This is a genomic window from Variovorax glucosi, from assembly GCF_051216695.1.
Lineage (GTDB): Bacteria > Pseudomonadota > Gammaproteobacteria > Burkholderiales > Burkholderiaceae_C > Variovorax.
In genome coordinates this window covers 793640-850362 of sequence record NZ_JBPJZE010000002.1, presented here as the reverse complement: position 1 = coordinate 850362, position 56723 = coordinate 793640, and the positions used below count along the sequence as shown (strand labels likewise).

General features: G+C 64.4%; 49 protein-coding genes and 1 tRNA gene (2 of these 50 running past the window's edge). 21 read left to right on the top strand and 29 right to left on the bottom strand.

Translation table 11 applies throughout. The features are described 5' to 3' along the window. From ACSFA3_RS12250 to ACSFA3_RS12240, 3 genes are all read left to right on the top strand, one after another. On the top strand, positions 1-354 hold the 3' portion of the coding sequence (locus ACSFA3_RS12250; protein ID WP_435505715.1) for an RNA polymerase sigma factor. 240 nt of this gene lie to the left of the window's left edge; only the last 354 of its 594 coding nucleotides appear in the window; its start codon lies off the left edge, out of view; the stop codon is at positions 352-354. 10 nt (positions 355-364) lie between these two features. Then, on the top strand, positions 365-1135 hold the full coding sequence (locus ACSFA3_RS12245) for an anti-sigma factor (protein WP_435505714.1): 771 nt from the start codon (positions 365-367) through the stop codon (positions 1133-1135). A gap of 134 nt (positions 1136-1269) precedes the next feature. Continuing rightward, on the top strand, positions 1270-2091 hold the full coding sequence (locus ACSFA3_RS12240) for an SGNH/GDSL hydrolase family protein (RefSeq protein WP_435505713.1): 822 nt from the start codon (positions 1270-1272) through the stop codon (positions 2089-2091). Here ACSFA3_RS12240 and opgC read toward each other — a convergent pair. Next, positions 2078-3235 carry an OpgC domain-containing protein gene (opgC, locus tag ACSFA3_RS12235; RefSeq protein WP_435505712.1) on the bottom strand — a complete coding sequence of 386 codons (1158 nt, stop codon included), beginning with the start codon at positions 3233-3235 and terminating at the stop codon, positions 2078-2080. The two genes, ACSFA3_RS12240 and opgC, sit on opposite strands and share 14 nt — an antisense overlap. 3 nt (positions 3236-3238) lie before the next feature. Further along, the gene (locus ACSFA3_RS12230) at positions 3239-4474 is read right to left on the bottom strand and encodes a glycosyltransferase family 4 protein (protein ID WP_435505711.1); all 1236 of its coding nucleotides are present in this window, start codon (positions 4472-4474) and stop codon (positions 3239-3241) included. 189 nt (positions 4475-4663) lie between these two features. Here ACSFA3_RS12230 and ACSFA3_RS12225 point away from each other — a divergent pair, with 189 nt between their 5' ends. After that, positions 4664-10642, top strand: coding sequence for an alpha-2-macroglobulin family protein (locus ACSFA3_RS12225; RefSeq protein ID WP_435505710.1), 5979 nt, complete (start codon positions 4664-4666; stop codon positions 10640-10642). 6 nt (positions 10643-10648) lie between these two features. Here the strand turns inward: ACSFA3_RS12225 and ACSFA3_RS12220 are convergent, their stop codons facing one another. Further along, entirely contained in the window at positions 10649-12088 is a 1440-nt protein-coding gene (locus tag ACSFA3_RS12220) for a hypothetical protein (RefSeq protein WP_435505709.1), read from the bottom strand. Between the two features lie 133 nt (positions 12089-12221). Between ACSFA3_RS12220 and pbpC the strand changes: the two genes are divergently transcribed. Further along, entirely contained in the window at positions 12222-14462 is a 2241-nt protein-coding gene (pbpC, locus tag ACSFA3_RS12215) for a penicillin-binding protein 1C (protein WP_435505708.1), read from the top strand. A 79-nt stretch (positions 14463-14541) separates the two neighbouring features. Beyond that, positions 14542-15663, top strand: coding sequence for a hypothetical protein (locus tag ACSFA3_RS12210; protein WP_435505707.1), 1122 nt, complete (start codon positions 14542-14544; stop codon positions 15661-15663). A gap of 383 nt (positions 15664-16046) precedes the next feature. On the opposite strand, the gene ACSFA3_RS12205 is transcribed toward ACSFA3_RS12210, so the two are convergent. Then, positions 16047-16511, bottom strand: a complete 465-nt coding sequence (locus ACSFA3_RS12205) for a DUF2846 domain-containing protein (protein WP_435505706.1) — start codon at positions 16509-16511, stop codon at positions 16047-16049. A 350-nt stretch (positions 16512-16861) separates the two neighbouring features. Between ACSFA3_RS12205 and ACSFA3_RS12200 the strand changes: the two genes are divergently transcribed. The 3 genes from ACSFA3_RS12200 (at position 16862) to ACSFA3_RS12190 (ending at position 19737) form a co-directional block, all read left to right on the top strand. Further along, a complete protein-coding gene (locus tag ACSFA3_RS12200; RefSeq protein ID WP_435505705.1) occupies positions 16862-17671 on the top strand; it encodes an aspartate/glutamate racemase family protein in 810 nt (269 codons plus the stop codon). Positions 17672-17690: 19 nt separating this feature from the next. After that, positions 17691-18245, top strand: coding sequence for a DUF427 domain-containing protein (locus ACSFA3_RS12195; protein ID WP_435505704.1), 555 nt, complete (start codon positions 17691-17693; stop codon positions 18243-18245). Positions 18246-18426: 181 nt separating this feature from the next. Next, complete coding sequence (locus ACSFA3_RS12190) at positions 18427-19737, top strand: MFS family transporter (protein ID WP_435505703.1); 1311 nt, start codon at positions 18427-18429, stop codon at positions 19735-19737. Between the two features lie 4 nt (positions 19738-19741). Here the strand turns inward: ACSFA3_RS12190 and ACSFA3_RS12185 are convergent, their stop codons facing one another. Next, positions 19742-21082, bottom strand: a complete 1341-nt coding sequence (locus ACSFA3_RS12185) for a dicarboxylate/amino acid:cation symporter (RefSeq protein WP_435505702.1) — start codon at positions 21080-21082, stop codon at positions 19742-19744. A 96-nt stretch (positions 21083-21178) separates the two neighbouring features. Between ACSFA3_RS12185 and ACSFA3_RS12180 the strand changes: the two genes are divergently transcribed. Genes ACSFA3_RS12180 through ACSFA3_RS12170 form a run of 3 tightly spaced genes read left to right on the top strand, consistent with a single transcriptional unit; the run spans position 21179 to position 24414 of the window. Beyond that, positions 21179-22444: a Y-family DNA polymerase gene (locus ACSFA3_RS12180; protein WP_435505701.1), complete on the top strand. Its 1266-nt coding sequence runs from the start codon at positions 21179-21181 to the stop codon at positions 22442-22444. Between the two features lie 3 nt (positions 22445-22447). Then, the gene (locus ACSFA3_RS12175; protein ID WP_435505700.1) at positions 22448-23149 is read left to right on the top strand and encodes a TIGR02117 family protein; all 702 of its coding nucleotides are present in this window, start codon (positions 22448-22450) and stop codon (positions 23147-23149) included. Between the two features lie 47 nt (positions 23150-23196). Further along, positions 23197-24414: a DNA topoisomerase IB gene (locus ACSFA3_RS12170; RefSeq protein ID WP_435505699.1), complete on the top strand. Its 1218-nt coding sequence runs from the start codon at positions 23197-23199 to the stop codon at positions 24412-24414. Here ACSFA3_RS12170 and ACSFA3_RS12165 read toward each other — a convergent pair. From ACSFA3_RS12165 to yaaA, 6 genes are all read right to left on the bottom strand, one after another. Continuing rightward, entirely contained in the window at positions 24360-25058 is a 699-nt protein-coding gene (locus ACSFA3_RS12165; RefSeq protein ID WP_435505698.1) for a hypothetical protein, read from the bottom strand. The genes ACSFA3_RS12170 and ACSFA3_RS12165 overlap by 55 nt on opposite strands. After that, positions 25055-25432: a response regulator gene (locus ACSFA3_RS12160; protein WP_435505697.1), complete on the bottom strand. Its 378-nt coding sequence runs from the start codon at positions 25430-25432 to the stop codon at positions 25055-25057. Before ACSFA3_RS12160 ends, ACSFA3_RS12165 begins: the two co-directional genes overlap by 4 nt. Positions 25433-25498: 66 nt before the next feature. Then, complete coding sequence (gene queF / locus ACSFA3_RS12155) at positions 25499-26356, bottom strand: NADPH-dependent 7-cyano-7-deazaguanine reductase QueF (RefSeq protein ID WP_435505696.1); 858 nt, start codon at positions 26354-26356, stop codon at positions 25499-25501. Next, complete coding sequence (locus ACSFA3_RS12150; protein WP_435505695.1) at positions 26353-27285, bottom strand: alpha/beta fold hydrolase; 933 nt, start codon at positions 27283-27285, stop codon at positions 26353-26355. The genes queF and ACSFA3_RS12150 overlap by 4 nt, the downstream gene beginning before the upstream one ends. Beyond that, positions 27282-28148, bottom strand: coding sequence for a 2OG-Fe(II) oxygenase (locus ACSFA3_RS12145; protein WP_435505694.1), 867 nt, complete (start codon positions 28146-28148; stop codon positions 27282-27284). Before ACSFA3_RS12145 ends, ACSFA3_RS12150 begins: the two co-directional genes overlap by 4 nt. After that, positions 28145-28933, bottom strand: coding sequence for a peroxide stress protein YaaA (gene yaaA / locus ACSFA3_RS12140; RefSeq protein ID WP_435505693.1), 789 nt, complete (start codon positions 28931-28933; stop codon positions 28145-28147). The genes ACSFA3_RS12145 and yaaA overlap by 4 nt, the downstream gene beginning before the upstream one ends. A 90-nt stretch (positions 28934-29023) precedes the next feature. On the opposite strand from yaaA, the gene ACSFA3_RS12135 reads away from it, so the two are divergent. Continuing rightward, positions 29024-31924, top strand: coding sequence for a valine--tRNA ligase (locus ACSFA3_RS12135; protein ID WP_435505692.1), 2901 nt, complete (start codon positions 29024-29026; stop codon positions 31922-31924). Positions 31925-32012: 88 nt separating this feature from the next. Continuing rightward, positions 32013-32900: a UTP--glucose-1-phosphate uridylyltransferase GalU gene (galU, locus tag ACSFA3_RS12130; protein WP_435505691.1), complete on the top strand. Its 888-nt coding sequence runs from the start codon at positions 32013-32015 to the stop codon at positions 32898-32900. 27 nt (positions 32901-32927) lie between these two features. Here galU and ACSFA3_RS12125 read toward each other — a convergent pair whose 3' ends face one another. Genes ACSFA3_RS12125 through cysM form a run of 4 tightly spaced genes read right to left on the bottom strand, consistent with a single transcriptional unit; the run spans position 32928 to position 35758 of the window. After that, positions 32928-34040 (bottom strand): SGNH/GDSL hydrolase family protein, encoded by a 1113-nt coding sequence (locus ACSFA3_RS12125; protein ID WP_435505690.1) that lies wholly within the window; start codon positions 34038-34040, stop codon positions 32928-32930. Position 34041: 1 nt separating this feature from the next. Continuing rightward, positions 34042-34269 carry a sulfurtransferase TusA family protein gene (locus ACSFA3_RS12120; RefSeq protein WP_435505689.1) on the bottom strand — a complete coding sequence of 76 codons (228 nt, stop codon included), beginning with the start codon at positions 34267-34269 and terminating at the stop codon, positions 34042-34044. 37 nt (positions 34270-34306) lie between these two features. Then, on the bottom strand, positions 34307-34843 hold the full coding sequence (locus ACSFA3_RS12115) for an NUDIX domain-containing protein (RefSeq protein ID WP_435505688.1): 537 nt from the start codon (positions 34841-34843) through the stop codon (positions 34307-34309). A 12-nt stretch (positions 34844-34855) separates the two neighbouring features. After that, a complete protein-coding gene (gene cysM / locus ACSFA3_RS12110) occupies positions 34856-35758 on the bottom strand; it encodes a cysteine synthase CysM (RefSeq protein WP_435505687.1) in 903 nt (300 codons plus the stop codon). A 40-nt stretch (positions 35759-35798) separates the two neighbouring features. On the opposite strand from cysM, the gene ACSFA3_RS12105 reads away from it, so the two are divergent. Both ACSFA3_RS12105 and ACSFA3_RS12100 read left to right on the top strand, forming a co-directional pair. Beyond that, positions 35799-35883: transfer RNA gene (locus ACSFA3_RS12105), tRNA-Leu, on the top strand. A gap of 83 nt (positions 35884-35966) precedes the next feature. Next, a complete protein-coding gene (locus tag ACSFA3_RS12100) occupies positions 35967-36440 on the top strand; it encodes a hypothetical protein (RefSeq protein WP_435505686.1) in 474 nt (157 codons plus the stop codon). A gap of 52 nt (positions 36441-36492) precedes the next feature. Here the strand turns inward: ACSFA3_RS12100 and ACSFA3_RS12095 are convergent, their stop codons facing one another. From ACSFA3_RS12095 to ACSFA3_RS12085, 3 genes are read right to left on the bottom strand one after another with little or no spacing between them, the layout of a single operon-like run. Beyond that, the gene (locus ACSFA3_RS12095) at positions 36493-36900 is read right to left on the bottom strand and encodes a nuclear transport factor 2 family protein (RefSeq protein ID WP_435505685.1); all 408 of its coding nucleotides are present in this window, start codon (positions 36898-36900) and stop codon (positions 36493-36495) included. A 4-nt stretch (positions 36901-36904) separates the two neighbouring features. Beyond that, positions 36905-37804, bottom strand: coding sequence for an MBL fold metallo-hydrolase (locus ACSFA3_RS12090; RefSeq protein WP_435505684.1), 900 nt, complete (start codon positions 37802-37804; stop codon positions 36905-36907). A 44-nt stretch (positions 37805-37848) separates the two neighbouring features. Then, complete coding sequence (locus ACSFA3_RS12085) at positions 37849-38496, bottom strand: DsbA family protein (RefSeq protein ID WP_435505683.1); 648 nt, start codon at positions 38494-38496, stop codon at positions 37849-37851. Between the two features lie 100 nt (positions 38497-38596). On the opposite strand from ACSFA3_RS12085, the gene ACSFA3_RS12080 reads away from it, so the two are divergent. From ACSFA3_RS12080 to ACSFA3_RS12065, 4 genes are all read left to right on the top strand, one after another. Next, positions 38597-39550 carry a LysR family transcriptional regulator gene (locus ACSFA3_RS12080; protein ID WP_435505682.1) on the top strand — a complete coding sequence of 318 codons (954 nt, stop codon included), beginning with the start codon at positions 38597-38599 and terminating at the stop codon, positions 39548-39550. 86 nt (positions 39551-39636) lie between these two features. Continuing rightward, positions 39637-41202: a sensor domain-containing diguanylate cyclase gene (locus ACSFA3_RS12075; protein ID WP_435505681.1), complete on the top strand. Its 1566-nt coding sequence runs from the start codon at positions 39637-39639 to the stop codon at positions 41200-41202. 54 nt (positions 41203-41256) lie between these two features. Further along, positions 41257-41442: a hypothetical protein gene (locus ACSFA3_RS12070; protein ID WP_435505680.1), complete on the top strand. Its 186-nt coding sequence runs from the start codon at positions 41257-41259 to the stop codon at positions 41440-41442. 112 nt (positions 41443-41554) lie between these two features. After that, positions 41555-42571 carry a hypothetical protein gene (locus tag ACSFA3_RS12065; protein WP_435505679.1) on the top strand — a complete coding sequence of 339 codons (1017 nt, stop codon included), beginning with the start codon at positions 41555-41557 and terminating at the stop codon, positions 42569-42571. A gap of 88 nt (positions 42572-42659) precedes the next feature. Here the strand turns inward: ACSFA3_RS12065 and ACSFA3_RS12060 are convergent, their stop codons facing one another. The 8 genes from ACSFA3_RS12060 to ACSFA3_RS12025 are packed head-to-tail and all read right to left on the bottom strand — an operon-like array spanning position 42660 to position 51806. Beyond that, entirely contained in the window at positions 42660-44126 is a 1467-nt protein-coding gene (locus tag ACSFA3_RS12060) for an N-acyl-D-amino-acid deacylase family protein (RefSeq protein WP_435505678.1), read from the bottom strand. Then, the gene (locus ACSFA3_RS12055; protein ID WP_435505677.1) at positions 44123-45049 is read right to left on the bottom strand and encodes a MurR/RpiR family transcriptional regulator; all 927 of its coding nucleotides are present in this window, start codon (positions 45047-45049) and stop codon (positions 44123-44125) included. Before ACSFA3_RS12055 ends, ACSFA3_RS12060 begins: the two co-directional genes overlap by 4 nt. Before the next feature lie 13 nt (positions 45050-45062). After that, positions 45063-46364, bottom strand: a complete 1302-nt coding sequence (locus ACSFA3_RS12050) for an alanine racemase (protein WP_435505676.1) — start codon at positions 46362-46364, stop codon at positions 45063-45065. Between the two features lie 8 nt (positions 46365-46372). Further along, positions 46373-47371 (bottom strand): ABC transporter ATP-binding protein, encoded by a 999-nt coding sequence (locus ACSFA3_RS12045; RefSeq protein ID WP_435505675.1) that lies wholly within the window; start codon positions 47369-47371, stop codon positions 46373-46375. Next, a complete protein-coding gene (locus ACSFA3_RS12040) occupies positions 47368-48405 on the bottom strand; it encodes an ABC transporter ATP-binding protein (protein WP_435505674.1) in 1038 nt (345 codons plus the stop codon). The genes ACSFA3_RS12045 and ACSFA3_RS12040 overlap by 4 nt, the downstream gene beginning before the upstream one ends. A gap of 1 nt (position 48406) precedes the next feature. Beyond that, positions 48407-49252 (bottom strand): ABC transporter permease, encoded by an 846-nt coding sequence (locus ACSFA3_RS12035; protein ID WP_435505673.1) that lies wholly within the window; start codon positions 49250-49252, stop codon positions 48407-48409. A gap of 10 nt (positions 49253-49262) precedes the next feature. After that, positions 49263-50204: an ABC transporter permease gene (locus ACSFA3_RS12030; protein ID WP_435505672.1), complete on the bottom strand. Its 942-nt coding sequence runs from the start codon at positions 50202-50204 to the stop codon at positions 49263-49265. A gap of 12 nt (positions 50205-50216) precedes the next feature. Then, a complete protein-coding gene (locus tag ACSFA3_RS12025) occupies positions 50217-51806 on the bottom strand; it encodes an ABC transporter substrate-binding protein (RefSeq protein WP_435505671.1) in 1590 nt (529 codons plus the stop codon). Between the two features lie 162 nt (positions 51807-51968). Between ACSFA3_RS12025 and ACSFA3_RS12020 the strand changes: the two genes are divergently transcribed. Beyond that, positions 51969-52358 (top strand): RidA family protein, encoded by a 390-nt coding sequence (locus tag ACSFA3_RS12020; protein WP_435505670.1) that lies wholly within the window; start codon positions 51969-51971, stop codon positions 52356-52358. 6 nt (positions 52359-52364) lie between these two features. Here ACSFA3_RS12020 and ACSFA3_RS12015 read toward each other — a convergent pair whose 3' ends face one another. The 3 genes from ACSFA3_RS12015 to ACSFA3_RS12005 form a co-directional block, all read right to left on the bottom strand. Continuing rightward, positions 52365-54020 carry a putative bifunctional diguanylate cyclase/phosphodiesterase gene (locus tag ACSFA3_RS12015; protein ID WP_435505669.1) on the bottom strand — a complete coding sequence of 552 codons (1656 nt, stop codon included), beginning with the start codon at positions 54018-54020 and terminating at the stop codon, positions 52365-52367. Next, positions 54017-55447: a sensor domain-containing diguanylate cyclase gene (locus ACSFA3_RS12010; RefSeq protein WP_435506214.1), complete on the bottom strand. Its 1431-nt coding sequence runs from the start codon at positions 55445-55447 to the stop codon at positions 54017-54019. Before ACSFA3_RS12010 ends, ACSFA3_RS12015 begins: the two co-directional genes overlap by 4 nt. Before the next feature lie 79 nt (positions 55448-55526). Beyond that, positions 55527-56723 carry the 3' portion of a cation:proton antiporter gene (locus tag ACSFA3_RS12005; protein WP_435505668.1) on the bottom strand. 81 nt of this gene lie beyond the right edge of the window, so only the last 1197 of its 1278 coding nucleotides appear in the window; its start codon lies off the right edge, out of view; its stop codon occupies positions 55527-55529.

Here is a 56723-nt window from a genome sequence, read left to right as displayed (position 1 = left end):
CCGCTGGCCTGGATGGGGCTGATCGTCCGCAGCCGTGCGCTCGACCTGCTTCGCCGCCGCACCGCAGAACGGGCGCAGCTCACGCAGGAATTCGACGAAGTCATGGCAGATACCCTCGAATCGGACGCGAGCAGCCCGATGGACATCGCCGAAGCCAGCGAACAGGCATGGGCCTTGCGTCAATGCCTCCAGCAGCTCGAAGGTCCGCAGCGCGAAGTGGTCAGCCTGGCTTACCTGCGCGATCTAAGTCACAGCGAACTGTCCGACCAGCTCAAGCTGCCGCTCGGAACGGTCAAGACATGGATTCGCCGCGGGCTCGAGAAGCTGCGTACCTGCATGACGCGCTACGCGTGAGGGCTTCCGCATGAATCTCGCCCATCCTGCCGAAAGGCTCGAACTCCTGGCGGCCAGCTATGCGCTCGGCACGCTGCGGGGTGGCGCACGCCGGCGTTTCGAGACCGTCGCCCGCGACCATGCACCGGTGCGTGCGGCAGCGCTGATCTGGCAGGGTCGGCTGTCGAGCCTGACCGAACTGCAGGCCGACGCAGTGCCCGACTCGGCGGTCTGGACACGCATCCGCAACATGATCGACGTCGAAAAGTCTGGTCAGGCGCTGGAACGCCAGCGCACCGCGTCGTCCACCCGACCGGCTGTGGTGCCGACCCGGGCGACCGGCGGCTGGTTCCGCAGCCTGCCGCTGTGGCGCGGTGCCGCTGCCGCCGGGGCGCTGGCGACGATTCTTGCTGCAGTCGTCGGCGTGAATCTGCGGAACGAACTGCTGAACGCGCCGGCCGTGCAGTACGTCGCCGTGCTGTCGGACGACAAATCCGCTGCGTCGATGCTGGTGACCTTCGATGCCGGCAAGCGCCAGCTCACGTTGCAGCGTGTCGGCGCCTATTCCGAAGGCCAGGACAAGTCGCTCCAGCTCTGGGCGCTGCCGCCCGGCGGTGCCGCGCCGCGTTCGCTCGGCGTGCTCGACAACGCGCCTGCGTTGCGGCTCGCGGCTTCGGAGTCCGATGTGCGCGCCGTGCCGACGCTGGCGATCAGCCTGGAACCCAAGGGCGGCGTGCCGAGCGAGCGCGGACCGACAGGGCCGGTGCTGTTCAAGGGTGCCCTGATCGAGAAAATGCTCTAAAAAAGCAAGGAAAAGCAAGAAAGAGCGAGAAAGAGCTGGAACTTGCCAACGCGATCCGCTCCAAGAACGTTTCCGAGTTCATGCAGTCCATGAAAGCCATTCGCTCCTTCCGATTCGCAATCACTGCCCTCTGCATGGGGGTCACCGGCTTTGCAGCGCATGCCGAAAGGCTTCAAACACCGGTGATCACGGCATCGGCAGTGCCGGGTCCGCGGCTCGTCGAGCAGCCGTCGCCCGATTACGTCGCGGCTGCCACGCGCTGGAAGAGTTCGCTTTCCGCCTTCGCGGACGCCGACAAGACGCTGGCCCCCGGTACCGACGGCGTGCTCTTCGTCGGCAGCTCGACCATCCGCTTCTGGACGCACCTGGCACAGGATTTTCGCCAGCTGCCGGTGGTGATCAATCGTGGCTTCGGCGGTTCGACGATGGCGGATTGCAGCCTCTTCACCGGCGAACTGGTCACGCGCTACAAGCCGCGCCATGTGCTGGTGTATGCCGGCGACAACGATCTGGCCGAAGGCCGGACGCCGCTGCAGGTCATGGAAAGCTTCGCGCATTTCGCGTCCACGGTGCGCGCCGCGCTGCCGGACACGCGCATCAGCTACATCTCGGTCAAGCCCAGTCCGTCGCGCGAATCGCTGCTGCCGAAGATCCGCGAAACCAACAACATCATCGCCGCCTACATCCGTACGCTCGGCAACAGCGAATACATCGACATTTTCACGCCGATGCTGGGCGCCGACGGTCGTCCGCGCCAGGAGCTTTTCCTGGCAGACAAGCTTCACATGAACGAAACCGGTTACCGCTTGTGGCAATCGGTGATCTCGTCGCACGTGATGGACGGACGGGCACTGGCCGGCGTGTCTTCGACGGTGCCGGTACTTGCCGCGACGGAGACGGCCTCTGTGCCTACCGCTGCGGCTGCGACGCCACCCTCGCCCGTCAGGAAGCCCTGATTCGCGCCTTTCGCTCATCGACCCACAGCGTGGCACGCGCCACCGCATAGAGCCCCGCGAAAACCACCGCCAGCAGGATGGCGTCTCCCCACCAGGGCCGCGCGGTCTGGCTGCTGCCGAAGAACGCCAGCACCATCAGCACCGCCACCAGATGGGCGCAGAACACCGGCAGCGAGGCCGAGCCCATGGCTTCCAGCCAGTGGAAGCGCGGCAGCCGACGCGCCAGCGCCGGCCCGAAGCCGATCGCCACGATGCCCAGTGCCGCCAGGTTCACGATGCGCAACGGTCCGAGCTGCCACTTGTCGAACAGCAGGTTCAGATGGTCGTTGGCGCCGAAAGCTGCCTGACCGTTGGGGCCGTGGTGGCGCCAGTACAGCCCGTACAGCGCCACTGCCGTGGCCGCCGCCAGCAACCAGGTCGGAATCTTCAGCGACTGCGCGTCCGGCGCGTTGCGGCTTGCACCGAGCCACAGGCCCATGAACCATAGAAACTGCCAGGCATAAGCGTTGAATGCGCCCATTTCATGAAATGGCACGCTCAGGCCGGTCCAGTCGACAACGATCCCGTAGAGCCATTCGCTGAGTCCGAACTGCGCCGCGGCCCAGACCGCCGTGCTCGTCAGCGCGATGGCCAGCCAGCCGTTGCGCAGCGCGAAAGCCAGCACCCACGGGCTCAGCAACATGAAGAAGATGTACATCGGCAGGATGTCCAGCAGGGCCGGTTCGTAGACCAGCAGCAGGCCGAACAGGAAACCGTCGCGCGGTTGCACGAGGTAGAACGACATCAGGTCCTTGACGGCCGGCTGGTCGATGCGGATGCCGACCGCGGCGATGAAGCTGAACAGGAACAGCAGCGTCGCCGCCTGCGCCATGTAGATCCTGAGCGCCCGCTGCATGAACGCGTTGCGCATCGCATCCACGCCTTCCCGGTATCCGACGCGGCTGTAGACGAGCCCGGACATGAACGCCGACAGGAGCACGAAGCCTTCGGCCGCCGAAACGAAGCCAAAGGGCTGTCCCAGCGGATCGGTGAGGCGGGTTGGCAGGTGCGTGACCGTCATCAGCACGAGCATCAGCCCGCGCAGGGCATCGATTTCCCAGTGACGCTGCGATGAAGCAGGCGCGGGGGAAGTCTCTGCCGCCATTCGTCAGCGTTGGAGCAGGGCCGCGCCGGCCGGGGCCGCGCTTCGAAGCAGTGGACGGATCGCGTCGACGACGGTGTCGCCGTAGGCTTTCCAGGAATAGCCTGCCGCGTGGTGCGCCGCCTGCTCCTTCATCGCGACCAGCTCGGGGCGATGCTGGTTCAGCCAGGCGAGCTTTTCGGCGATCTTCTCAGGCGACCGGATCGGCACCAGGAAACCGGTGCGCCCCTCGATGACCAGATCGGCACCGCCGGTATTCGGCGTGATGACGACCGGCAGGCCCTGGCTCATGGCTTCCTGCATGACCAGTGCGCGGCCCTCGACGATCGACGGCAGGCAGAACACGTCGCAGCTGCGCATCAGCGAAAGCACTTCCGAATGCGGACGGCTCTTTTCGTGCTTGAGGCCGGCGTACTGGCTCAGGTAGAAAGCCGGCTCGGCCATCATCGAGCCGAGGGCGATCAGCTCGATGTTCTCGCCCTTGAGCATGTTCATGGCCTGCATCAGGTCGCCCAGGCCCTTGCGCTGGCCCATCGAGCCGGCAAAGAGCACCCGCAACGGACGCGAGCGGTCCAGCGCCGCGTCCGACCAGCCGCCGTTCCAGCGCGGAGGCGTGCCGAAAGGCGACATCACGCACGCCTTGCGAGCGGCGGACGCCGGCAGGGAATCGCGAACGAACTGGCTGGCGACGACGACGAGATCCGCTTCCTCGAGTTCCTGGGTCTTGCGGTCGTGTTTCTCGTGCGAATCCATCAACCCGCCGCCGAGCGTGGGTGCCCAGGCCGGCAGCCGCTCGCCCTCTTCCTGCATCAGGTCGCGGCCGAGGGACCAGTAGGCGATCGGCAGATCGTAGATGCGCTTGATGCCCAGGGCCTTGGCTGCGCGGAAAGTATGGAGTGCGCTGTCTTCGTAGGCATACACGGCGCCCAGGGGCTCGCGCGCGTTCGCGGCGCGCAGCGAGCGGCCGACGAAACGGTCGAAATCCTGAAAGATCGCATCGGCGGAAGCGAAGCCGGATTCGTGGTTCATGGCGGATTTCCATCCGACCGCCTTGCAGGCCACGCGCGTCAGCTCGAGCCAACGATGCTGGAGCACCTTCTCGCGCGGCAGATCGAAGCTGCGGCGCAGCCACTCGCGACGCATGCCATCCGGCATCAGCTGCGCGACCGCGCTCTTTTCGTCGGCGGCGACGGTCGTCGCGAAACGCGCCAGCAAATCGGCGCGGGTCAGGGCGTCGAGCATGGCCCGTACGTTTTGATTGCCCGCAGGGTGGCTCAACAACACTTTCATAGCGCGCGATCATAGTGGAGCGAACGGCCCGGTATCGAGAGGCAAAGCCTTGTACTTGCGCTACCCTGCGGCTCAAAGGGGACATGCTTGACTACGACGAAAAGAATATATGTCCTACAAGGACTTCTGCTGGCCCTGTCGGTGCCCGATGCATCAGCCCTGGAGCTGGTCGGACTGACGCCGCGGGGCGAGGTTTCGCGGGTCCGGCAGGTCGTTGCCAGGTTCGACAAGCCGGCAGCCGACTTCGGCGACCCGAAGGCGCCGGCACCGTTCACCGTCGGCTGCAGCGACGCGAAAGCCGGCAAGGGAACCGCCCGCTGGACCGGCGAAAAACAGTGGGTCTTCGATTTCGAGAACGACCTGCCGCCCGGCGTGCGCTGCACCGTCGATCGTGTGCCCGGCTTCAGATCGCCGGCCGGCGAGGAACTCAAGGCGCAAGATCGGCAGCAGTTCAACACCGGCGGCCCGTATGTCCGCAGTATCCGACCCGGTGGCGGGCGCATCGACGAGCAGCAGTCTTTCCTGCTCGAACTCAACGGCCCGGCCTCGATCGCCAGTGTCCGCGAAAACGTCTGGTGCGCGGCCGACGGTATCGGAGAGCGAATTCCAGTCCGGATGATCGAAGGCGCCGAGCGCGACGCGCTGCTCAGGGCAGTGGGCCGCGACAAGGCCGCGAGCGCCGATCCGCTTGCCTTCGCGACACTCCAGTGCAACCGCACGCTGACCGCAGGCAGCCGCGTCCAGCTGGTCTACGGCAAAGGCGTCGCGACACCGTCCGGTGTCGCGAACAGCATCGAGAAGCGCTTCGCGTACGACGTGCGCGAACCGTTTGCCGTGTCGTTCAATTGCGAGCGCGAGAACGCGCAGGCGGCCTGCCTGCCGCTGCGACCGATGGAATTGCGCTTCAACGCACCGGTTCTGCGAAAACTGGCTGCTCAAATCCAGATCAAGGGCGGCGTCAAGACGCTGAAACCCGCTCTCGACGAGACGACAGCCGGCAACGAAGACGACATCGTGGATTCGGTCACCTTCGCCCCGCCGTTCGCGGAACAGATGAAGTTCGGCATCGAGTTGCCCACCCGCTTCCAGGACGCATCCGGCCGTCCGCTGGCCGCGCCGGAAAGCTTTCCGCTGACCGTTGCCACCGGCGCGATGCCGGCGCTCGCCAAGTTCGCCGCTTCGCCGTTCGGCGTGATCGAACGGCTGGCCGAGCCCGGCGGCGTGGCGATGATGCCGGTCACCGTGCGGCGCGTGGAGCCGGCGTTGCGGATGCAGGCTTTCACGCCCGGCAAGGTCAGCGACCTGAACCCGAAGTCCGACGCGGAAATCATCGCGTGGTTCCGGAAGGTACGCCGTTACGACAACAGCAGCACCGTCGACAGGAAGACCGCCGCACGCGACGTGCGCGGAGCGCTGCCGAAGGTGATCGACAAGAAAGACCGCGACCGCGTGCAGACCCGCATGCTGTCGTTGCTCGGCAGCCAGGCGGGTGTGAAGACGCTCGACATGCCGAAGCCGTCCGTCGCCGGCGACACGCGACCGTTCGAAGTCATCGGCGTGCCGCTGACGCCGGGTTTCCATGTGCTGGAGATCGCATCGCAGAAGCTCGGCGACGCGCTGCTCGACGAACGCTACGGCGCCGAACGCACGATGTACGTGCGGACGACCGCGCTGGCGACCAATCTGGCGGTGCATTTCAAGCTGGGCCGCGAAAACGCGACGGCCTGGGTGACGACACTCGACCGGGGCACAGTGGTTCCGAACGCGGCGGTGCGCGTGTCGGACTGTCGCGGCCGCGAAGTAGCGACCGGCACGACGGATGCGCGCGGCATCGCGACGTTGACCGGCATCTCGCCCAATGCGCCAGGTTGTTCCGGCAACGATGCCGGCGACGAGAACGACGCGGATCGCGACTACAGCAGCGACGCCTACTTCGTCAGCGCACGGGCGACGCTCACGGGCAAGGACGCCGGAACCGAGAAAAACGCCAGGCCGGTCGAAGACCTCGCTTTCACCTGGAGCGACTGGCAGCGCGGCATCGAGCCGTGGCGCTTCAACGTGCCGACCAGTCTCGACGCCGAGCCCGACCGCGCGGCCCACACCATCTTCGACCGCACGCTGCTGCGCGCGGGAGAGACGGTGTCGATGAAGCACCTGTTCCGCATCCTGACGAGCAAGGGATTCGGCATTGCCGACAACGCGCCGGACACGCTGGTCATCACCCACACCGGCAGCGGCCAGCAGTTCACGCAGCCGGTCAGATGGCGCAAGACCGCGACGGGTGGACAGAGCGCGGTCGGCACCTTCGCTATTCCGCCGGCCGCCAAGCTCGGTGCGTACCAGGTCGCACTGCGGCACGGCAAGCCGCCGAGCGGCGACGGGAGCCGGAGCGGAAGCGACGAAGACAGCGGCCGCAGCTACGACACCGGCAGCTTCCGCGTCGAGGAATTCCGCCTGCCGGTGCTCGAAGGCCGCATCGCGCCCACCGACAAGCAGGCGCTGGTGGCCGTGACCGCGATTCCCACCGACGTGCAGATCAGCTACGTGGCCGGCGGCGGCGCGACGAACCTGCCGGTGCGCGTGTCGGCGATGCTGCGGGGCAAGACACTGGACTTCGCGGACTACGACGGCTTCGCTTTTTCGCCGCCGCAACCCGAGAAAGACGGCAGCAATGCCGCGTCGTCCGGCACCGACGAGGAAGCATCGGCATCGACCGACACCCGCGTCGTCGCCGACAAGCTGGCCCTCACGCTCGACAGCGGCGGCGCCGGGAAAATCACGCTCGAAAATATTCCGCCGGCAGGGACGACACCGCGCGAATTGCTGATCGAAGCGACCTATGCGGACCCGAACGGAGAGATTCAGACGATCCGAAGCACGCAGACGCTGTGGCCGTCCAAGGTCATCGCCGGCATCGGGACCGAGCGCTGGGTGTCGACCGGGCGCAAGGTCCAGCTCCGGGCGCTTGCGCTGGACCTTGCGGGCAAGCCACAGGCCGGTGTCGCGATGCAGGTGAGCGCGACCGCCCACATCGTCACGTCGAGCCGCAAGCGCATGGTCGGTGGCTTCTACACATACGACAACAAGACGGAAAGCCGGTCGCTCGGCAGCATCTGCAGCGGGAAAAGCGATGCGCGCGGTTTGCTGCTGTGCGAAACCGAGCTCACCGAAACCGGGCGCATCGAACTTATCGCAACAGCGACCGACCGGGAGGGCCACGAGAGCAAGGCGGGCACGTCGGTCTACGTTACCCGGCAGGGCGAGCTCTGGTTCGGCGGCGAGGACCATGACCGCATCGACGTGCTGCCCGAGAAGAAAAGCTACGAGCCCGGCGAAGTCGCGAAATTCCAGGTCCGCAGCCCGTTCCGCTTCTCGACCGCGCTGGTGTCGGTGGAGCGCGAAGGCGTGATCGAGACGCAGGTCGTGCAGCTCAACGGCCAGGACCCGACGGTGTCGCTCACCGTCAGGCCCGAATGGGGACCGAATGCCTACGTCAGCGTGCTGGCGCTGCGCGGGCGGCTGCGAGAGGTGCCGTGGTACAGCTTCTTCACCTGGGGCTTCAAGGCACCGCGCGAATGGTGGACCGCCTTCTGGTACGACGGCAAGGAATACGTCGCGCCGGCCGCGCTGGTCGACCTGAGCAAGCCGGCCTACCGCTTCGGCGTGGCCGAGATCCGCGTCGGCACCGGGGCGCACCGCATCGACGTCAAGGTAACGAGCGACAAGCCGAGCTATCCGGTGCGCGGCAAGGCGCAGGTGACCATCACCGGCAAGCTGCCCGACGGCAAGCCGGCAGCGGGCGCCGAAGTCGCGCTGGCTGCGGTCGATCAGGCGCTGCTCGAGCTGATGCCGAACGACAGCTGGAACCTGCTGCAGGCGATGCTGCAGCGACGAAGCTGGGGCGTGTCGACATCGACCGCGCAGATGGAGATCGTCGGTCGCCGGCATTACGGCAAGAAGGCGGTTCCTGCAGGCGGCGGCGGTGGCAAGGCGCAGACGCGCGAACTGCTCGACACGCTGCTGCTGTGGAACCCGGCGGTCGTTCTCGATGCCAGCGGTCAGGCCGTCGTCACCGTGCCGCTGAACGATGCGCTGACGACGTTCAGGATCGTCGCCGTGGCCGATGCTGGAACCGGTCTTTTCGGCACCGGCCAGACGACGATCCAGGCCACGCAAGACCTGCAGATTGTCAGCGGCCTGCCGCCGCTGGTGCGCGAGGACGACCGGTTCCGCGCGCAGATCACGCTGCGCAACACGACGCAGAAGCCGATGAAGGTCGAGGCCACGCCGCGCGCGACGCTGCTGACGCTCGCGCCGCAGACCGTCGACATTCCGGCCGGCGAATCGCGCGAAGTCGCCTGGGAAGTGACCGCGCCGGCGCAGCTCGCGCAGATACGCGCCGAAGCCATCCTGTGGGAGATCGAGGCGCACGACACGCTCGGCGGCGGCAACGCCGGCGCGCGCGATGCGCTCAAGGTGCGCCAGCGCATCGTCCCGGCCGTGCCGCTGACGGTGCAGCAGGCGACGCTGGTGCAGGTCGACGGCAGCTTCTCCATCGACGTCGCGCCGCCGGCCGACGCGCTTCCGGCCAGCGGCGACAAGCGCGGCGGTCTGAAGATGTCGCTGCAACCGCGTCTTGCGGACGGCTTGCCCGGCGTCCGCGACTGGTTCGCGAACTATCCGTTCGCCTGCCTGGAACAGAAGACCAGCAAATCGATCGGCCTGCGCGACGCGAAGCTGTGGCGGACGGTCGTGGCGCAACTGCCGGGCTATCTCGACAGCGACGGACTTGCCAACTACTTCCCGCCGCGCGACGGCGAGGCCAATCGCGGCAGCGACACATTGACTGCGTACCTGCTTGCCGCGACGCACGAAGCCGCCGGCATCGACCCGGCTTTCGCATTGCCCGACGAAGCACGCGCGCCGATGGAAGCCGGCCTGATCGCCTTCGTCGAAGGCCGCATCCAACGCGAGTTCTGGAGCCCGCGCAAGGATCTGGACGTGCGCAAGCTCGCCGCGCTCGAAGCGCTTTCGCGATACGGCAAGGCGCGCGGCAGCATGACGACGAGCATCACGATCGCGCCGAACCAGTGGCCGACCAGCGCGGTCATCGACTGGCTGCAGATCCTGAAACGCGTTACCGATGTGCCGCAGCGCCAGCAGCGCCTCGAAGAAGCCGGCAACGTGCTGCGGGCACGACTGTCGTTCCAGGGCACCAAGGTCGTCTTCAGCACCGAGCAGGACGACCACTGGTGGTGGCTGATGACCAACGGCGACGTCAACACCGCGCGCCTGCTGCTCGCCGTGATGGACGACCCGGCTTGGAAGGACGACATCGGAAAACTCGCCAGCGGGTTCATCGGACGCCAGAAGAACGGCGCCTGGCAGACGACGACCGCGAACCTCTGGGGCGGACTGGCGCTGGAGCGGTTCTCGAAAACGTTCGAGAGTGCGGGCGTTGCCGGCATCACCACGGCGACATTGCGCCAGCCAACGGCAGACCCGGCGACCGCAGCCCCGCGCTCGGCCATCGTCGACTGGAGCCGGGCCGATCGCGCACTGTTCCTGCCATGGAAATCCACGGCGAAGGAAACCCTGAACGTCGCGCACAACGGCGCCGGCAAGCCGTGGCTCACGCTGCAATCGGTCGCCGCCGTGCAGCTGAAGGCCCCCTTCTTCGCCGGCTATGCGATCAGGAAGACGATTGCGCCGGTCGAGCAGGCAAAAGCCGGCACCTACACGCGCGGCGACGTGCTGCGCGTGACGCTGGAAGTCAACGCCAGCGCCGACATGACCTGGGTCGCGATCACCGATCCGATACCCGGCGGCGCGACCATCCTCGGCAGTGGGCTGGGGCGCGATTCGCAGATCGCAACGCAGGGCGAGAAGAAGCCGGGCAACCTCGGCATCGGCACGCCGGCCTTCGAGGAGCGCAGCTTCGAGGCTTTCCGCAGCTACTACGAGTACCTGCCCAGGGGCGTCGTGAAGATGGAATACACGGTGCGCCTCAACAACGTCGGCGACTTCGCATTGCCGCCGAGCCGGGTCGAGGCGATGTATGCGCCGGAGATGTTCGGGGAGATGCCGAATGCGCGGGTGAAGGTGGAAGCGGCGAAGTAGGCGGCGTCAGACTTCCGTGGTCTGCACGGCTCGCGCGCGCAGCCCGTTGCCCGGGATCAGTGCAGAGGCCTCGTGGTTGCCAGGATCGGGCATGGAATGCGGCGACTGCGCCGCGACCTCTGCCGCGACTCCTGCCGTAGAAGGCGCCGACGTGTTCGACCAGCCGCTGCTCTGGATCGCATTCGTAGCGACCCCGGCGAGGTGGTTCGCACCGAGCGCCAGCGGCGGCAGCGCCGCGTAAAGCGGGGCGGACAGCACCGTGTTCGCGACATGTCCGAGAAATTGCGCGGCAGGCGGGTTCAGGCCGGCAGCAGCCGCGCTTTGAACCACCGCTTGCGTCGCGACGTTGATACCCGAAAACCCGCTTCCGAGAAGCACCTGCTCGGCCACACCGCTCGGCGTGGCGAGACTTCGAATGGCGCCGAACGCGCCGGTCAGCACATCGCCCGGAAAAGTGCTCGCACGGGCCAGACCGTTGCCGGCCTGACCGGCCCAGGTAGCGGCGTCGAGCTGCGTATACAGGTCCGACCAGTCCTTGTGCCCGAACAGCAGGGCCGGGCCGTCCATGCCATTGCGCTTGTCGAGATAGCGCGAGGCCATACCCGACGCCGCACCGGCCACGACACCGCCGCCGGCCGCGAGCACCGTGTCGACAGTGGTCCTGGCGACCGTACCACCGAGCGATTGCGCAACCGGTGCCGCGAAAGTCCGGGCGACGTTTCTTGCGGAGTAACTCTGCAGCACCAGCGCACCGTTGGCGGCCTGCGTCGTGAGGCCAGGCCGTCTTTCTTCTAGCGCTTGCCGCATCACGGGCTCCATCCGATCCGGTGCAGCGTTCGTCCAGCCGGTGTTCGAGAGGCTGGGTGCCAGGAGCCGGCCACCCGCGACGTCCACACCGCCGGCGAAGGCTCCGGCTATCGCACCCTGGCCGGCGGCGCTTCCGTTCGCCATCGCCAGCAGAGCAGGAACGGTGTCGATGACGACGCTGGCAATGGCGAACGGCGCCGCGTTGACGGCACCTCTCGTGGCGGCAGTAGCCCAGTCGAACCTGTTGGCCTTGCTCATGTTCTGCCGGACCCGCTCCTCGTCGTGCCCCATTTCTTCCAGCCCGGCGACGCGGTTGTCGACAAGCGCCTCGAAGGCATCGCGATTCGCGCTGTTCACGTAAGAGGAAAAGTAGTCGTGGAGCAGTGCCTGCATCGGCGCGTACGAATTCATCGTGAGCGTGACATCGCCGACATTTCCTGTTCGTCCGACCTGCGCGGGACGTTCCATTTCCAGCGTCGTCGCCGCCGGTTGCCGCGCCCATCCCGGCGCCGGCCCCGCGTCGCGGCCTCGCGTGAAGGAAACGACCGGGCCCGGGCTCTGCAGGTGCGTCTGCGGCGATGCCGCCAGACCTCCGGTGCTTCCCGAATTCATCGACAACGAACCAGTTTCGCCAACCATTGCTTTCTTCCTTTGTTTATTCGACAAAGGAAGCGTAATTTTGAGTTGCGGCCCTCATATTAGGAATCGGCCTAATTAGGAATCGTCTTAATCGATCACGACACGCCGAACATCCGCTGCCAGAATTGCGCGCATGCCAGCTCTCCGCTTCACGCTCCGAACGCAGGTGTCTGCCTGCGTTGTTGCGCTTGCACTGGGTGCGACTGCGCAGACGGTTCGCGCGATGAGCACATTCGAAGAAACCCGCGCGACCTTCCATCCCTCCGACACCGCCGTCCTCGACCGCGACGGCGCGCTGCTCCAGCGCCTGCGCACCGATGCCACCGTGCGTCGCGGCCAGTGGATCGCGCTGCCGGACATCTCCCCTGCCCTGCGCACCGCCATGCTGCTCAGCGAAGACCGGCGCTTCTACGAACACAGCGGCGTCGACTGGCGTGCCGTGTCGTCCGCGGCCTGGGGCAATCTGTGGAACACCCGCACGCGCGGCGCATCGACGCTCACGATGCAGCTCGCCGGCCTGCTCGACGACGACCTGCGTGGTGGCGTCGATAACCGTGGCGGCGGTCGCAGCGTGACGCAGAAGCTCGGCCAGACGGTCGCCGCAACACAACTGGAAAGCCGGTGGCGCAAGGATCAGATCCTGGAGGCGTACCTGAATCTGGTGCCGTTCCGCGGCGAGATCGTCGGCATCGACGCGCTGTCGCGCACGCTGTTCGGCAAGGCCGCGCACGGACTCGATTCGCGCGAGGCAGCCGTCGCGGCGGCGCTGGTGCGGGCGCCGAATGCGTCTCCGGCACGGGTCGGGAAGCGCGCGTGCGAGATGCTGCGCGAGATGGCGCAGTCCCGGTCCCAGACTGATAAAGAGCGCCGTAGCGTCGACTGTGCGGCGATAGAGATGTTTGCAAGCGCTGCCCTGCAGCGACGCGCTTTCGACGCCAGCGAAGGCATCGCGCCGCACGTCGCGCGGCGCGCATGGCAGGCGCAGCAAGCCGTTGTCGGCAAAGGCGAAGCGCGCTCCCAGTTCGGCGAAATCCGCACCACCTTGCGCGCATCGCTGCAGCGCTTTGCACTCGCCACGCTGCAACGCCATCTGCGCGAACTGCGAGGACGTAACGTGCAGGACGCCGGTCTCGTCGTGCTCGACAACGCCAGCGGCGACGTGCTGGCCTGGATCGGCTCATCGGGAGAACTCAGCCGCGCCGCCGATGTCGACGCCGTCACCGCCCTGCGCCAGCCCGGTTCCACGCTCAAGCCGCTGCTCTACGCGCAGGCCATTGCCGAACGCCGCCTGACCGCCGCATCGCTGATCGACGATTCGTCGGCGCAGATCAGCACCGCGAGCGGTCTCTACATTCCGCAGAACTACGACCGGCAGTTCAAGGGCATGGTGTCGGCGCGCACGGCGCTGGCGGCATCGCTCAACGTGCCGGCCGTGCGTACGCTGGTGATGGTGTCGCCGGAATCGTTCGCGCGGCAGTTGCGCGCGATCGGGCTGCCGCTGAAGGAAGGCGGCGGGTATTACGGTTACAGCCTGGCGCTGGGGAGTGCGGAAGTTTCGCTGCTCGGGCTGACGAATGCGTACCGGATGCTGGCGAACGGCGGGATGTATTCGGGGACGCGGGTGTTGGCGGATGGCGCGCCGGGCGCGGCACCGTCACGCGCGGTGGATGCGGGTGCGGCCTTCATCGTCGGCGACATCCTGTCGGACGCGAATGCGCGCACACGAACCTTCGGCGTCGACAGCGTGCTGGGGACGCGGTTCTGGACGGCGGTGAAGACCGGGACGAGCAAGGACATGCGGGACAACTGGGCCGTCGGCTGGTCGCAGCGGTACACGGTGGGGGTCTGGGTCGGGAATGCGGGCGGCGCGCCGATGTGGGATGTGAGCGGGACGACCGGCGCGGCGCCGGTCTGGGCGGAGGTGATGGGTTTCCTGCACGCGAAGGAACGAAGCGTGGCGCCCAAGCCTCCCGCCGGGTTGGTGAAGGCTTCGGTACGGTTCGGGAATGAACTCGAGGCTGCGCGGGACGAATGGTTCATTGCCGGTACGGAGCAGGCGCTTTTTGCGCAGGGTGCGAGTCCGGATGACGGTCCGCGAGACTCACGATCTGCACGCATCGTTTCACCGACCGATGGATCGATCATTGCGCTCGACCCGGATATTCCGCCGATGAATCAGCGCATGCGCTTTCAGGCCGATGGGTACGGACCGGGGCTGCTGTGGCGGATAAGTGGGAAGACGATTGCGCGGGGGGAGCGTGCGAGCTGGTTGCCGTGGCCGGGGCGGCATGTGGTGGAGCTGGTGGATGCGCGGGGGCGGGTGCTGGATATGGTGAAAGTTGAAGTGCGCGGGGCGGGTGTCACGACGAGATAGCCAACTTGATGGCTGCGCCTCGCCTTTTGCGTCAACTGTCTCCAGCTACATTTGTCCGCGTCGTCATTTGGAGATTTAGATGCTGTCTGACTTGGGCTTGACCGTTGCTCGCTCCATACCTGTGGAACAGCTGATGGGACTGATGACAGGTACTTTGAGCCTGCATGGTGGCGTGATACGTGACGCCGCAGGCCGCATCGTCTCTCACCTTGTGATTCCATCTGCTTCATCGGCACTCGGTGCAGTGCCCGGTGTAGGCATCGTCGGATCCATCATCAACGGCATACGACTTCAATCGCTGAGCACCGACGTTGCAGCTGTCAAAGCCGCAACCGAACAGGTGCTGAATTATTCAATCGCATCGGCTGCCCTTTCGGGTCTCGGGCTGGTGACATCAGTCACCGGCTTCGCGTACCTGGCCCACCGCCTGAATCGCATCGACAAGCGTCTTGGCGCGCTGGAGAAGCAGACCAAGTCGATTAAGAGATTCCTTCAGTCCACGCAACACTCCCAACTTCTTCACGCGATTGATAGCCTAAAGATTGCGCAGGGTGCGGTGGATACGGAAACTCGTCGCCACCTGTTGATTCAATGCAAGCAGACCTTTGGAACGCTCGCTCATCAGTACCGTTCCATGCTCGACGAGACGGAAGACCTTGCAGAACGGAGTGCGACAGAAGACTGTTACGTGCTGTCTGTTATCGGCAATGTGACGACATCCAGCGATCTCGGCCTTTTCAAAGAAGCGCGAGACGAAATGCAGTTGCACTATTTGGAATGGAAGTCGATGGCGCGCAACCATTGTGGAAAGTTGCTGCTGAAAGACAATCCTGAGCGCTTAATGGATCCGCGCTACCTTAAATCCATTCCGGCAGCCAATCTGTTGAAGCTGCTCGACTTCGCCAACAACACAAATCGAGGGCTGATGTGGATTGATGATTTGCGAGCCAATCTGGGTACATCGACGTTTGTGCGGGGTGTACTCGGCCAAACAGAACTGCCAGTCATCGAGTACTGCAATAAGTTGCTGGCGAAAAATGATGCGCTGGATGGATTTACTGCTCATATGGCTTTTTTAGCAGAGAAAAGAATTTCCCTTTTTCACTTCGCTCGAAATGCCGAAGAGTTGAGCGTACCGGGGCAGGAGCTCCTGGTATTGACACGTGCTCGCGCTGAAACTGCATATCCAACGGCGGCATAGCCTCAAAAAAGCTCGACTCCGGCCAAGAGTAAGTGTTTGAGGTTAACTTTCGTTCGTTTGAAATCTCTTGACCAACCTCGTTCATTAAGGTCATTGGTTCTGGCCGCGTCCGTCTTCTTTAAAAAAATTCCTGGCATGCAAACTCAGTTGGACTGTTCGATACGACGACCATATCTATCACGCTAAGCAAGAGCCCGGGAATTATGCGGTCTGTAAACGAAACAGGTCTGCAAAACGCCATGGCATCGAACCCAGATATTTCCAATCTAGAATCGCACGCAGATTGCAGCCTACATAAGTTGGGCGGCGGCCAACATGTGCGCTTTTATGCTTATTTGGTTGATGGCGAACGACTAGGTATTTCAGCCGTTCAACGCATGAACTTATTTTCCGCAAGTACCCGAATGCGCCAATTCCAGCTTGGCAATATCAGCTTTTCCCTGCTCTTCCGAAATTTGCTCTAGGTCAGCACCGCCTACGAAGGCGCCCATTTTAATGAACTGCCTTACAAAGTAATTTTTCCCAGTATCCATAAAAATTTCCAAGGCGTTGGGAGAAAATTCCGATTCGGTTTCAATCTTGTGTTTTTTGCCACCTTCAACTTGCGTATAGAAAAAAACATCTGACGCACTCTCGCCCAGGCATTTACCATCGACCCATATGTCCTTCTTTAACGCTTTTCCTACAAAGCTATTACGGTACACGTAAAGACCTGAGCTGCCGGCAGTTGGCGCGCCAAATTGCTTTGACTTCGCCGATTCTTCTTTACTAGACATATTTACAGAGGCACATCCTGTTAGCACAAATACCGAAAGTGCAAGGATCAAAATTCTGCTATTACTTTTCATTTTTAGATTTTTCAAAGGTTCAAAAATTGAAGGGTTTTTTACAATGTAATTTGCTTCACGCCGGTGGGATTTAATGCCGCCGGAATTTCTATTCTAACATTTGTTTCAACAGGTAACCATATTATGCGTCAAGGCAGACGGCAACCTTAAAAAGATGGGTTAGCAATCACGCTCCTTCGTTCAACCAGTACCAATACAACGGAATATCTGGCGTTTCACAATCGATCAGTCATCGTCGGACCATTTCCCACCACCTCAGCACGTGCAACGATGGCGCGGATCCTGCTACTCGGGGGCGACACCGACCACAGCCATTGGTCCCTCGCACACCCCCATCCAAACGGAGACTCATGACGTTCCCTCCCACCGCACAGCAGCCACGCCCAGCCACGCGCTCGGCTCCCCTCCGAACCCTGCTCACAGCGGTCTGCGCCGTCAGCGCACTGCTGCCCAACCTCGCCACCGCGCAAGGCACCAGCGCCGCTGCCGTCGCGAACCGGTACATCGTGCTGATCAACCCGAACTCGAACGCGGCCACCACGCGGTCGATGACCGAAATCGCCTCGACGGAAACCGGCGGCATCAAGGTCGAGGGCAAGAGCAACGAGGGCGTCCCGCCTCTGCTGACGACGCCGAAGGACCTAGCCGACGCGTTGCCGGGCGTCGTCAGGATCGGCGTCGAAGCCGCTCAGGACCCGAAGGTCGGCGCGATCATCGTCTCTGCGTTCGGCGATCCGGGCTTGCCGGAGTTGCGTGCCAAGGTCGGCGTGCCGGTGTTCGGCATCCGCGAGCAGGCTTTCCACGAGGCCGCCAAGGGCGGTCGCCCGTTCGGCATCGCGACGACGACGCCCGATCCGGGCCTGCTCGAAGGGTTCCGTCAGACAGCAGCGGCACTCGGCTACGGCGCGCAGTTCCGCGGCACGCGCGCGACGCCCGGCGACCCGAACGCGCTGATGAAGAAGTCGCCCGAGGAACTCGACGCGGCGCTGGCCGAGGCCGTGCGCGCGTCGGCCACGGACGGCGCGAAAGCGGTGATCATCGGCGGCGGGCCGCTGACGGCATCGGCGCTTCGGCTCCAGCCGAAATTCGACATACCGCTCGTGATACCGGTGATCGCGGCCGCGCAGGCTGCGGCCGACAGCATTCGCAAAAACAAGTAGCAAGTAGCAAGTAGCCGACATGAGCAGCGATTCCAGATGGCTTGAAAGCGCGCGTGCGCAGTGGATTTGGCGAGGACAAGAGCGGCCACCGTTCGCCGATGTTCCCGCGTCGGGGCAGGTTTCGGTTTGGGATTTCCCGAGGCCGCCTGAACTCGTACCCGAAGCACGCGAGATCGTGGTGCTATGGGGCGATCTCGAGGTCGCGCGCACCCGCGGCGCCTGGGCAGTCCGCGAAACGGCGCATCCACCCACGTTCTACCTGCCGCTGGTCGACGTGCGGCCCGGGCTCTTGCAAGCCGCTGGCGGTGGCTCGTTCTGCGAGTGGAAGGGACCGGCGCGCTATTGGAATCTCGCGGACGGCGCACGCCGCCTGGACCAGGTCGCCTGGAGCTACCCGCATCCCTTGGCGGGTGCCGAGCCACTCGCCGGGTGTGTGGCTTTCTATGCCCACGACCTCGACTGCAGCGTCGGCGGATCGAAGGCCCATCCACAGGAGGGCGCCTTCTATGGCGGCTGGATCACTGCCGACCTGGCAGGGCCCTTCAAAGGCGGGCCCGGCAGCGGAGGTTGGTAGCCAGACGGTTTTCACGCTTCGAAGCTACGAGGAGCAGCAGGTCTGTTTCGACCGTCCTGCAGCGTTGGCACTCCGGGTATTCCCACCTTGACACCCCGCACGCGCCTGCCATCGACATCGCCCCGCGAATTGTCACGGCACAATTGACATTCCCCAAAACCACACATAACAGGGCGAATCCATGTCAATTGCAACCTCCCCCGGCGCACCCCGCCCCTACACCCCAGCCGAGAAGCGAAGCCGCATCTTCGCCATCATGGCGGCCTCCTCCGGCAACCTGGTCGAGTGGTTCGACTTCTACGTCTACGCCTTCTCCGCGCTCTACTTCGCGCCGTCCTTCTTCCCCAAGTCCGACCCCACCGCGCAATTGCTGAACACCGCCGGCGTGTTCGCCGCCGGCTTCCTCATGCGACCGATCGGCGGCTGGCTTTTCGGGCGCGTGGCCGACAAATACGGCCGCAAGACGTCGATGCTGATCTCGGTGACGATGATGTGCGTCGGCTCGCTGGCCATCGCATGCCTGCCGACGTATGCGCAGATCGGTGCCTGGGCGCCGTTCCTGCTGCTGGTCTGTCGCCTGTTCCAGGGCCTGTCGGTCGGCGGCGAGTACGGCACGACCGCGACCTACATGAGCGAGGTCGCGCTGCGCGGTCAGCGCGGGTTCTTCTCGTCGTTCCAGTACGTGACGCTAATCGGCGGGCAACTGCTGGCGGTTCTGGTGATCGTGGTGCTTGAACAGTTGCTGACCGAGGCCGATCTAAAGGCCTGGGGCTGGCGCATTCCGTTCGCGATCGGCGCCGTAGCTGCGGTCGTCGCACTGCTTCTGCGCCGCACGCTACACGAGACGCAGACGGCGGAGAACCTGAACAACAAGGAATCGGGAAGCATCTCGCACCTGTTCAAACACCACAAGGCTGCGTTCTTCACGGTGCTGGGCTACACGGCCGGCGGCTCGCTGATCTTCTACACCTTCACCACCTACATGCAGAAGTACCTGGTGAACACGGTCGGCCTGCCGATCAAGACGACCAGCTACGTGATGACCTGCGCGCTGTTCGTCTACATGTGCATGCAGCCGGTGTTCGGCGCGCTGTCGGACCGCATCGGGCGTCGCAACAACATGCTGTTGTTCGGAGCGCTCGGCGCCGTGGCAACGGTGCCTATCCTTACCGGCCTGCAGCACGTGACCAGCCCGATTGCGGCCTTCGCGCTGATCGTCCTGGCGCTGGCGATCGTGAGTTTCTACACGTCGATCAGCGGAATCGTGAAAGCGGAGATGTTTCCGCCGGAAGTGCGCGCGTTGGGCGTCGGCCTGGCTTATGCGGTCGCGAACGCGATCTTCGGCGGCTCGGCGGAATACGTGGCGCTGGGACTGAAGTCGCTCGGCCACGAATCGGCGTTCTACTGGTACGTGACGGCGATGATGGTCATCGCATTCCTAGTGAGCTGGCGGCTACCGCGCCAGGCCAGCTACCTGCATCACGACCACTGACCGGTCAGGTCGCCATCTTGTCCGTCTTGGCGTCGAGAGCGACTTCCGGCTCGTTCGCATCGGTCCACGTCTCGTTGTTGAGCACCGCATTCATGCGCGTCTCGTCGAGTTCGTTGGTCCACTTGGCGACGACGATCGTCGCGACGCCGTTGCCGATCAGATTGGTCAGCGCGCGCGCTTCGGACATGAAGCGGTCGATGCCGAGGATCAGCGCCAGGCCGGCCACGGGCACGGTTCCGACCGCCGACAGCGTCGCGGCCAGCACGATGAAGCCGCTGCCGGTGATGCCCGCCGCGCCTTTGGATGTGAGCAGCAGAACCGCGAGCAGCGTGATTTCCTGCGTCAGGGTCATCGGCGTGTTGGTCGCCTGCGCGATGAAGACCGCCGCCATCGTGAGGTAGATCGACGTGCCGTCGAGATTGAACGAGTAGCCGGTCGGGATCACCAGGCCGACGCAGGTCTTCTTGGCACCGAGGTTTTCCAGCTTCTGCATCATTCGCGGCAGCACCGATTCCGACGAAGACGTGCCCAGCACGATCAGCAGTTCTTCCTTGATGTACTTGATGAACTTCCAGATGCTGAAGCCGTGGAAGCGCGCGATAAGCCCCAGCACGACGAAGATGAACAGCAGGCAGGTCATGTAGAAGACCGCCATCAGGTAGCCCAGCGACACCAGCGAGCCGACGCCGTACTTGCCGATGGTGAAGGCCATCGCGCCGAACGCGCCGATCGGTGCGAGCTTCATGATGTAGCCGACGATGGTGAAGAGCACGTGCGAGCTTTTCTCGATCATGTCGAACACCATCGTGCCGCGGCCGCCGAAGCGGTGCAGCGCGAAGCCGAACAGCACCGCGATCAGCAGCACCTGCAGGATCTCGCCCTTGGCGAAGGCATCGACCACCGTCGTCGGGATGATGTTCAGCAGGAAGTCGACCGTGCCGGTCATCTTGCCGGGGCCGGTGTAGGCCGCGATGGCCTTGGTGTCGAGCGTTGTCGGGTCGATGTTCATGCCCGCGCCGGGCTTGAGCACGTTCACCAGCACCAGGCCGACGATCAGCGCGATGGTGCTGACGATCTCGAAGTACAACAGTGCCAGACCGCCGGTCTTGCCGACCTTCTTCATGTCTTCCATGCCGGCGATGCCGATCACCACCGTGCAGAAGATGATCGGCGCGATGATCATCTTGATCAGCTTGATGAAGCCGTCGCCCAGCGGCTTCATGGCTTCGCCGAGTTGCGGGTAGAAGTGTCCGAGCAGCACGCCGATCACCACCGCGGTGATGACCTGAACGTAGAGCGATCGATAAAGGGGAAGCTTTTTCCCGGCGACTGGCGTTGTTGTCATTGAATCTGCCTTTTTCTAATAGTCTGTAAGAATCTGAAGCGGGTGCGATTCTCTACTTTGCCGGGCGATCCTGGCTGTCGATTTGCTGTCAATTTGATGTCAGGCTCTAAACAGGTTGTCCTACGGCGTATCGCGCATCTGGACATGGACGCCTTCTACGCTTCGGTCGAACTGCTGCGCTACCCGCAACTCAAGGGACTGCCGGTGGTCATCGGCGGCGGTCGACGCCGGCTCGACGACGCCGTTCGCGACCTGAGCGGTCTTCCGGAAGAGGCCACGCTGGCCGACATACCGGTAGAAACCTTTCCGCTGCTCAAGGATTACGCCGGCCGTGGCGTCATCACCACGGCCACCTACCCGGCGCGAAAGTTCGGCATCGGCTCGGCGATGGGCATGATGAAGGCGGCCAAGCTGTGCCCGCAGGCCATCGTGCTGCCGGTCGATTTCGACGAGTACCGACGCTTCTCGCGCCAGTTCAAGCAACTCATCGTCGAGATCGCGCCGCTGATGGAGGACCGCGGGGTCGACGAGGTCTATATCGACTTCACCGACGTGCCGGGCGGCCAGCGCGAAGGCGGACGGGTACTGGCACGGCTGATCCAGAAGTCCATCTTCCAGGCGACGGGGCTGACCTGCTCCATCGGCGTCGCACCGAACAAGCTGATAGCCAAGATGGCCAGCGAATTCGAGAAGCCCAACGGCATCTCGGTCGTCTACGAGGAAGACCTGGAAACGAAGATCTGGCCGCTGCCCGCGCGCAAGGTCAACGGCATCGGACCGAAGGCCGACGCCAAGCTGGAGAGCCACGGCCTGCGCACCGTCGGAGACATCGCGGCCCAGGACCGGGACTGGCTGATCGCGAACTTCGGCAAGGCAACCGGCGCCTGGATGCACGAGGTGGCCTGGGGCCGCGACGACCGGCCGGTCGTGACCGAGAGCGAGCCGGTGTCGATGAGCCGCGAAACGACCTTCGAGCGCAACCTGCACGCCGTGCGCGACCGTGCCGAGCTGGGCGCGATCTTCACGCACCTCTGCGAGAAGGTGGCCGAAGACCTGCAGCGCAAGGGCTACGTCGGCAAGACCATCGGCATCAAGCTGCGCTACGACGATTTCAGGATCGCCACGCGCGACCAGACCATCGATCGCTTTATCGCCGACGCGAAGGCGATTCGGCAGACGGCCGGACAGTGCCTGAAGCGCGTGCCGCTGGATCGACCGCTACGGCTGATCGGGGTGCGCGTCGGCGCGCTGGTGAGGGTCGGCAGCGCGGAGGCGACGGCAGCCGCATCCGATGTGCCGCCGCCGTCGCGATCCGCTGCCAGGTCGGCAGATGCGCAATCCGCCACCGCCTCGCTGTTCTGACCCGTGCGCCGCACGCTGAAAGTCCTGCTTGCACTGATGCTGATGCTGCTCGCGCTGTCCGTGCTCTATGTCGGCGCGGCCGGCGCCCTGATGCTGCTGCCGGTGCACGCCGAACAGCGTGCATCGCGAACTGCACAGCCGACGGACGTTCAGGCCTTCGTGCTGACCAACGGCGTGCATACCGATCTGGTGTTCCCGATTCGCAGCGCTCAAATCGACTGGACCGGCATCTTTCCGATGGCCGACGCGGCTGCCGTGCCGCGCGATGCCGAGTTCATCGCCATCGGCTGGGGCGATCGCGAGTTCTATCTGCATACGCCGACCTGGGCCGATCTCACGGTCTCCCGGGCGCTGGGCGCGCTTGCGGGACGCAACCCATCCCTGCTGCACGTGACGTGGTTGAGGCGCGGGCAATTCGCAACGCCCGGCAGCAGCGGTGCCTACGCCCTTCCGCTGACCGCAGCGCAGTACGCCGGCCTGGCTGCCTACGTACGCGCCAAGCTGCCGGACGGTCTTGCCACGCCACTGCCGAGCGCGGGCTACGGCGGGCAGGATGCCTTCTACGAAGCGACAGGCAGCTACGGTCCGTTCGAAACCTGCAACACCTGGACCGGTCGCGGCCTTCGAAACGCCGGCCTGACGATGGGCCGCTGGACGCCGTTCGACTACAACGTCGTGCGCCACCTGGACGCTATCGGACGCTGAGCCTCTCCTACAAGCGGCCTGTGCACCGGCGGTACATGTTCGACACCATGCCCAGCGCCAGCCTATCCATCGTTCCAGCATCCACCAGCCGTTCTGTTGCTTCATACAAGCCGGCAAAACTGGCCAACGGCCTTGTCTACGTCAACCCGGAAATGCCCGGGCTGCGCCGATACAAGCAAGGCGAAGCATTCCGCTACAAGGACGCCAAAGGCCAGTGGCTGCGCGATGCCGACGAAATCTCTCGTATCCGCAGCCTGGCCATTCCCCCGGCTTACACCGAAGTCTGGATCTGCCCGTTGCCGAACGGCCACCTCCAGGCGACAGGAATGGATGCGCGCGGGCGCAAGCAATATCGCTATCACGTCGACTGGCGGGCGCTGAAGGACGAAAGCAAGTTCGAGCGTCTCGAAGCCTTCGGCAGCGCACTGCCGCGCATCCGCGCTCGCGTCGTCAAGGATCTGGCCGGCGGACCTCATGCACCGCTGAGCCGCACGCTGGTCCTGGCAACGCTCGTCCGGCTGCTGGATACGACATTCATTCGAGTCGGCAACGAAGAATATGCAAGCAGCAACGGCTCTTACGGCCTGACGACGCTGCGCGACCAGCATGCACAGATCCAGGGGTCGTCGCTGAAGCTCAGCTTTCGCGGCAAGAGCGGCGTGATGCACCAGGCGAAGGTCAAGGATCCGCGCATCTCCCGGATCGTCAAGCGCTGCCAGCAATTGCCGGGGCAGGACCTCTTTCAGTACGAAGACGCCGACGGCACGCCGCACGGGCTTTCGTCGACCGATGTGAACGATTATTTACGCGAGGCTGCCGGCGAGAACTTCACGGCCAAGGACTTTCGCACCTGGCACGGCACCGTGCAGGCACTCGAGCTGACGCGGCTGGCCTGCAACAACCCCGAGGCGACCGATGCCACGCCCGCAATGCGTTACAGCGCCAAGGAAGTGATTGCCGCAGTCGCCAAGCAGTTGGGCAATACGCCCGCGGTCTGCAAGAAGGCCTATGTCCATCCAGCAGTGCTGGCGCTTGGAAAGACGCTTTCCGCCGACGCCGGCGCGATGAACGACATCTGGGAAAAAATCGCCGGCCACGTCAAGCCGAAGCGCCGCATGTTTGCAGCGGAAGGACGATTGCTGGGTTTCCTGCAGGAGCATCGTCGCCAGCTGGCGCGAGACGTTCGCGCCATCGGCAAGAACGCGAAAGCTCAGGCCGGCGTCAAGGCGAAACAGACCGTATCGCGTTCGATCACCAGCAAGTAGCCGAGATCCTCGGCCAGCGACTGCAGCGCGATCGCATCGATTGCCAGCGCACGCGGTGCGCGATGAGCGCCGGAGCCTGATTCGGATTCGGATTCGGAGCCGGAATCTGCCGCCGTACCTGCAATTGCACTCACACACAGGCCACTGTCGCCGTCGGCAGCGATCGAAATCGTTCCGACCCGCGAGGTGGTGTCGTGGAGATGCCCCATCACGCCGAGCAGCAGATAGCGCAGCGCAGCACCCGCAGGCTGGACCGGCTCGCCATCGACGGGTTCGAGCAACGATTCCTCGACATCGAGCCGCACGCCGTGCAGATCGAACGCCGCGCGCATCAGGCCGACGCATTGCGTCACCAGCGCGGTTCGCGTGATGCCGTCGTCGTTCGTGGCCAGTTCCCAGTCGCGAAGCGACCGCACTGCCGAGATCAATTCGCCGATCTGGCTGTCGATGAGGGCGACGCGCAGCTCGCAGGCAGCCGGATCGATGCTTGGCGCCGCGACCTGGCGACGGAGCATGAGCAAACCCATTCGCATCACCGAAACCGGCGCCGACATGTCGTGGCGCAAGGCAGGCAACGCACGCGTCAGCAGTTCGTGACGCACGCCAGCCGCGATCCAGCTGCGCGCTCCGGGAGACGCTTTCATCGACCGTTCGCTGGATTTGAAGGCTTGCTCAGCGCTTCTTCGAGGATTCGGTCGAGCGCGTCGAAATCGATCGGCTTCTGGAGATGGTGATCGAAAAGCCCGGCGTTGGCGCCGCCGGTGTCGTGCGCCGACAGTCCGGTGACGGCGACGATCACCGGCGCCTGGCCGCTCTCGCGCAGCTTACGGGCGACTTCGGTGCCGGGCAGGTCGGGCAAGGTGATGTCGACCAGCGCGATGTCGAAAGCCTCGACCTTGCTGACCTCCAGCGCCTCGCGTGCCGTATAGCAGCAGCGCGCCGTGTGGTCCTGCAGCGAGAGAAGCTCCTGGAGCAGGTCCGCTGCCGCCTGGTTGTCGTCGACGATCAACACGTTCACAGTCTTATTCCTTGACAAAGTTCCTAATTATCGGTTGCTGTGTAAAGCAAAACTGTAGGAGCGAGCCTACTGTCTTGCGGTGCGGACGTTGACTGGCAATGCCTGGGGCGAACTCGTGCGAAACGGATTGATGTCCAGTCCACCGCGCCGGGTGTAGCGCGCGTAGACGCTCAGCTTGTGCGGCTTGCAGCGCGCCAGGATGTCGCGAAACATGCGCTCGGCACACGGCTCGTGGAATTCGTTGTGATTGCGAAAACTGACGATGTACGCCAGCAGACCGGCCTGGTCGATCGGCGGACCGCTGTAGCGGATCTGCACGCTGCCCCAGTCCGGCTGGCCGGTGACGAGGCAATTGCTCTTTAGCAGGCGGCTGACCAGCGTTTCCGTGATTTCCGGCAGCGTGGCATCGCTGCGCAGCAATTCGGGCGCGGGCTGGTAGTGCGTGCATTCGATGTCGAGCCGGTCGAGGTCGAGACCTTCGAGTTCGTGCACCTGCTCGCGTTCGAACTGCTCGGGTGCAAGCAGCTTCACGCCGATACCGCCGCTGCGCTCGCTGCCGCGCCAGACCGCCTCGGCCAGGTCGACCTTGAGCCGTTCGCGCACCGCATCGACATCGGCGAAGACGCTGCTGTTGAAGCTGTTGAGATAGAGTTTGAACGATTTGCTCTCGATGATGTTCGGTGTCTCGCAGGGGATGGTGAAGTGCGCGATCGCCACCTGGGGTTTGCCGCGCGCATTCAGCCAGCTGAGTTCGAAAGCCGTCCAGAGGTCGGCGCCGAAGAACGGCAGCGAGCGCTCGTCGATGCCCATCGCGGTGCGCTGTATCGAGCGGGCGATGGGAAACAGCAGCGATGCGTCGTACCGGTCGACGTAGGCGGAACTGCGGCCGAGTTGCGATTTTTCGGGGGTGTTGTCGAGCGTCATGCGCATGTGCCGTTCGTGCCGGTCGCGGTCGCACCAGCGCCGGACCTGTGGAGAAAGGGAATCATGTGGGTCGTGAGGATGTCCGCGAGTTCCGGCGTCAGGTCGTGGCCCATGCCGGGAATTTCGACGAAACGGGCGCCGGCGATGCGTTCCGCGGTGTCGCGTCCGCAGGCGATCGGCACCAGCGGATCGGTGTCGCCGTGCAGCACCAGCGTCGGGCTGGTGATGCGCGGCAGCACTGACGCGCGGCCGGTGTCGGCGGCGACGGCGGCGATCTGCCGCATCAGCCCGCGCGGCCGGGTGGCACGGCGCAGGGCCTTGACCAGGCGCGCGCGCAGTTCGGCCTCGTCCGGCGGATAGACCGGCCCGGCAATCAGCTTGACCAGCCGCATGCTGTGCGCGACCAGCGAAGCCTCGTCCTTGCCGGGCGGGCGGCGCATCAGCAGCCCTAATACGTCGGAGCGCGGACCCGGCAGGCCGCGCGCGCCGCTCGAACTCATGATGCTGACCAGGCTCGCGACGCGCTTCGGCGCTCGCGCAGCCAGGCGCTGCGCGATCATCCCGCCCATCGAGGCGCCGACGACATGCGCGCGCTCGATGCCGAGCGCGTCCAGCACGCCGAGTGCATCGTCCGCCATGTCCTGCACCGTGTACGCCGATTTCACCTGCAGGCCGAGCCGGTAGCGCAGCCCCTGCCACAGCAGATTGCCGGTGCCGCGTTCGTCGAAACCCTGGCTGAGTCCCATGTCGCGGTTGTCGTGGCGGACCACGCGGAATCCGCCTTCGATCAGCGAAGCCACCATGTTGTCCGGCCATGCGATGAGCTGCATGCCGAGCCCCATGATGAGCAGAACGACCGGCCTCTTCTCGCCCGGCGACTCGCCCGAATCCTCGACCTCGATCTGGATGCCGTTGGCATGGACTTTCATGTGAATTCTCTTTCGCGCAACCATTTGGTCGCGACCCATTTCTGGCCGGCCAGCACCGGCGCGCCGCCGTGCAGCGTCCGGGTTTCGGGGTCGGGCCGGTCATAGCTGAAGAAGACGCCGGTGCCGCGCTTGGGCGCGACTTCGAGCCCGACGTCGGGAAAAGTGGTGGCCCCGCCCTGCTCCGGCTCCTGCAGGTACATCACCAGCGTGGCGACGCGCTGGCCGCCGCGCTGCAGGATGCTCGGCGTGCCGGGCTCGGACGGATCGAAATAGTCATAGTGCGGCTTGTATTCGGCACCTGGCCCGTAGCGCAGCACCTGCAGGCCTTCGCCGAATTCCACCGGCCAGCGCAACAGCACGGCGATGCGTTGTTCGATGCGCGATATCAGTTCGTTCTCGCCGCGCTCGAAGAACATGCCGTCGCTGGTGCGGTCGACGTTCAGCGTCTCGCCGCCGGTCTTGGTTTCCACCGTGAGCGAGCGTGCCAGACGCCGTCCTGAGGCAGCCACCAGCGCAGCGCATTCTTCATCCGAAAGCAGATCGCCGAACACGACGACGCGGGGAATTCTCATGGTGTGCAGCACGTGGACGCGACGATCGCCGCCGTCCAGGTAGAGCGGCGAGGTCTCCAGGTCGGGGCCGGGCATGGCGGTCTTGCGCAGCGCAACGACCGGCGTCCGGAGCTCCGACGGATCGATCGGCGCGTGCTGAGCGATTTCGGTCAGCGCGGCATTCGCCACGTCGTCGTGCCAGCCGGCTTCCTGCATCGACACGCGCAGCAACGGCACCGAATGACCCGCTGCGAGCTGGGTCACCAGCCATTCGCGGAGTTCGGGGCTCACCGGCTGGCGCGCAACGCTCATGGCTGCTTCCGGCGAAAAACGAGTCGCTCGGGTTTCGACACCGCAGCGTCGAATCCGTAGCCTTCGAGGTCGAACTTCTCCAGAGCCTTGGGCGTGGCGGACTTGTGCAGCACCGCCCAGCGCGCCATCAGGCCGCGCGCGCGCTTGGCATGGAAGCTGACGATCTTGTAGTCGCCGCCGCCTTTCGACTCCTGGAACACGCACTCGACCACGCGCGCCTTCAGCACCGACTGGTCGACCGACTTGAAATATTCCTGCGAAGCGAGGTTGACCACCACGGGCGTGCGGTCGGCGGCCAGGCGCGTATTCAGGTGCTCGGCGATGCGCGAGCCCCAGAACGCGTACAGGTCCTTGCCGTGAGGATTTGTCAGTTTGGTCCCCATTTCAAGGCGGTAGGGCTGCAGCCGGTCGAGCGGACGGAGCACGCCGTAGAGGCCGCTCAGGATGCAGACGTGGTCCTGCGCCCATTCGAGCTGTGCTGCATTCAGGCTGCGCGCTTCGAGGCCGCCATAGACGTCGCCATCGAAAGCCAGCGCGGCCTGCCGCGCATTGCGCGCCGTGCCCTTGGTTGCCCAGGCTTCGTAGCGCGCAACGTTGAGCGCCGAAAGCTTGTCCGACAGATGCATCAGCTCGGCGATCTGCTGGGGAGATTTCTGGCGCAGCAGGCCGATGAGCTCGGCGGCCGGCCCCCTGGCGCCCTCGAACACGGGCTGGGTTGCGGGTACGTCGGCGGAAACCGGTGTGTCGTAGTCGAGGGACTTGGCTGGAGAAAGCAGGAAAAGCATGGTTCTGAATTATGGGTGCGTCAAGCGACAGGCAAGGCTTGCGCGGACCTCGGTGCGTAAAATTGCCCGCTTCCCCACCCCAGTCATCCCATGAGCGAAACATCCGTCCAGCCGGGCCTCGAAAGCCTGTCCAAATCCTTCGAACCCGCCGCCATCGAGGCGCACTGGGGGCCGGAATGGGAGCGTCGCGGCTATGCCGAAGCCGGATTCCGTGGCACGAAGCAGCCCAAGGAAGGCGTCGATTCGTTCGCGATCCAGCTGCCGCCGCCGAACGTGACCGGCACGCTGCACATGGGCCATGCGTTCAACCAGACGATCATGGACAGCCTGGCCCGCTATCACCGCATGAAAGGCGACAACACGCTCTGGGTACCGGGCACCGACCATGCGGGCATCGCCACGCAGATCGTGGTGGAGCGCCAGTTGCAGGAGCAGAAGATCAGCCGTCACGAGATGGGCCCGACGCCCGCCGAGGCACGCAAGAACTTCGTCGCCAAGGTGTGGGAGTGGAAGGAGAAGTCCGGCAACACCATCACCGGCCAGATGCGCCGCATGGGCGACACGGTCGACTGGACGCGCGAATACTTCACCATGGACGAGGACCTGTCGAAGGTCGTCACCGACACCTTCGTCAAGCTTTATGACGAAGGCCTGATCTACCGCGGCAAGCGTCTGGGCAACTGGGACCCGGTGCTGAAGACTTCGGTGAGCGATCTGGAAGTCGAGAGCGAGGAAGAGGAAGGTTTTCTCTGGCACATCGCCTACCCGCTGGAAGACGGCAGCGGCACGCTGACCGTCGCCACGACGCGGCCGGAAACCATGCTCGGCGACACGGCAGTGATGGTTCATCCGGAAGACGAGCGCTACAGGCACCTGATCGGCCGTAACGTGAAGCTGCCGCTTGTGGGTCGGCTCATTCCGGTCATCGCGGACGACTATGTCGACAAGGCCTTCGGCACCGGCGTCGTCAAGGTCACGCCGGCGCACGATTACAACGACTATGCGGTCGGCAAGCGCCACGGCCTGGAGACCATCGGCATCCTGACGCTGGACGCGACCGTCAACGACAACGCGCCCAAGAAATTCCGCGGCATGGACCGCTTCGTCGCGCGCAAGGCCATCGTCGCCGACCTCGAAGCGCTCGGCCTGATGGTCGAGATCAAGAAGCACAAGCTGATGGTGCCGCGCTGCGCCCGCAGCGGTGCGGTGGTCGAGCCGATGCTGACCGACCAGTGGTATGTCGCGATGACGAAGCCCGGCAACGACGGCGTCTCAATCGCGCAGAAGGCGATCGACGTGGTGAAGTCGGGCGAAGTGCGCTTCGTGCCGGAAAGCTGGGTCAACACCTACAACCACTGGATGGAGAACATCCAGGACTGGACGATTTCGCGCCAGCTCTGGTGGGGCCACCAGATTCCGGCCTGGTACGACGAGGACGGCAACGTCTATGTCGCGAACGATGAAGCCGAAGCGCAAACCAAATCGGACAAGGTCTCGCCCGGCAAGACCCTGCGCCGCGACGAAGACGTGCTCGACACCTGGTATTCCTCCGCGCTGGTGCCCTTCTCGTCCCTCGGCTGGCCCGAAAAGACCGATGACCTGGCGCGCTACCTGCCGTCGAACGTGCTGGTCACCGGCTACGACATCATCTTCTTCTGGGTCGCCCGGATGATCATGATGACCAAGCATTTCACCGGCAAGGTGCCGTTCAGGGACGTCTACATCCACGGCCTGGTGCGCGACGCGCAGGGCAAGAAGATGAGCAAGTCGGAGGGCAACGTGCTCGATCCGGTCGACCTGATCGACGGCATCCACTTGCCCGAACTGCTCGACAAGCGTACGCAGGGGTTGCGCAAGCCCGAAACGGCGCCGGCCGTCCGAAAACTCACGCAGAAGGAATTCCCCGAAGGCATCCCGGCCTTCGGCGCCGATGCGTTGCGCTTCACTTTCGCGTCGCTCGCCTCGCTCGGCCGCAGCATCAATTTCGACAGCAAGCGCTGCGAGGGCTACCGCAACTTCTGCAACAAGCTCTGGAACGCGACCCGCTTCGTGCTGATGAACTGCGAAGGCCAGGATTGCGGCCTGCGCGAGCACACCAAGGCCGAATGCGCGCCCGGCAACCCGTCGCACGGCTACCTGAAGTTCAGCCAGGCCGACCGCTGGATCGTCTCGCGGCTCCAACGCGTCGAAGCCGACGTCGCGAAGGGCTTCGAGGACTACCGGCTCGACAACGTCGCCACGTCGGTCTACCAGTTCGCCTGGGACGAGTTCTGCGACTGGTATCTGGAGATTGCCAAGGTGCAGATCCAGACCGGCGACGACGCGCAGCAGCGCGGCACGCGCCGCACGCTGATCCGTACGCTGGAGACGCTGTTGCGGCTGGCGCATCCGGTGATTCCGTTCATCACCGAAGCACTCTGGCAGAAGGTGGCGCCGGTCGCCGGTCGCGAAGGTGCGTCGATCATGATCGCCGCCTATCCGCAGAGCCAGCCCGAGCGCATCGACGAAACGGCCGAGGCGCATGTCGCCAAGCTGAAAGCGCTGGTCGACGCCTGCCGCACGCTGCGCGGCGAGATGAGCGTTTCGCCGGCCACGCGGCTGCCGCTGTTCGCGGTGGCGGACGACACGACCGATGCGCAGTTCCTGCGCGACGCCGCGCCGGTGCTGCAGGCGCTGGGCAAGCTCAAGGAAGTTCGCGTGTTCGACGACGAAGGATCGTGGTCCGCGGCAGCGGAGGCTGCGCCAGTGGCACTGGTTGGGTCGATGCGCCTTTGCCTACACATGGAAATCGACAAAGCTGCCGAAAAGTTGCGAATTGGTAAGGAAATTGCTCGCGTCGAAGGTGAAATCGTCAAGGTCAACGGCAAGCTCGGGAACGAGGCATTCGTCGCCAAGGCGCCCCCTGCCGTCATTGAACAGGACCGCAAGAGGCTTGTCGATTTCGGTACCGCACTGATTCGGTTGAACGACCAGCTGGTGCGGCTGGGCTAGGGAGCTTGTGCGTATCGGCTGACAGGAGCCTGTCTCGCTCACCCTTTAAGATTTCTTAAGTTTTACTTTTCAATCACCTCGTACCTCTATGTCCAATTCGACGCGTATCCGCAAGGCCGTTTTCCCAGTGGCCGGTTTCGGCACCCGCTTTCTGCCGGCGACCAAGGCTCAGCCCAAGGAGATGCTGCCGGTGGTCGACAAGCCGTTGATCCAGTACGCCGTCGAAGAGGCCTATGCGGCCGGCATCCGCGACATGATCTTCGTGACGGGCCGCAACAAGCGCGCGATCGAAGACCATTACGACACCGCCTATGAGCTCGAAAGCCAGCTCGAAGCCAGCGGCAAGACCGCGCTGTTGAACATCGCGCGCTCGGTGATGCCGGACGACATGACCGTTTCCTACGTGCGCCAGCCGCGCATGCTGGGTCTGGGCCACGCCGTGCTGTGTGCCGAGCATCTGGTCGGCAACGAGCCCTTCGCCGTGCTGCTGGCGGATGACCTGATGGTCGGCCCGCAGGATGGCCTGCCGGTCCTGGCGCAGATGACCGCCGCCTTCTCCCAACTCGGCCGCTCGCTGCTGGCCGTGCAGGAAGTACCGCTCGACCAGGTCAAGCGCTACGGCATCGTGGCCGGCGACAGCATCGAGGACGGTCTGGTGAAGGTGAACAAGATGGTGGAGAAGCCGTCGCCCGAATCCGCTCCGTCGCGTCTGGCCGTGGCCGGCCGCTACGTGCTCACGCCGGGCGTGTTCGCCGAGATCCGCAACCAGCCCAAGGGTGCGGGCGGCGAGATTCAGCTGACCGACGGCATCGCGGCGCTGATGAAGAAGGAAGCCGTCTACGCGTACTCGTACAAGGGCGTCCGCTACGACTGCGGCAGCAAGGAAGGTTTCCTGCAGGCGACCGTCGAGCTCGCGCTGGCACACCCGGAAGTCGGCGGTCAGTTCCGCGAATATCTCAAGAGCCTGGCGCTCTGACTTTCTTGCTTTTCCCTTAGCGCCTGATCAGCGCTTCGTCGATGCCTCGACGAAGCGCGCGACTTCTTCGTCGCGGATTGGCGTCAGCGGCAGTCCGGATGCCGTGCGAAGCAGTTTCACCAGCGACTGCGCCCAAAGCGTGTTGTAGACCAGTCCGGAATGATGGTCGCCGAGGACGGCGTTGGTCGGCTCGTCGCCTGCCGTATTGGTCACTCGCAGCGAATCGCCGATGGCGACGGTCTTGAAGGCCGGACGACCTTCGGCATCGCGACTTCCCCAGGTTTCCCGCACCCACGCGTCGTCGTCGAAAAAGGTAGTGTTCGGCTCCGCTTCGGCCAGTTTGCGCAATGCGTCGTTGAACTGCTTCAACGCGGTGGCGATGTTGTCGGTTTCTGGCTTCGACAACCAGCGGTCGAAGTACGCCGGATCGGCCGATTCGTTGGCCACGCCGACCACCACCAGCCGCGTCGCCGGATGCGACGCGTGGATCATGCGCATCGCGTCGCCGATGTAGCCGGTACATCTGGCGATGGTTTCGTGGGTCTGGGGAACATCCGGATCGCGCGATTGCGCTTCCATGAGACCGCCCCAGTCGTTCAGACCGATGCGGATCACGACGGCGCCGCGCTGCCAGCGTGCCGGGTCTTCGTCCATCAGCGCGACCAGCCGCGGTGCTTGGCGATAGGGACCGGTGGTCAGGTTGCGGCAGACCGCGCCGGAATTGGCGAAGTCGTAGAGAAAATCTTCCTTGCGCGGTGATCGGTCGCCGCGCAACCCGACCATTTCGCGGACCGCCGCCACCGGACCCCATCGTCCCCAGGCCACCCACGGGCCCAGGTCGATCTCGTCGCCTCGCAACCGCGCCAGGACTTCGGTCCATTGCAGCGTGCCGGCGCGCAATGCACCGCCGCGCTCGCTCGATGCGAGGGGAAACGAGATGCGGTCCTGATAGGAATGACTGTTGGAGTCGCCCAGAACGCCGAGCGGAATGGCGGTTTCCGGCTTCCGCACGGCGCCGCTGCCTTGAACTTCGACAGGACGGCGCGGATCGGGCCAGAACATCAGCGCACTGCCGGCGACCAACGCGACCGCACCGAAGAAGACAGCCGCACGCAACGCCAGCGACGCCGCACCCGGCATTTCAGCGGCGGCGAAGGACGTGGATGAATTCGTCGCCGACGGTCTGCTGCTCGACCAGATCGTTGCCGGTCTGGCGAGAGAAGGCCTGGAAATCGCGCAACGAGCCAGCGTCGGTCGACACGACCTTCAGCAGCTGGCCGCTGGTCATGCCGTTGAGCGAACGCTTGGCCTTCAGGATGGGCAGCGGGCAATGCAGGCCGCGGGTGTCGAGCTCGAGATCGATGTTCATTGGGACATTGGGAATTGGTTCCTGGATTCGGCGGATTCTATTCAGAGGCCGACGGACGCGGCCATTCCATGAAGCGGGGCTCATGGCCGCGACCGCGCAGCCAGTCGGCCAGCGCATAACCGGTGCCCGCCGGCCAGCAACGCAGCGCGTCGAGGTCGTACAGACGGTAGTCGGCCAGCTCGGGCGACAACACCACCTCGCCGTCGGCCACCGCGTGATAGACGATCAGCACCTGGTTCATGCGCTGGAAGTCGTAGACGCCGACCAGATCGAGCGCGCTCACGTCGAGGTTGGTTTCTTCCTTCACCTCGCGCGCGACGCCTTCCTGCGGCGACTCTCCTGCCTCCATGAAGCCGGTGATGAGCGCGTACATGTTGTTGGTCCATGCGGCGTTGCGCGCCAGCAGCACCTGGCCGCGGTATTCGACGATGGCGGCGAGCACCGGCGTCGGGTTGTTCCAGTGGGTCCAGCCGCATGACGGACAACGCAGCCGCGTCGTCGGGCCGCTGTCTTCCATGAGTTCGATATCGGCCAGCGGCGTGGCGCAGGCCTGGCAGAAACGGGGCTGCGTCATCGTCGATCGTCCTCAGGCGGGAAAGACACCGGTCGACAGATAACGGTCGCCACGGTCGCAGACGATGAACACGATGGTCGCGTTCTCGACCGTCTTGGCCACTTCGAGCGCAACCCAGAGTGCGCCGGCTGCGGAAATGCCGCCGAAGATGCCCTCCTCGCGCGCCAGGCGCCGGCACATTTCCTCGGCGTTGTCCTGGCTCACGTTGACCACGCGGTCGACGCGGCTCGGGTCGTAGATCTTCGGCAGGTATTCCTGCGGCCATTTGCGGATACCGGGAATGCGCGAGCCGTCGTCGGGTTGCGCGCCGACGATCTGCACGGCGGCATTCTTCTCCTTCAGGAACTGCGAGACGCCGGTAATGGTGCCGGTCGTGCCCATCGCGCTGACGAAGTGCGTGACCTTGCCGCGCGTGTCGGTCCAGATCTCGGGGCCGGTGGTTTCGTAATGGATGCGCGGATTGTCCGGATTGGCGAACTGGTCGAGCACCCGCCCCTTGCCCTGCGCGACCATCTGGTCGGCCAGGTCGCGGGCGTATTCCATGCCGCCGCTCTTGGGCGTGAGCAGCAATTCGGCGCCGAACGCCTTCATCGTCTGCGCGCGCTCGATGGAAAGGTCCTCCGGCATGATGAGGATCATCCGGTAGCCCTTGATGGCCGCGGCCATCGCCAGCGCGATGCCGGTGTTGCCGGAAGTCGCCTCGATCAGCGTGTCGCCCGGCTTGATCTCACCGCGCTCCTCGGCGCGCCTGATCATGGACATCGCCGGGCGGTCCTTGACCGAACCGGCCGGATTGTTGCCCTCGAGCTTGCCGAGGATCACGTTGCCGCGACGCGCGTTGGCGGCCGCATCGATGCGCTGCAGGGCGACCAGCGGCGTCTTGCCGATCGCGTCTTCGATGGTGGGATATTTCATGCGACGACTGTGCCATAATTTTGGGCTGCGCTCAGTCCCTGCCCGGGTGGTGAAATTGGTAGACGCAGGGGACTCAAAATCCCCCACCGAAAGGTGTGCCGGTTCGATTCCGGCCCCGGGCACCATCACGGACGAAGTCATTCGGACTGATCCGATCGCAACTGGCAATCGATCTCGCTAAATTGGGTTTCTATTCAAGGAACCCAAGATGCGCATCGATACACCACTTCAAAATTCGCAGAAAAGCCCAAAGCCTCAAGCCTCGACGCTGGGATTGGCAGCACCGTTTTCAAGAAACGACATCCGTTCGGATGATTCCAGTACACACACGCCGGACCGCATGTTCCATGGCGACGTCAATCATGTGACGAGCATGCTTGGAATTCAGGCGAGTGAATCTCCCACCTGCTTTCGGGACGCATACCGCAATACGATCAACCGACACGCAATTGGAGACATGCCGAATTGCATTCGGTACTCGCACGGCAGGTTCATGTTCATTGATATTGACAAAGGCGTCGTGCGACTCGGTTTCGACCCGGCCACATACAAGACCAAGCCGAGCATGACGCTAGGCCCCGGTGGAGCGCTGACCCACAGCAAAAAAATCAGCAACGAAGAATGCAAGCTGATGGCTGCCTCGCTCCACATGGCAAGTCGCAATTCGTTGATGTACCTGTGAAACGCCGGTTCGAAGCCTGATTTCGACCGCGACCACCGCAGTCTTGTCTTGATCAGTCCAGCGCTTTCTGCACCGTCGCGCTGTCGACAAACTGCTCCATCGTGACGATCTTCCCGTCGACCAGCCGATAGAGGTGCGCAAAAGTCGCGCTCATCGACTTTCCGGTTTTCCCGTACGTGCCGGAATACAAGCCAAATGCCGAAACCCGGTCGCCGTCGGCCATGTAGGTGTGGACCACGGCCTTGTAGCCCACCCATTCGCTCCCGAGCCGCTTGAAAACGTTCTCGAAGATCTGATCGGCGCCGGTATAGGTTCCCGCATACGGAAATCCTGCCGCTTCGGTCCAGGTCGCATCGGGCGCCAGAGTGCCGCGCAAATGCCTGGCGTTTTCCTCCGGCGCGTTTTCGTAGGTGGCGCGAATCAGGTCGAGATTGCTTTTCGTGGTGGCATTGGAGGTCATGGCTTCAACCCCACTTCATTTCGCCCTTGGCGACCTTGGCGCCGATCTGCAGCGCGACGCCCATGCCGGCGGTCGGGTAGCGCTTGGTCATGGCGGCGATGAGCGCGGCGCTGTCCGCTGCCTTCGCGAGTTCTTCTTCGAAAGCGATCAGGTAGACGCGCGTGTACGCGATGGAAGATGCGTCGATCGCCGCCGCAGGTGCCATGTGACCGGGAACCACGACAGCGGGTTTGCGCGCGGCGATCGCGTCGAGCGTCCTGATCCAGGCCCTGCGACCTTCGACGCCTGCAGTGTCGGCCGTCCAGACGTGAACGCCGGAGAACAGCAGCACGCCGCCGAACACGGCATCGAGCGACTTGACGTAGAGGTAACGGCGATTGGCCAGGCCTTCGGCATCGACGATCTCGATGCTCTGGTCTTCCAGCGCGATCGATTTGCCGTCGAACACTTCGGGCATCACGATTTCCGCCAGCGTCTGCGGACCGTTTTCCTTGAGTTGAGGACCCCAGGTGGCCAGCTTCTTCTCGACGCTGGACTTGATGGCTTCGATGGTCGCCGAAGCGGCAATGACGCGGGCGGCCGGGAATGCAGCCTTGATCGGACCGAGGCTGAAGTAATAGTCGGGGTCGCTCTGGCTGATGTAGATCGTGGTCAGGTTCTTGCCGCTGCTCCTGATGGCTTCGACCAGCGCCTTGCCGTCGGGAAGCGTGAAGCCGCCGTCGATCAGCACGGCGTCGCGCGCGCCGGAAATCAGGACCGGGGCGCGGAAGAATCCGTTTTCGCCGGCTGGAAAGTGCTTGAAAGTCAATGCGTTGGTTGCGGCCATGGTGCTTTTTGCTCCTAAGAATGCCGTTGCGAAAGTTGCGCCGGCTACGGTTTTGATTGCGTTGCGTCGTGTCGTCATGATGAATGGCCTCGATGAATCGGGTTGTGAAAAAAGATGACGCCTCAATCGATTTGCAACTGACTGGTCAGTGCGTTCAGATCGGGCGGATTGGTAAAAAATGCGGCCGTATCCAGCAGCTTCATTCGCTCGCCGGATTGCAGGATCAACGTCGGTACACCGCGCGCGCCCATTTCGGTCATCAGAAGCTGCGCCTTGCTGATTCGGCCCTGGTTGATCGCGTGAAGATCCTCATCGATGCGCGCAAGCCTGGCCGCGGATTTCGGCAGACCGATCTCTTCAAGCAAATGAACGAGCACTTCGGGCGAAGTCACATCCTTGCCGGCGACATAGCGTGCGTGCTGGATGGCCTTGAGCGCCACAAGCTCCTTTTCCGGTTCGGTCAGCGAAACAGCGGTCAGTGCGATCGTGGCCGGGCCGCTGTCGAAAAGCTGCCGACGGTCGCCGAGCACGTCCCGGCGGTATTCCTCGGTGAACCGTTGTCCCGTGAGACGTTCGATTCGCTGGTCGTTCGACCATGCGAAGGCCGCAAATGCGTCATCCATCTGCCGCGCGTTCCCACCGGAAAAAAGGCCTGTGGGCAAGAGCCTGAACGCAAGGCCCGCAGTGCCGGACAGGTCGGAGACGGCAGGTGTCGCGCCGTAGCACCAGCCGCACATCGGGTCGTAGAAGTAGTGGAGTGTCTTGTTCATCGAAAGGATTCCTGAGTGGACAACCGGATGTTATGAATCGGTCATTGATTCGTAAATCCACACGTGATAAACACAACGTATGTTGAAAGCAAACAATCTGATGAAGCCGGAGGGAGCTGGAGGAGGTGGTGGAGGTGGTGGAGGTGGTGGACTGAGCAACCTCCGAAGACTCGCGTACTTCGTAGCTGTCGCGGAATCCGGCTCTTTCACGGCGGCGGCGGAGCGCCTGGGCATCACCAAGGCTGTCGTCAGCCAGCAGGTCGCGCGGCTCGAGCGCGAATTCCGCACTTCCCTGCTGGTGCGGACCACGCGCAAGGTGCGCACGACGGAAGCGGGTCAGGCCTTCTACCTGCGGTGCGCGCCAATCCTGCGCGAAGCCGAACATGCTTTCGACGATCTCGCGGAGACATCCACCGAACCCGCAGGCATGCTGCGACTTACCGCGCCCTTCGACTACGGTGTCGCGGTGGTGGTACCGGCCATCGCCGCATTCACCGGGCTCCATCCGGCGTGCAAGGTCGACGCCGTCCTGAGCGATCAGACGCTGGACATCATGTCCGGCAACATCGAACTGGCCATCCGTGTCGGCTGGCTGTCCGAAAGCAACCTGCAGGCGCGCAGGATCGGCTCCTTCCGGCAGGTTCTCGTGGCTTCGAGATCGATGGCGAAGGAGATCTCGACGTTGACCCGCCCAGACGAGACAACGAAGCTTCCCTTCATCGCAAATACCGCATTGCGTGATTCGCTCACCTGGCGTTTTTCGCAGTCGACCGAATCGCAGCAGACGGTGCACATGCACGCCAGCATCTTTCTCGACGCGACGCTTGCCGTGCGTGAAGCCGTACGGCTGGGCGTCGGGCTTTCCGTCCTTCCCGATTACGCCGTTTCGGAGGATCTCGCCGAGGGTCGCATGATCCATGTCCTGCCGAACTGGCGATTGCCCTCGGGCGGTATTCACGCCGTGTTTCCTGCTGCTCGATTTCGTCCGATGAAGGTCCGGGCTTTCGTCGATCTGCTGACGGAAAGAGAAAGCCGGCGGACGCAACCGGCCTGACGCTACGGCATCGCCAGACCCGCGACTACACTGTCTGCCACCTCACCGGCGCCCTCGCTTCACCAGGACAGCTTCGCGGATCATTTGTGGACCGTTCCGAATCCATCAGCGCTTTTTCAACGCTCGAGCGCGCCGAAGAACACGAAGGCCGCGTCAATCTCCTCCGGGCTACGACCTGGCTGGTCGTCGTGGGTTGTGTCGTGCTCATTGCGACCAGCGCCTGGCTCATTGCTCGCGCGCGCACCCAGGAGATCGTGCAGAGCCAGCTTTCGAACACCAACCTCGCAAGCGCGGTCACGGAGCAGATAGAAGGTTCGATCTCGGAGATCGCTCATATCGTCGACAGTCTGGTCTTCGACATCGAACGTGCGAATGCCGGCAGCCTGCCCTTGCAGAACCTGCAGCCCGTGCTGGTGAATCACGTCGCCGGCGTGGAAGGCCTAAAAGGCCTCTTCATCTATGACGCGAAGGGCGGATGGGTGGTGCATTCGGAGGCTGTCTCCAACGCCTCGCTCAACAATTCCGACAGAGAGTATTTTCAGTTCCACAAGGGAAATCTGAGCGAGCGGGTCCGCATCGGCGTTCCCCTCGTGAGTCGCTCTTCGGGAGAGTGGGTCATACCGATCTCGCGACGCATCAACGACACCGACGGCAATTTCAACGGTGTCGCGCTTGCCACGCTGAACGTCGGATTCCTGCGCGGCGTGCTCGAGAAATACAACGTGGGAAAGGACGGCGCCATCACGCTGGCCATGCGCGACCGGCTGCTGGTGCGCAGGCCGTTCAAGGTCGACGAAATAGGAATGACCATTCCGCCGTCGGCGCTCCAGAAAGCATTCGAGAGCAGCAAATCGGGTGTGATCGATGGTCCATCCTCCATCGACAAGGTCGACCGGATCATCAGCTTCGATCACATGCGGAACTACCCGATCCGGGTGGCGGTGGCACTTGCAAAAGACGAGGTACTGGAAGATTGGCGTACCGCATCGGTCGTGCAAGCAGGACTGACACTGGTGCTCTGCCTGCTTCTGGCATCGAGCGGCACCTACGTCATCCGCGCCATGCGCCTGCGCCTGGACGCGGAAGTGGGTCTGCGCGAGACGCGCGATGCGTTGTCCATTGCCAATGAGCGCCTGTCGCATCTGGCTCAGTACGACGGACTTACCGGGCTTCCCAATCGCAGGTATTTCGACTCCCGTTTCGCACGGGTTTTCGAGAAGGCGCAGCGCGAACAGCGACTGCTGTCGATGGTGCTGGTCGACGTCGATCAGTTCAAGAACTACAACGACCGCTACGGCCACGTTCAGGGCGACGAATGCCTTCGCCAGATCGCACAGGCCGTGCTTTCTTCCGTCGAACGCACCGGCGACTTCGTTGCGAGATACGGCGGCGAAGAACTCGTGATGCTGCTGCCCGATACGGATGCGTCGGGTGCCGCCCTGATAGCCGAAGACGCTCGCGCGGCCGTCGTGGCGCGACGCATTCCTCATGAGGCCGCAACGCTGGGTTTGGTTTCAATCAGCCTGGGCGTAGCGACCGCGGTTCCCGATGTGCTCTCCGAACGCTACGCACTGGTGAACGCGGCCGATGAAGCGCTTTACGTAGCGAAGAGTCGCGGCCGCAACCAGGTCTATTCGAAAGAAGCGGGCTGACGCGCGGCGTGCTGTCCGACCGCTGCGTGACGACGATCGACACATCGTTGTCACATGACTGATCCACGCAATGTCGCGCACGACAAAAAAGTGCAACAAGAGAAAAAACACCGCGGCGAAGAAATCGCACCGGACGCCATCCACGCACCTCAACCTGGCCAGAAGCCTGCGCTGAAGCATGACGACGAAGACGACAAGCAGAAGGAGTCGAAGGACGGCGAAGCCTCGGCTCAAGGCTGATCCGTAGTAGGCGCCAAGGACGACAAGAGCTCGGCTGTTTCGTACCGGGTCGAGGGGAAATCGGAAGCCATCATGGCGACCCTTTTAACCAGAACTGAACGAACAGTCCATCATGAGCTCTACCTACCCCGCCGACGCGCGGACGCCATCCGGCATCCGCACTTCCCTTGCCTCCGACGAGATTCTCACTCAGTCGCCGCTGCGACGCGTTTCGTGGGGCGCCGTGATTGCCGGCATGGTGATCGCCATCACCGTACAGATGGTCCTCAGCTTGCTCGGCGCGGGCATCGGCCTGAGCACCATCGACCCGCTTCGCTACAGCAGCCCCGATGCATCCTCGTTCGGCATCGGCGCGGGCATCTGGTGGGCTGTGAGCAGCATCATTTCGCTCTTCGCAGGTGGTTGGGTTGCAGGACATCTCGCCGGCTCGCCGGAGAAGACCGACGCCATGCTCCACGGTCTGCTGACCTGGGGCCTGGCTGCCATCGTCACCGCCTACCTGCTGGCTTCGGCCGTCAGCGCAGTGGTCCGCGGCGGCGCAAGCGTCGTCGGTACCGCGGCAACGGTGACCGGCAATGCAGCCGCCGCTGTCGCCGGTCCGGCTGCAGATGCAGCAAAGCAGCAACTGCAAGCCAGCGGCATCTCGTTTGATTCGATCAAGAACCAGGCGCAGACCCTCCTGGCCCAGACCGGCAAGCCGGCCCTGCAGCCGGAAGCCCTGGCCAACAAGGCCGAAGCCGCGACGAACCAGGCGACGAACACAGCGGAGAACGCCGGCACGCCGGCCGACTTCCAGGCCACCATCCAGCGCATCATCGAGTCGAACAAGGACACCGTTGATCAGGCTGACCGCGAAGCCGTCGTCAATGTCGTCGCTGCCCGTTCGGGCTTGAGCAAGCCGGAAGCCGAAGCACGCGTCGACGGCTGGATCAAGAGCTACCAGGAAGCCCGCGTCAAGTTCCAGGAACAGAAGGCCGCCGCCGAAGCCAAGGCTCGCGAAGTGGCGGACGCAACCGCCAAGGCATCGTCGCAAGCCGCTCTTGCAGCCGTGCTCGCACTTGTGCTGGGCGCCCTGGCAGCTGCGTTTGGCGGCATGACCGCGCATCGCCGCTTCGTCGCACGTTATTGAGCAAACGCGATTCAGTCCGGCAAAGGCCGGCTGAACCGGAATGACAAGGCCCGTCCATCGCTGGACGGGCTTTTTTTTGGGCGACGCTTCAGGCGTTGCGGGTGAGCATTCGCCCTTCTCGGGCGATCACCTCTGGCGTCCGGCATCCGCCTCCGACATAAGCACATGTGCCATTCACGAAAACCCGCTCGATACCGATGCTGACGCTTCGCGGATTGTCATACGTGGCGGTGTCGGCGATCGTCACCGGGTCGAAGACGACGACATCCGCCATCGAATCCACGCGCAGCTGGCCTCTGTTCGCGATGCGCATGTTGCGGGCCGTCATACCTGTCATCTTGTGCACCGCCTGCTCCAGCGTGAAGAGCTTGCGTTCCCGCCAGTAACGGGCGAATACGCGCGGAAAGGCGCCCCACAGGCGCGGATGCGGATGCAGGTCGTGCGGCAGGCCGTCGCTGCCGATCATGGTGCGCGGGTGCGCGATGACGCGTTCGACGTCGTCTTCCTTCATCTGGAAATAGCAGGCGCCGCCAGGCTGCAATCGCCGGCATGCCTCCTTCTGGTCGACGCCCCATTCGCGTGCGAGGTCCGACAACATCCGCCCGGTCACGTCGGGAAATGGCTGCGACCAGGTCAGCATCACATCGATGACGCCATCAACCAGGTCTTCTCGCAGCACCGTCGAGCCCGCCACGTACGGGTACACGTCGATCGCAATGTCCTGGCGTTTGCCGAGCGCATCGATCAACGGCAGGGTTTCCAGCGTGCGGTCCCAGTTGGCTGGACCTGCGCACTTGTGGTGCGAGATCACCAGCGGCACACCCGCGTCGAAGGCCGTATCGCCGGCCTCGTGCAGCGCTTCGACGATGGCCTGCATCTCGCTGCGCAAATGCGTCGCATAGACGCCGCCGTGGCGCGCAACGACCTTCGCAAGCGCCGTGACCTCGGACGCCGGCGCAGCGAAGGCTTCTTCATAGAACAAGCCCGACGACAGACCGTGCGCGCCCTCCGCCATCGCACGATCGAGCAACGCTTCCATCCGCGCCAGCTCGTCCGCGGACGCCGCGCGGTCGAGCGCCTCGACCGCCGCGAAACGCAGCGTCGTATGGCCGACCAGTGCCGCCACGTTCAACGCCGGTCGCGCGACGCGCACGGCTTCACGGTATTCGGCCATCGTCGCGTGTCGGAACGAATCCGCGCCGAGCAGCGTCAGCGGCGGCTTCGCCTGAGACGTACGGTACGGCGCAAGCGAGATGCCGCAGTTTCCGGTGACCACCGTCGTGATGCCCTGAGAAATCTTCGGCAGGCACAGCGGGTCGCGCAGCACGATCGCGTCGTCGTGCGTGTGGACGTCGATGAAACCGGGCGAGATCGCCAGACCTTCGCAGTCGACGATGTCGACGTCGCCTGCCGTCATGCCGTCGGGCAGGCGCGTTCGGAGGTCTTCGCCCAGCGCGACGATGCGGTCGCTGGCAATCAGCACATCGCCCGGCCATGACGGACCGCCGGTGCCGTCGACGACCAGCCCGCGCTCGAGGAGGATCGGGCGCGTCATGCGGCACGCTCCTCGATGGACGCGGCACCCTTCGCCACACCCCCGCCATCCCAGCTCTGCAGCGGATGCGTATTGGTGTCGATGCCATGTCGCTGGAACGCCTCGCGCGCATGCTGCAGCCGCTGCATGGCCGGATCGCCGCGCCGTTGCGCGACCAGCACGGTGAGGATTTCGATGACGGTCAGGTGCGTCAGATACGCATCGATGCCGACGTGCATTACCGCGTCGTCGGGCACCGAAAGCGCCAGCAGGAAGTCCGCTTTCGCCGCCAGTGCGGTTCCGGGCCGCGTGAGCGCGACCACTTTCGCACCCTGCCCGCGCGCGATGTCGACCGCATCGAGCAGCGACGGCATGCCGCCGACGTGCGAAATCGCGATCACGACGCCGCCCGGCCGTTGCGCCGCGCCGGCCACCTGCTGCAGGTGATAGTCCGACCATGCATTTGCCGACAGGCCGAGCCTGAACAGCCGCGCCTGCAAGTCGCTCGCCATGAACCACGACGTGGCACCCGCACCGAAGAGATCGACATGCGGCGCGACGGCGATAGCGCCGACCGCGCCGTCCAGCACCGCCATGTCGAGCTGGCTGCGGACGCCGGAAACCGACGCCGCGGCGCTTCGCGCGATCTTGGCGACGACCTCGTCGGCTGCGTCCTCGATGTTGACGCGCCGGTGCAGCGGTGATCCCCCCAACGCCAGCTCCTGCGCCAGCGCGAGCTTGAACTCGCGCAAGCCCGCGAACCCAAGGTCGCGGCAGGTGCGCATGATGGTCGGCACCGAACTGCGCGAGCGGGCGGCCAACAGCTCGAAACTTTCCTCCAGCACGCGGTCGGGGTCTTCGAGGATCAGGTCGAGAATGGCACGCCGGGTGGCCGGCGCTGCGGCGCGGATGTCCGCGACGCGTTGAAGCAACGATGAACTCATGGCAGGTCCCGGTTCAGAAGTGCATCGACACGGCGTCGGTCACGTGATAGTCGTTTTCGACCACCGGCATCCAGTGCCATTTGTCGAAGGTGGTGCACGGGTGCGAGATGCCGAAACCGATGCGCTCGCCGACCGCCGGTGCCAGCGCGTCGTCGGCATCGCTCCAGCGCAGGTAGCCATGCTGGTCGTTCAGCGCCGTGATCTTCCAGCTGGCCGGCACGCCGCAAGTCTCCAGCGCACCGCGTACGGCGCGCGCGATCGGCGTCGGCATCGACAGGTCGAAGGAAACGTCGCGCTTGCCCATCGCGACGATCGCCAGCCGCGGTTCGGGGCAGGACTGCACGCTGGTCCAGACCTCCATCGCAGGACGCAGGCTTTCGCCGGCAGCGCAATGCAGCCGGGCGTCGATCGACCCCTGCAGCCGCTGGTACGTGCCGTGGTCGTGCGTGACGTAGCAGCCAGAGCGCAACAGGCCCCGCACCGGCACGCCGAGCCCCGGCTTGAGACGCAGCGCCACCAGGTCGTACAACGCTGACCCGCCGGCAGAGATCAGGACCTCCTCGCACTCGAACAGGTTATGGGTGACGCAGTGAACGGCGACGGCTTCGACGCGGTCCATCAGCGTATTCGTGTAGGCGATGTCGTGGCCGCTTTCGCCGGTCGCGCCTTGCCCTTCGTAGCATTCGATGCCGACAAGCTCGGCCGCGTCGCTGGCGCGCAGTCTTTCGGCCAGCACGACGGCCTGTTCATGGGTTCGGCAGCCGGTGCGGCCGTCGTCGACGCCGATCTCGACCATGACCTCGAAGGGCACGCTTTCGGTGTGCCGGCGCGACCAGCTCTCGATCAGGTCCAGCTGCGCCAGCGAATCGACCAGAAACACGATGCGCAGGCCGGGATGGCTGCGCAGCAAGTGCTGTATGCCGGACAGGTCCTGCTCGCTCACGACCTGGTTGGCGATCAGCGTGCGGCGCGCGCCTGCCGCCACGCCGACCGCGAGCTGCGTCACGGTGGCGAACGTCAGGCCCCAGGCGCCGCCGTCGATCTGGCGCCGGAAGAGCTGCGGCGACATCGTGGTCTTGCCGTGCGGCGCGAGGTCGATGCCCCAGTCACGGGCGCGGCTCTGGAACCACTCGAGGTTGTGGTGGAGTGCCTCGCGCTTGAGCAGGGCGACCGGCAGCGGCAGGTCGCCGGCCAGCAGGTTCCAGCCGCATTGCGCGATGGCGCTGCGCCGCACCGGCGCGGCGGTGCGCGGGAAGCCCTTGAGTCGGCTGTCGAACAGAGGATCGAGAAAGTCGTTGTCTTGTGTTGTCGTCATGTCGATATCTATGTCGGTTGTGCGGCGACCAGATCTTCGCGGATGCACGCCGAAAAATGTCCTGGCGCGCGCTCTTCGAGCTGCGGCACGGCCTGCGCGCACAGGTCGATCGCATGCGGGCAGCGGGTACGGAAGACGCATCCCGAAGGCGGCGCGATCGGGCTCGGAATGTCGCCCTTGAGCGCGATGTGCTCGGTCGGCAGCAGCGGATCGGGCTTCGGGCTGGCGGCCAGCAGCGCCTGCGTGTAAGGATGCAGTGGGCGCTCGAACAGCGCCGTCGTCGGCGCCACTTCCATCACCTTCCCCAGATACAGCACCACCACGCGGTCGCACAGGTATTCGACCACGTCGAGATCGTGCGAGATGAACAGCATGGTGAGCGACAGCCGCTCGCGCAGGTCGGCCAGCAGGTTGATGACCTGCGCCTGGATCGACACGTCGAGCGCCGACAGCGGCTCGTCGGCGACGATGAATTCGGGCTCCACCGCCAGCGCGCGGGCGATGCCGATGCGCTGGCGCTGGCCGCCGGAGAACTCGTGCGGAAAGCGGCTCGCGTGCTCCGGACGCAGTCCGACGGTTTCGAGCAATTCGGCGATCCGCCTCTCGCGCGCCTCAGCGCCCTTGTGCAGCCCGTGCGTCGACAGCGCTTCGCCGAGGATCGCGCTGATGCGCATCTTCGGATTCAGGCTCGCATACGGGTCCTGGAAGATGATCTGCAGTTTGCTGCGCAGCTTGCGCATGCGCTCGGCCGGGAAGCCGGCGATGTCCTCGCCGCGGTAGCGCACCTCGCCGTCGGTGCGCTCGACCAGCCTCAGCACAGTGCGGCCGATGGTGCTCTTGCCCGAACCGGATTCGCCGACCAGGCCCAGCGTTTCGCCCTTGCGGATCGCGAACGACACGTTGTCCACGGCGCGTACCGGGCGCTTGCCGCTGCCGAAGTACTTCCTGAGGTTGCGGACTTCGATCAGCGGTTCGTCGATGTCGTCGATGTCGTCGATCGTGCTCATGCGGCTTTCTCCAATACCGTTGCCGGAACTCGGATGCAGCGCGCCTGGCGCCCCGCCCGGGTTTCGATCAACGGCGGCACCGCATCGCGGCACGCGGGAATCGCCAGGTCGCAGCGCGGCTCGAATGCGCAACCCGGCGGCGGCGCCAGCGGGCTCGACACCTGGCCGCGGATGGCGAACAGCCGGCGCGGACGGCCTCCGTCCGCCGTCGTGCGCTGCGCCTTCCCCGGCAGGCAGGCCAGCAGCCCTTGCGTGTACGGGTGTTCGGGCTGCGCAAAGAGCGGCCGCACCGGCGCATGCTCGACCACGCGGCCGGCGTACATCACGACCACGTCGTCAGCATGGTGCGCCACCACGCCGAGGTTGTGCGTGATGAAGAGGATGCTCATGCCGGTCTCCGATTGCAGCCGCCGCATCAGCGCGAGGATCTGCGCCTGGATCGTCACGTCGAGGGCCGTGGTCGGCTCGTCGGCGATCAGCAGCGTCGGGTCGCAGGCCATCGCCAGCGCGATCATCACGCGCTGGCGCATGCCGCCGGAGAGCTGGTGCGGATACTCGTGCAGGCGCTGCGCGGCAGCCGGAATCTCGACCAGGTCGAGCATGCGCAACGCGTGCGCCAGCGCGGCCTTGCGGTCGAGTCCCCTGTGCAGACGCACGCTTTCGGCGATCTGCTCGCCGATGCGGAACACCGGGTTCAGGCTGGTCATCGGTTCCTGGAAGATCATCGAAAGCTCGTTGCCGCGCAGGCGCCGCAGGTCGCTACCGCCGAGACGCAGCAGATCGACCTCGTTGCCGTCCCGCTTGACGAAGGAGGTCTCGCCGGTCACCTGTGCGTTGGCCGTCTTGGGTAGCAGGCCCATCAAGGTCAGGCTGGTCACCGACTTGCCTGAACCGGACTCGCCGACCAGTGCGGTCGTCTTGCCCGGCAGGATGGAGAAACTGACGTCGCCGACCGACCGAACGAGGCCGTCCTCGGTAGGGAAACTCGTGCCGAGGTTGCGCACGGACAGGCGGGGAATGGGAGCGTCGGTCATGTCATGCTGCCTTCTTGAGCTTGGGGTCCAGCAGGTCGCGCACGCCATCGCCGACGAGCTGCAGCGACAGCGCCGTGAAGATGATCGCCAGTCCCGGGAACAGCACCACCCAGAACGCGCGATCGGCGTACTGCTGACTGCCCGCGACCATCGTTCCCCAGGTCGGGATCTCGGGCGGCACGCCGACGCCGAGGAAGGAAAGACCGGCCTCGGCCAGGATCGCGTATGCGAAGATGAACGACACCTGCACCAGGATCGGCGACATCAGGTTGGGCAGCACATGCCGCCACAGGATGCGCGACGTGCGTACGCCGAGCGCGCGCACCGCCTCGATGAACAGCAGCTCCCGCACCACCAGCGTCGATGCGCGCACAACCCGTGCCACGCGCGGCGTGTAGACCAGCACCAGCGCCAGCACCACGTTGCCGAGCGATGCGCCGAGGATGGCAACCAGCGCGATAGCCAGCAGGATGTCGGGGAAGGACATCATGGCGTCGACCACTCGCATGATCGGCGCGTCGAGGCGGCGAAAGAAGCCGGCAATCAGCCCGAGCGCAGTGCCGAAGACGACCGAGCCGAGCGCGGTGAGCGCGGCGATGGAAAGCGAGTAGCGCGCGCCGTGGACGATGCGCGAATACATGTCGCGGCCGAGCTCGTCGGTACCGAGCAGGTGCGCCATGCTCGGCGGCCTCAGGCGGTCGAGCACCGCCGTGTCGTTGGGGTCGGCGGAGGCGAACAGCGGCGCGCCGACGGCCAGCACGGCGATCACCAGCAGCACGATCATCGACAGCATCACCGTGCGGCGATGCATCAGCTGGCGCAGGGTCCGGGGGAGTTGGAGCTTCATGGCGTGCCCTTCAGACCTTCACGCGCGGATCGACCACCGCATACAGCAGGTCGATCGCGAAATTGATGAGCACGTAGATCGCCGCGATCACCAGCAGCGCGCCCTGGATCACCGGGTAGTCGCGTCGCAGCACGGCGTTGACGACCAGGCTGCCGACGCCCGGAAGGCCGAACACCGTCTCGGTGACGACCGCGCCGCCGATCATCAGCGCGGCGGTCAGCCCGAGCACGGTGACGACGGGCACCAGTGCGTTTCGCAGCGCGTGCTTGAGAACGACGGTACCTTCGTTCAGACCCTTGGAACGTGCGGTGCGGACGTAGTCTTCACCCAGCACGTCGAGCATCGAGGCGCGGGTGAAGCGGATGATGAGTGCCGAATTGAGCAGGCCGAGCACTGCCGCAGGCAGGATCAGCGAATGGAGACGCTCGGCCAGCGGCGCATCCGGCGCGCCATAGCCCGAAACCGGAAACCAGCCGAACGAGACCGCGAAGATCTGGATCAGCACGATGCCCAGCCAGAAGCTCGGAATGCTGGCGCCAAGCATTGCGATGCCGGTGAAGAACTGGTCGATCCAGCGGCCGCGGAACACCGCCGAAGCGATGCCGCACGGCAGCCCGATGAGCGCCGCGATGGCAACGGCCATCAGCGACAGCAGCGTGGTGGGCTCGGCCCGCTCCCACAGCGCCTGCGTGACCGGCCGCTGCAGGAAGATCGACGTGCCGAGGTTGCCGTTCAACACCTCGCGCAGCCAGTAGCCGAATTGCACCGGCAATGGCTTGTCGAGGCCGTATTCGACCTGTACGCGAGCGATGTCTGCCGCGGTCGCCTGATCGCCGAGCAGCACGGAAATCGGGTCGCCCGACGCCGCGCGCGTAAGCACGAAGACCAGTACCGCGACGATGGCGAGCACGACGAGCATGCCGGCGAAGCGGGATGCGAGAAAACGGAACATAGGCTGCGCAACTTACTTGATGCGGGCGTTCCAGAAGAACGGCCAGGTCGCAGGCGTGTAGTTCTCCAGTGCCGGACTCTTCGACGACAACCCGTTGAACTTGCCGACGTTGATGTACGGCACTTCGTCGTAGACCACCTGCTGCACCTTGCCCCACAGCGCACCGCGCTTGACAGGGTCGCTCTCGACGTTGAACGCCTGGAGTGCCGACTTCTTGGCCGGCGTGTCCCACCAGCCGGGCGCGCCGTCGCCGAGTTGCGGCGGCGAGAGCATCGGCTCCGGAAACTGGCCCGAATGCGTCACGTAGATGTCCCACAGCTTCGAATCGTTCCGGCGCTGCACCAAGGTCGCCCAGTCGACCACGTTCATCTCGACCTTGAAGCCGGCGCGCTTGAGTTGCTCGGCCATCAACAGCGCCATGTTGTAGTGGAAGTCGTACTGGCGGCTGGTCAGGATGCGGATGGGATCGCCCTTGTAGCCGGCCTTGGCCGCGGCCTCTTTCGCCTTGGGTGCGTTGCGCTGGTTGTACTGGTCGGTCCCGGCAGTCGAATGGAACGGCGAGCCCTTCGGGAAGTGGTTGCCCTCGGCGACGAAGAAACGCGTGTCGCCGAAACCGGCTGCCAGCATCTCGCCCTCGCCCAACGCAACCTGAATGGCCTGGCGCACTGCCAGGTTCGATGCCGCCCCCTCCTTGGTGTTGAGCACCAGATAAGGGAAGCCGAAGGCCGGCGTCATGATCGGCACCGTCTTGCCGGCGGCCTTCTCGAGGCGCGTGAGCGCCTCGACCGGCAGCAGATCGGCGAAGTCGTACTGACCCGCCAGCGCGCCCTCCACGCGCGTGCTGGCATTTGGCACCGGCACGAAGCGCAATTCCTCGATCGATGCTTCGCGCTTGCCGCCGTAGCCGTTGGCCGGCTCCTTGCGCGAGCTGTACTTGTCGAATCGGCTCAGCAGCACGTACTGGTCGGGCTTGCGCTCCTTGAAACGGTAAGGGCCGGTGCCGACGAAGTCCTTCAGAGGCGTAGCGATCGACTCCTTGGCCATGATCGCGGCCATTCCGCTCGGCAATGCCAGTTGTGCCGGCAGCGGCGCGTATGGCTCCTTCAGCACCAGCGTGACCAATAGCGGCCCCGTGGCCTTGAGGCTGTCGACCACCTTGCCCAGCGCCTTGCCGCGCGGCGACTGCTCGATCCAGCGCTGAAGGCTGGCGACGACGTCGTCCGCGGTGAGCTCGCGGCCGCTGTGCAGCATCACGCCCTTGCGCAGGGTGATGGCATAGGTCTTGCCATCGGCGGAGATCTTCGGCATCGATTCGGCCAGCATCGGCACCACGTTCCACTTGGCATCGAAGGTATAGAGCGGCTCATAGACGTGCTGCATGATCGTTCCGACCAGGTCGGCGGTCGACGCCATCGGGTCGAGCGTCTGCGGCTCGGCGACCATCGCGAGCGTAGCGAAAGTACGCGGCGTCTGGGCATGTGCGAGCGGCGTGACCAACGGCAGTGAGACGCTCAAGACGACCAGGGCAGCGGCACCCAGAAGACTGCGCTTGCTGGCGGTGAACGAGGCCGGCAGGTGGGTTAAGAATGCATGACGAGACATATGAAGCTCCTTCATCGAACGGGTCGGTGTGAAAATTATTTTCTTTTAAGGCAACTCTGAAGCATCAAACATGCCAAATCATGGGTAATAACCCGCACTTCCGAGATTTATTGTGAAATAGAATTTCAAAATAATCTGTTTCACCGAACCTGGAGTCTTTTCATGACGCTCGAATATCTCGGCATTCCACCCAACGCTTCCGACCGCCAGGTGCGCCCCTTCTCCCCGGCCGTGCGTGCCGGCGACTTCATCTACGTCTCGGGTCAGGTGCCTGTGAATGCCGAAGGCGAACTGGTCGTCGGCGGTATCGAAGCGCAGACGCGCCAGGTGATGGAAAACATAAAGGCGGCGCTGGCGCTGGCCGGCGCCACCTTCGACGACGTCTGCAAATCGAACTGCTGGCTGCAGGACGCGCGCGACTTTGGTGCCTTCAACCGGGTCTACATGAGCTATCTGGGTGCAGGACGCCCCGCGCGCTCGACCACCGAGGCGCGGCTGATGATCGACGCGCGCGTCGAGGTCGACGTGATCGCCTACAAGCCAAAGGCCTGAGGGTCTTTAGCAGTCCTCGGCCCGCCCCCACAGCGGGGCAGCTTCGAATCCGGCGATCCATTGCGGAACATCGTCCGGCGGCATCGGGCGAGCGATGCCGTAACCCTGCCCGAGCGTGCAGCCGAGCGCCATCAGCGCATGTCCGTGCGCGACCGATTCGACGCCCTCGGCCACCGCCTTGCGACCCAGTCCTTTTGCCAATAGCAGGATGCCTTTGACGATGGCCTGGTCCTCGGCGCTATCGAGCACGCCCTTGACGAACGACTGGTCGAGCTTCAGCGCCGACACCGGAAGCCGGCGGAGATACGTCAGCGACGAATAGCCGGTGCCGAAATCGTCCATCGTGACCGGCACGCCGAGCACCTTGCAGTCCTCGACGAAGTGAGTGGCAGTCGTGAAATCCGTGATGGCGGTGCTTTCGAGTATCTCGAGCTCCAGCACGCCCAGATGCAACTGCGGAAAGCGGGCCAGATGGGCGGCCAGCATCTCGATGAAATCGGGCCGCTGCATGTGGCGCGGGCTGATATTCACGCTCACCGACGTCTTTACCCCCAGCGACAACCATTCGGCGGCCTGCCGCAGCGCCTCTCCGATCACCCAGTCGCCGATCTGCTCGATCAACTCGTGATCCTCGACCAGCGGAATGAAGACGGCCGGTTGAAGCAGGCCACGTTCGGGGTGCTGCCAGCGGATCAGCGCCTCGAGGCCGATCACATGCCCGCATCGCATGTCGACCTTCGGCTGATAGGACAGACAGAATTCCTCGCGTGCCAGCGCCTCGGCGATGCGCTGGCGAATCAGCATGCCTTCCTGCTCTTCGAGCGCCTGATCGGCATCGAAGAAGTGCACTCGGCTACCGGCGGCGCGCTTGGCGAAAAACACCGCGTGCTGCGCGTGCTGCAACATCACTTCGGTCGGCTGCTCGCCCTGCGGCATCAGCGCGACGCCGACGCTCGGTCGAATACGCGCCAGACGGTCCTGCAGTCGGAACGGATGCGCCAGACGCGCAAGGATCTGCTGCAGCAGCGCTTCGCACTGCTTTCGGCTGGCGAACGAAAGCACCAGTGCGAATTCGTCTCCGCCGACGCGTGCGACGGTCGCATCGTGCGGCACGGCAGCCTTCAGCCGGCGCGCCACTTCTCGCAGCACCGCATCGCCGCCGACTGGCCCGAACGCTTCGTTGATGTCGCGAAAGCGGTCGAGATCGAGATAGAAAACGCCCAGCATCCGCGGCGTCGCGCCATCGCCGCCCGGCCGCACGGGCAGTTCGTCGATCGACGGCACCCGGTTCGGCAATCGGGTGAGCGCGTCATGACGCGACAGCAGGCCCATGCGAACGGCACGCGTCTCGCTGACGGCAGGATTGAGCGTCCAGAGGGTGCAGCCGTCTTCCATGCGCTCGCCGCGCATGTCGACGCGCAAATCGACGCCGTTGCCCGTCTTGAGGGACACACCCTGGCAATCGATGGCGCCGAGCGCCGGCATCGCCAGATCGCCCGGAACGGTGTTCAGGGCGTCTGCGTCGGGTGCATAGACGTCGCTGAACGGCATGTCGGCCAGTGCGCCCACCAGATAGCCGAGCAGATGGTGTGCGTCCTCGTCCGCCCAGACGATCTGTCCCTCGCTGACCTTCAGGTGACCGACGGACAGACGTGTCGTCATCTGTGGCGCTCCACGCCCTGTGCGCTGTAGTGGCTCGCCTTGTCGACGTACATCGCTCGGTCGGCACGCACCAGGGCAGCATCCAGCGATTCCCTGCCGTCGCAGGTGGCGATGCCGATCGCAAGGCTCAGCGTGTGGCCGCTTCGACCGGCGTAGAACTGGTTGTTGAGCTCAAGCAGGGCCAGGATGCGGTCGCGCACGGCTTCGGCACCGCGCTCGTCGGTGACAGGCAGCAGGATCGCGAACTCGTCTCCACCCACGCGGGCCGGCCAGGCGGGTTCGTCGACCACCTTGCCCAGCACCTCGCCGACGCGCCGCAGCAGGGCGTCGCCGGCGGCATGACCCTCCTCGTCATTGACCTGCTTCAGGCCGTTGAGGTCGATCGACAGCACCGACACCGGCCAGGGACCCTTGCGCTGCAGGCGGTTGAGTTCCTCGGTATAGAACGTGCGGTTGCGCAGTTGCGTGAGCACATCGTGCTTTCCGAGGAATTCGAGGTACGCCTCGGCCTTCTTGCGTGCGGTGATGTCCATCAGGGACACCAGCACCATGTCCCACTCGGCCAGATGCGCTTCGAGCACGTTGAACTGCATGTGGATGTTCACCATGTCGCCCTTGAGCGAATAGTTCACCACCTCGCGATGCTGCAGCGTCTTGCCCGCCCAGAGGTCCTGCAGCTGCTCGGCGAAGGAGTCGCGCATTTCGCCGCGGAAGATGCGCGGAATGTTCTCCAGCAGCGTCTTCTTGTCGGGAGCGCCGAACATGCGCAGCGTCTCCTGGTTGACGTCGATCACTCGGATCTCCTGCATGCACCGGGCGATGAACTCCGGATGCACCTTCAGGAACGTGTTGAAGTCGACGATGCCGCGATTTCGGATGTCGTCGAGCAGACGCTTCACCGCACTGAAATCCTCGACCCACAGCGAAACCGGCGACTGCTCGAAGAGGTTCTGCGCATAGACGGCGCTTTCTTCTCGCTGGCGTTCGGCATGCACCTGCGCAGTGACGTCGTCGAGCGAGATCATGACGCGGTCCCAGGTCGACTCGTGGCCCGGCAGCACGCGGACGCGCAGGTGCACGTCGAGCCGCCGTCCGTCGAGCGCGTAGTTGATCGTGCGGTTCTCGTAGCTGAGCACGCCGTTCCAGAGCTGTTCCATCTCATGGATGAAGCGATCCGCCATGTCGCCGCGGAAGATCGTTCCCAGGTTGGCGACCAGCTCCGCCTGGCTCGATGCGGCAAACAGCTTGAGCGTGGTGTCGTTGACACGCAGCACCTGCAGCCTGCCCATGCATTCGGCGATCCGGGAAGGTTCTGCGCGCAGATAGGCACCCAGATCATCGACGCCCTCGGAATGCCAACGGTCGAACAGCTGATGAAGCCCGCTGAAGTCCTCCAGCCAGAGGGACACGGGTGCCAGATCGAACATGGCTTCGAAGTCGGTTGGCACGTTTGGCACGGTAGGCACGTTGGACACGAGAGACATTCTGCTTGTCGAGGAACGGTTGCTAGACGGACGTTGCATGGACGATCTCCGGATCGGCCTTGGCCTTGGCCTTGGTCGAGTCGCGCATGACCCGGTTGAAAAGCGGTGTTGCAAGGAGCGTGCTGGTAATCGCCATCAGAACCAGGATCGAGAACAGGCCCGGCTCGATCACGCCGGCCTGCAGCCCGATGTTGATGATGATGAGCTCCATCAGGCCGCGCGCGTTCATGAGCGAACCGATGGCCATCGCGTCGCGGTTGCTCTCGCCCGAGGCGCGCGCAGCTGCCCAGCAGGCGATGCCTTTTCCGGCGAACGAAGTGATCAGAATCGCCACTGCTGCCAGCATGATTCCCGGATCGAGCAGTACGGCGAGTCGCGTGTTCAGGCCCGAGTAGATGAAGAAGATCGGCAGCAGGAAGACGACGACGAAGGGCTGCAGCTGCTCACGGAGCTTCTGCGTCAGGGCACCGCGCGGCAGGACCGCACCGAGCAGGAAACCGCCGAAGACGGCATGGATGCCGATGGCGTCCATGGCGAAGGCGCTCAGCGCGAACAGCGCCAGCACCACGGCCAGCACGGTCGAGCCGAGCGGCATGTCCGGCTTGACATGGGTTGCGAGCCGCTTGAGGAGGCGCGAGCCGATGAACACCATGAAGAGCGCATACGCCACGCCGCCGCCGATGGCCAGATAGGCCCCGCCCCACGAACCGCCGAAGCTCGACAGCACGATCGCGAGGATGCACCAGGCAATGGCGTCGTCGACGGCGCCGGCCGTGAGCGCCAGCGTGCCGAGCGACGTGCCCGCCAGGCCGCGCTCGTGGATGATGCGCGCCAGCATCGGGAAGGCGGTGATGGCGATGGCCGCGCCGAGGAACATCGACGCCTCGAGCGGCTTCACCTTGGCCGCGAACAGGCCGGGCACGGTCTGCAGCCACGGCGCCAGTGCGAACGCCAATATGAACGGCACCACGATGCCGGCGACCGACACCGACACGGCACTGCGGAAACGGCTCTTGAAATGATCGGCTCGGAATTCGGTGCCGACCAGGAACATGTACAGCCCGACGCCCAGCTGCGCGCCGACGTAGAGCATGCCGATCGTCTCCTTGGGGAACAGCGCGCGCTGCAGGTCGGGCAGCAACAGACCGAACAGCGACGGCCCTAGCGCCACGCCGGCAATCATTTCTCCCACCACCTGAGGCTGACCCAGCTTTTGCGC

Excerpts from the sequence above, each read along its gene's own strand:
- ACSFA3_RS12245 (WP_435505714.1), top strand. The coding sequence starts at position 365 with ATGAATCTCGCCCATCCTGCCGAAAGGCTCGAACTCCTGGCGGCCAGC.
- ACSFA3_RS12240 (WP_435505713.1), top strand. The coding sequence starts at position 1,270 with ATGGGGGTCACCGGCTTTGCAGCGCATGCCGAAAGGCTTCAAACACCG.
- opgC (WP_435505712.1), bottom strand. The coding sequence starts at position 3,235 with ATGGCGGCAGAGACTTCCCCCGCGCCTGCTTCATCGCAGCGTCACTGG.
- ACSFA3_RS12230 (WP_435505711.1), bottom strand. The coding sequence starts at position 4,474 with ATGCTCGACGCCCTGACCCGCGCCGATTTGCTGGCGCGTTTCGCGACG.
- ACSFA3_RS12220 (WP_435505709.1), bottom strand. The coding sequence starts at position 12,088 with ATGGTTGGCGAAACTGGTTCGTTGTCGATGAATTCGGGAAGCACCGGA.
- pbpC (WP_435505708.1), top strand. The coding sequence starts at position 12,222 with ATGCCAGCTCTCCGCTTCACGCTCCGAACGCAGGTGTCTGCCTGCGTT.
- ACSFA3_RS12210 (WP_435505707.1), top strand. The coding sequence starts at position 14,542 with ATGCTGTCTGACTTGGGCTTGACCGTTGCTCGCTCCATACCTGTGGAA.
- ACSFA3_RS12205 (WP_435505706.1), bottom strand. The coding sequence starts at position 16,511 with ATGAAAAGTAATAGCAGAATTTTGATCCTTGCACTTTCGGTATTTGTG.
- ACSFA3_RS12200 (WP_435505705.1), top strand. The coding sequence starts at position 16,862 with ATGACGTTCCCTCCCACCGCACAGCAGCCACGCCCAGCCACGCGCTCG.
- ACSFA3_RS12195 (WP_435505704.1), top strand. The coding sequence starts at position 17,691 with ATGAGCAGCGATTCCAGATGGCTTGAAAGCGCGCGTGCGCAGTGGATT.
- ACSFA3_RS12190 (WP_435505703.1), top strand. The coding sequence starts at position 18,427 with ATGTCAATTGCAACCTCCCCCGGCGCACCCCGCCCCTACACCCCAGCC.
- ACSFA3_RS12185 (WP_435505702.1), bottom strand. The coding sequence starts at position 21,082 with ATGACAACAACGCCAGTCGCCGGGAAAAAGCTTCCCCTTTATCGATCG.
- ACSFA3_RS12180 (WP_435505701.1), top strand. The coding sequence starts at position 21,179 with ATGTCAGGCTCTAAACAGGTTGTCCTACGGCGTATCGCGCATCTGGAC.
- ACSFA3_RS12170 (WP_435505699.1), top strand. The coding sequence starts at position 23,197 with ATGCCCAGCGCCAGCCTATCCATCGTTCCAGCATCCACCAGCCGTTCT.
- ACSFA3_RS12165 (WP_435505698.1), bottom strand. The coding sequence starts at position 25,058 with ATGAAAGCGTCTCCCGGAGCGCGCAGCTGGATCGCGGCTGGCGTGCGT.
- queF (WP_435505696.1), bottom strand. The coding sequence starts at position 26,356 with ATGACGCTCGACAACACCCCCGAAAAATCGCAACTCGGCCGCAGTTCC.
- ACSFA3_RS12150 (WP_435505695.1), bottom strand. The coding sequence starts at position 27,285 with ATGAAAGTCCATGCCAACGGCATCCAGATCGAGGTCGAGGATTCGGGC.
- ACSFA3_RS12145 (WP_435505694.1), bottom strand. The coding sequence starts at position 28,148 with ATGAGCGTTGCGCGCCAGCCGGTGAGCCCCGAACTCCGCGAATGGCTG.
- yaaA (WP_435505693.1), bottom strand. The coding sequence starts at position 28,933 with ATGCTTTTCCTGCTTTCTCCAGCCAAGTCCCTCGACTACGACACACCG.
- ACSFA3_RS12135 (WP_435505692.1), top strand. The coding sequence starts at position 29,024 with ATGAGCGAAACATCCGTCCAGCCGGGCCTCGAAAGCCTGTCCAAATCC.
- galU (WP_435505691.1), top strand. The coding sequence starts at position 32,013 with ATGTCCAATTCGACGCGTATCCGCAAGGCCGTTTTCCCAGTGGCCGGT.
- ACSFA3_RS12125 (WP_435505690.1), bottom strand. The coding sequence starts at position 34,040 with ATGCCGGGTGCGGCGTCGCTGGCGTTGCGTGCGGCTGTCTTCTTCGGT.
- ACSFA3_RS12120 (WP_435505689.1), bottom strand. The coding sequence starts at position 34,269 with ATGAACATCGATCTCGAGCTCGACACCCGCGGCCTGCATTGCCCGCTG.
- ACSFA3_RS12115 (WP_435505688.1), bottom strand. The coding sequence starts at position 34,843 with ATGACGCAGCCCCGTTTCTGCCAGGCCTGCGCCACGCCGCTGGCCGAT.
- cysM (WP_435505687.1), bottom strand. The coding sequence starts at position 35,758 with ATGAAATATCCCACCATCGAAGACGCGATCGGCAAGACGCCGCTGGTC.
- ACSFA3_RS12100 (WP_435505686.1), top strand. The coding sequence starts at position 35,967 with ATGCGCATCGATACACCACTTCAAAATTCGCAGAAAAGCCCAAAGCCT.
- ACSFA3_RS12095 (WP_435505685.1), bottom strand. The coding sequence starts at position 36,900 with ATGACCTCCAATGCCACCACGAAAAGCAATCTCGACCTGATTCGCGCC.
- ACSFA3_RS12090 (WP_435505684.1), bottom strand. The coding sequence starts at position 37,804 with ATGACGACACGACGCAACGCAATCAAAACCGTAGCCGGCGCAACTTTC.
- ACSFA3_RS12085 (WP_435505683.1), bottom strand. The coding sequence starts at position 38,496 with ATGAACAAGACACTCCACTACTTCTACGACCCGATGTGCGGCTGGTGC.
- ACSFA3_RS12080 (WP_435505682.1), top strand. The coding sequence starts at position 38,597 with ATGAAGCCGGAGGGAGCTGGAGGAGGTGGTGGAGGTGGTGGAGGTGGT.
- ACSFA3_RS12070 (WP_435505680.1), top strand. The coding sequence starts at position 41,257 with ATGACTGATCCACGCAATGTCGCGCACGACAAAAAAGTGCAACAAGAG.
- ACSFA3_RS12065 (WP_435505679.1), top strand. The coding sequence starts at position 41,555 with ATGAGCTCTACCTACCCCGCCGACGCGCGGACGCCATCCGGCATCCGC.
- ACSFA3_RS12060 (WP_435505678.1), bottom strand. The coding sequence starts at position 44,126 with ATGACGCGCCCGATCCTCCTCGAGCGCGGGCTGGTCGTCGACGGCACC.
- ACSFA3_RS12055 (WP_435505677.1), bottom strand. The coding sequence starts at position 45,049 with ATGAGTTCATCGTTGCTTCAACGCGTCGCGGACATCCGCGCCGCAGCG.
- ACSFA3_RS12050 (WP_435505676.1), bottom strand. The coding sequence starts at position 46,364 with ATGACGACAACACAAGACAACGACTTTCTCGATCCTCTGTTCGACAGC.
- ACSFA3_RS12045 (WP_435505675.1), bottom strand. The coding sequence starts at position 47,371 with ATGAGCACGATCGACGACATCGACGACATCGACGAACCGCTGATCGAA.
- ACSFA3_RS12040 (WP_435505674.1), bottom strand. The coding sequence starts at position 48,405 with ATGACCGACGCTCCCATTCCCCGCCTGTCCGTGCGCAACCTCGGCACG.
- ACSFA3_RS12035 (WP_435505673.1), bottom strand. The coding sequence starts at position 49,252 with ATGAAGCTCCAACTCCCCCGGACCCTGCGCCAGCTGATGCATCGCCGC.
- ACSFA3_RS12030 (WP_435505672.1), bottom strand. The coding sequence starts at position 50,204 with ATGTTCCGTTTTCTCGCATCCCGCTTCGCCGGCATGCTCGTCGTGCTC.
- ACSFA3_RS12025 (WP_435505671.1), bottom strand. The coding sequence starts at position 51,806 with ATGTCTCGTCATGCATTCTTAACCCACCTGCCGGCCTCGTTCACCGCC.
- ACSFA3_RS12020 (WP_435505670.1), top strand. The coding sequence starts at position 51,969 with ATGACGCTCGAATATCTCGGCATTCCACCCAACGCTTCCGACCGCCAG.
- ACSFA3_RS12015 (WP_435505669.1), bottom strand. The coding sequence starts at position 54,020 with ATGACGACACGTCTGTCCGTCGGTCACCTGAAGGTCAGCGAGGGACAG.
- ACSFA3_RS12010 (WP_435506214.1), bottom strand. The coding sequence starts at position 55,447 with ATGTTCGATCTGGCACCCGTGTCCCTCTGGCTGGAGGACTTCAGCGGG.